The organism is Nocardia blacklockiae, assembly GCF_015477355.1.
Classification (GTDB): domain Bacteria; phylum Actinomycetota; class Actinomycetes; order Mycobacteriales; family Mycobacteriaceae; genus Nocardia; species Nocardia blacklockiae.
The window spans coordinates 57672-115342 of record NZ_JADLRJ010000001.1 but is presented as its reverse complement, the minus strand read 5'-3'; the positions used below and the strand labels follow the sequence as shown (position 1 = coordinate 115342).

42 protein-coding genes and 1 pseudogene (2 of these 43 cut by a window edge) are annotated in these 57671 nt (G+C 71.5%); 19 read left to right on the top strand and 24 right to left on the bottom strand.

Annotation, left to right across the window (positions count from 1 at the left end; genetic code table 11):
* The 9 genes and pseudogenes from IU476_RS00430 to IU476_RS37350 form a co-directional block, all read left to right on the top strand.
* Window positions 1–650, top strand: the 3' portion of a protein-coding gene (locus IU476_RS00430; RefSeq protein ID WP_195095410.1) for an ABC transporter permease. The gene continues 214 nt to the left of window position 1, outside the view; the window shows 650 of its 864 coding nt (coding positions 215–864); its start codon lies off the left edge, out of view; the stop codon is at window positions 648–650.
* Between the two features lie 9 nt (window positions 651–659).
* A complete protein-coding gene (locus tag IU476_RS00425; protein WP_195095407.1) occupies window positions 660–2252 on the top strand; it encodes an MlaD family protein in 1593 nt (530 codons plus the stop codon).
* Window positions 2249–3271 (top strand): MlaD family protein, encoded by a 1023-nt coding sequence (locus IU476_RS00420; protein WP_195095405.1) that lies wholly within the window; start codon window positions 2249–2251, stop codon window positions 3269–3271. The genes IU476_RS00425 and IU476_RS00420 overlap by 4 nt, the downstream gene beginning before the upstream one ends.
* A complete protein-coding gene (locus tag IU476_RS00415) occupies window positions 3268–4284 on the top strand; it encodes an MlaD family protein (protein ID WP_195095394.1) in 1017 nt (338 codons plus the stop codon). Before IU476_RS00420 ends, IU476_RS00415 begins: the two co-directional genes overlap by 4 nt.
* Entirely contained in the window at window positions 4284–5387 is a 1104-nt protein-coding gene (locus tag IU476_RS00410) for an MCE family protein (protein WP_195095391.1), read from the top strand. The genes IU476_RS00415 and IU476_RS00410 overlap by 1 nt, the downstream gene beginning before the upstream one ends.
* A complete protein-coding gene (locus tag IU476_RS00405) occupies window positions 5384–6580 on the top strand; it encodes an MCE family protein (RefSeq protein ID WP_324193800.1) in 1197 nt (398 codons plus the stop codon). Before IU476_RS00410 ends, IU476_RS00405 begins: the two co-directional genes overlap by 4 nt.
* Window positions 6577–7755, top strand: a complete 1179-nt coding sequence (locus IU476_RS00400; protein ID WP_195095390.1) for an MCE family protein — start codon at window positions 6577–6579, stop codon at window positions 7753–7755. Before IU476_RS00405 ends, IU476_RS00400 begins: the two co-directional genes overlap by 4 nt.
* Before the next feature lie 17 nt (window positions 7756–7772).
* The gene (locus IU476_RS00395; protein WP_195095389.1) at window positions 7773–8417 is read left to right on the top strand and encodes an Rv1363c family protein; all 645 of its coding nucleotides are present in this window, start codon (window positions 7773–7775) and stop codon (window positions 8415–8417) included.
* A 28-nt stretch (window positions 8418–8445) separates the two neighbouring features.
* Window positions 8446–8592: pseudogene (locus IU476_RS37350) on the top strand (TetR family transcriptional regulator); the annotation flags it as partial.
* Here the strand turns inward: IU476_RS37350 and IU476_RS00385 are convergent.
* Window positions 8530–10095 carry an acyl-CoA synthetase gene (locus IU476_RS00385; RefSeq protein ID WP_228823029.1) on the bottom strand — a complete coding sequence of 522 codons (1566 nt, stop codon included), beginning with the start codon at window positions 10093–10095 and terminating at the stop codon, window positions 8530–8532. The pseudogene IU476_RS37350 and the gene IU476_RS00385 sit on opposite strands and share 63 nt — an antisense overlap.
* Window positions 10096–10313: 218 nt before the next feature.
* Here IU476_RS00385 and IU476_RS00380 point away from each other — a divergent pair, with 218 nt between their 5' ends.
* A complete protein-coding gene (locus IU476_RS00380) occupies window positions 10314–11171 on the top strand; it encodes an oxygenase MpaB family protein (RefSeq protein ID WP_195095385.1) in 858 nt (285 codons plus the stop codon).
* 5 nt (window positions 11172–11176) lie between these two features.
* Window positions 11177–12235 carry a PucR family transcriptional regulator gene (locus IU476_RS00375; RefSeq protein ID WP_195095383.1) on the top strand — a complete coding sequence of 353 codons (1059 nt, stop codon included), beginning with the start codon at window positions 11177–11179 and terminating at the stop codon, window positions 12233–12235.
* A 1-nt stretch (window position 12236) separates the two neighbouring features.
* Here the strand turns inward: IU476_RS00375 and IU476_RS00370 are convergent, their stop codons facing one another.
* Window positions 12237–12911, bottom strand: a complete 675-nt coding sequence (locus tag IU476_RS00370; protein WP_195095381.1) for a TetR/AcrR family transcriptional regulator — start codon at window positions 12909–12911, stop codon at window positions 12237–12239.
* 470 nt (window positions 12912–13381) lie between these two features.
* On the opposite strand from IU476_RS00370, the gene IU476_RS00365 reads away from it, so the two are divergent.
* Together IU476_RS00365 and IU476_RS00360 are read left to right on the top strand one after the other, a co-directional pair.
* Window positions 13382–13717 (top strand): hypothetical protein, encoded by a 336-nt coding sequence (locus IU476_RS00365; protein WP_195095380.1) that lies wholly within the window; start codon window positions 13382–13384, stop codon window positions 13715–13717.
* A 343-nt stretch (window positions 13718–14060) separates the two neighbouring features.
* Window positions 14061–15617, top strand: coding sequence for a glycosyltransferase family 39 protein (locus tag IU476_RS00360; RefSeq protein ID WP_195095379.1), 1557 nt, complete (start codon window positions 14061–14063; stop codon window positions 15615–15617).
* 3 nt (window positions 15618–15620) lie between these two features.
* Here IU476_RS00360 and IU476_RS00355 read toward each other — a convergent pair whose 3' ends face one another.
* From IU476_RS00355 to IU476_RS00310, 10 genes are all read right to left on the bottom strand, one after another.
* Window positions 15621–16691 (bottom strand): alpha/beta hydrolase, encoded by a 1071-nt coding sequence (locus IU476_RS00355; protein WP_195095378.1) that lies wholly within the window; start codon window positions 16689–16691, stop codon window positions 15621–15623.
* A 142-nt stretch (window positions 16692–16833) separates the two neighbouring features.
* Window positions 16834–17343 (bottom strand): DUF2505 domain-containing protein, encoded by a 510-nt coding sequence (locus tag IU476_RS00350; protein WP_195095377.1) that lies wholly within the window; start codon window positions 17341–17343, stop codon window positions 16834–16836.
* Between the two features lie 38 nt (window positions 17344–17381).
* Window positions 17382–19565, bottom strand: a complete 2184-nt coding sequence (locus IU476_RS00345) for an MMPL family transporter (protein WP_195095375.1) — start codon at window positions 19563–19565, stop codon at window positions 17382–17384.
* A complete protein-coding gene (locus IU476_RS00340; RefSeq protein ID WP_195095374.1) occupies window positions 19555–20349 on the bottom strand; it encodes a thioesterase II family protein in 795 nt (264 codons plus the stop codon). Before IU476_RS00340 ends, IU476_RS00345 begins: the two co-directional genes overlap by 11 nt.
* Before the next feature lie 16 nt (window positions 20350–20365).
* Window positions 20366–21280 (bottom strand): SDR family NAD(P)-dependent oxidoreductase, encoded by a 915-nt coding sequence (locus IU476_RS00335; RefSeq protein WP_195095372.1) that lies wholly within the window; start codon window positions 21278–21280, stop codon window positions 20366–20368.
* 17 nt (window positions 21281–21297) lie between these two features.
* A complete protein-coding gene (locus IU476_RS00330) occupies window positions 21298–22809 on the bottom strand; it encodes an FAD-binding protein (protein WP_195095366.1) in 1512 nt (503 codons plus the stop codon).
* Entirely contained in the window at window positions 22802–24013 is a 1212-nt protein-coding gene (locus IU476_RS00325; protein WP_195095365.1) for a cytochrome P450, read from the bottom strand. The genes IU476_RS00330 and IU476_RS00325 overlap by 8 nt, the downstream gene beginning before the upstream one ends.
* Entirely contained in the window at window positions 24014–29425 is a 5412-nt protein-coding gene (locus IU476_RS00320; RefSeq protein WP_195095364.1) for a type I polyketide synthase, read from the bottom strand.
* Window positions 29412–39218: a type I polyketide synthase gene (locus IU476_RS00315; protein ID WP_195095359.1), complete on the bottom strand. Its 9807-nt coding sequence runs from the start codon at window positions 39216–39218 to the stop codon at window positions 29412–29414. Before IU476_RS00315 ends, IU476_RS00320 begins: the two co-directional genes overlap by 14 nt.
* An 812-nt stretch (window positions 39219–40030) precedes the next feature.
* A complete protein-coding gene (locus tag IU476_RS00310) occupies window positions 40031–40843 on the bottom strand; it encodes an SAM-dependent methyltransferase (RefSeq protein ID WP_324193799.1) in 813 nt (270 codons plus the stop codon).
* 154 nt (window positions 40844–40997) lie between these two features.
* Here IU476_RS00310 and IU476_RS00305 point away from each other — a divergent pair, with 154 nt between their 5' ends.
* Together IU476_RS00305 and IU476_RS00300 are read left to right on the top strand one after the other, a co-directional pair.
* On the top strand, window positions 40998–41270 hold the full coding sequence (locus IU476_RS00305; RefSeq protein WP_195095356.1) for a hypothetical protein: 273 nt from the start codon (window positions 40998–41000) through the stop codon (window positions 41268–41270).
* A gap of 156 nt (window positions 41271–41426) precedes the next feature.
* Complete coding sequence (locus IU476_RS00300) at window positions 41427–42176, top strand: GAF and ANTAR domain-containing protein (protein ID WP_195095355.1); 750 nt, start codon at window positions 41427–41429, stop codon at window positions 42174–42176.
* A gap of 1 nt (window position 42177) precedes the next feature.
* On the opposite strand, the gene IU476_RS00295 is transcribed toward IU476_RS00300, so the two are convergent.
* The 5 genes from IU476_RS00295 to IU476_RS00275 form a co-directional block, all read right to left on the bottom strand.
* Window positions 42178–42573, bottom strand: a complete 396-nt coding sequence (locus tag IU476_RS00295) for a hypothetical protein (RefSeq protein WP_195095354.1) — start codon at window positions 42571–42573, stop codon at window positions 42178–42180.
* Window positions 42574–42700: 127 nt separating this feature from the next.
* On the bottom strand, window positions 42701–43969 hold the full coding sequence (locus IU476_RS00290; RefSeq protein WP_324193798.1) for an MFS transporter: 1269 nt from the start codon (window positions 43967–43969) through the stop codon (window positions 42701–42703).
* A gap of 220 nt (window positions 43970–44189) precedes the next feature.
* Window positions 44190–45545 (bottom strand): tetratricopeptide repeat protein, encoded by a 1356-nt coding sequence (locus IU476_RS00285; protein WP_195095351.1) that lies wholly within the window; start codon window positions 45543–45545, stop codon window positions 44190–44192.
* A 166-nt stretch (window positions 45546–45711) separates the two neighbouring features.
* Window positions 45712–46914 (bottom strand): lipid-transfer protein, encoded by a 1203-nt coding sequence (locus tag IU476_RS00280; protein ID WP_195095349.1) that lies wholly within the window; start codon window positions 46912–46914, stop codon window positions 45712–45714.
* Complete coding sequence (locus IU476_RS00275; protein ID WP_438943960.1) at window positions 46907–47353, bottom strand: Zn-ribbon domain-containing OB-fold protein; 447 nt, start codon at window positions 47351–47353, stop codon at window positions 46907–46909. The genes IU476_RS00280 and IU476_RS00275 overlap by 8 nt, the downstream gene beginning before the upstream one ends.
* Before the next feature lie 346 nt (window positions 47354–47699).
* On the opposite strand from IU476_RS00275, the gene IU476_RS00270 reads away from it, so the two are divergent.
* On the top strand, window positions 47700–48446 hold the full coding sequence (locus IU476_RS00270; RefSeq protein ID WP_195095347.1) for an AraC-like ligand-binding domain-containing protein: 747 nt from the start codon (window positions 47700–47702) through the stop codon (window positions 48444–48446).
* On the opposite strand, the gene IU476_RS00265 is transcribed toward IU476_RS00270, so the two are convergent.
* Together IU476_RS00265 and IU476_RS00260 are read right to left on the bottom strand one after the other, a co-directional pair.
* Window positions 48388–48741, bottom strand: coding sequence for a glycine zipper domain-containing protein (locus IU476_RS00265; RefSeq protein ID WP_195095345.1), 354 nt, complete (start codon window positions 48739–48741; stop codon window positions 48388–48390). The two genes, IU476_RS00270 and IU476_RS00265, sit on opposite strands and share 59 nt — an antisense overlap.
* Before the next feature lie 223 nt (window positions 48742–48964).
* Window positions 48965–49672, bottom strand: a complete 708-nt coding sequence (locus tag IU476_RS00260; RefSeq protein WP_195095343.1) for a hypothetical protein — start codon at window positions 49670–49672, stop codon at window positions 48965–48967.
* A 59-nt stretch (window positions 49673–49731) separates the two neighbouring features.
* On the opposite strand from IU476_RS00260, the gene IU476_RS00255 reads away from it, so the two are divergent.
* Window positions 49732–51378: a bifunctional 3'-5' exonuclease/DNA polymerase gene (locus IU476_RS00255; RefSeq protein WP_195095341.1), complete on the top strand. Its 1647-nt coding sequence runs from the start codon at window positions 49732–49734 to the stop codon at window positions 51376–51378.
* Between the two features lie 3 nt (window positions 51379–51381).
* Here the strand turns inward: IU476_RS00255 and ligA are convergent, their stop codons facing one another.
* The 3 genes from ligA to IU476_RS00240 are packed head-to-tail and all read right to left on the bottom strand — an operon-like array spanning window position 51382 to window position 54962.
* On the bottom strand, window positions 51382–53373 hold the full coding sequence (gene ligA, locus IU476_RS00250) for an NAD-dependent DNA ligase LigA (protein ID WP_195095340.1): 1992 nt from the start codon (window positions 53371–53373) through the stop codon (window positions 51382–51384).
* Window positions 53374–53418: 45 nt separating this feature from the next.
* Window positions 53419–54180 carry an ABC transporter permease gene (locus IU476_RS00245; RefSeq protein ID WP_195095339.1) on the bottom strand — a complete coding sequence of 254 codons (762 nt, stop codon included), beginning with the start codon at window positions 54178–54180 and terminating at the stop codon, window positions 53419–53421.
* Window positions 54180–54962 carry an ABC transporter ATP-binding protein gene (locus IU476_RS00240; RefSeq protein WP_195095338.1) on the bottom strand — a complete coding sequence of 261 codons (783 nt, stop codon included), beginning with the start codon at window positions 54960–54962 and terminating at the stop codon, window positions 54180–54182. The genes IU476_RS00245 and IU476_RS00240 overlap by 1 nt, the downstream gene beginning before the upstream one ends.
* 208 nt (window positions 54963–55170) lie before the next feature.
* Here IU476_RS00240 and IU476_RS00235 point away from each other — a divergent pair, with 208 nt between their 5' ends.
* A complete protein-coding gene (locus IU476_RS00235; RefSeq protein WP_195095337.1) occupies window positions 55171–55803 on the top strand; it encodes a hypothetical protein in 633 nt (210 codons plus the stop codon).
* Here IU476_RS00235 and IU476_RS00230 read toward each other — a convergent pair.
* Both IU476_RS00230 and IU476_RS00225 read right to left on the bottom strand, forming a co-directional pair.
* The gene (locus tag IU476_RS00230; protein WP_195095336.1) at window positions 55800–56129 is read right to left on the bottom strand and encodes an ArsR/SmtB family transcription factor; all 330 of its coding nucleotides are present in this window, start codon (window positions 56127–56129) and stop codon (window positions 55800–55802) included. The genes IU476_RS00235 and IU476_RS00230 overlap by 4 nt on opposite strands.
* Window positions 56130–56250: 121 nt before the next feature.
* A complete protein-coding gene (locus IU476_RS00225) occupies window positions 56251–56949 on the bottom strand; it encodes a TetR/AcrR family transcriptional regulator (protein ID WP_324193797.1) in 699 nt (232 codons plus the stop codon).
* Window positions 56950–57044: 95 nt separating this feature from the next.
* Here IU476_RS00225 and IU476_RS00220 point away from each other — a divergent pair, with 95 nt between their 5' ends.
* On the top strand, window positions 57045–57671 hold the 5' portion of the coding sequence (locus tag IU476_RS00220) for a serine hydrolase domain-containing protein (RefSeq protein ID WP_195095335.1). It continues 555 nt past the right edge of the window; 627 of the gene's 1182 nt are visible here — the first part of the coding sequence; the start codon lies at window positions 57045–57047; the stop codon falls past the right edge of the window.

Below are 57671 nucleotides of genomic sequence, written 5' to 3'. Positions count from 1 at the left end.
GCGGCGGGACCGTCGGCGTCGTGCTGGTGCTGTGCACCTTCGGCGGGATCATCGTCGGGATGGAGTCGTTCACCGCCCTGAACCTGCTCACCATGAGCCCGCTCACCGGCGCGATCTCCGGCTTCGCCACCACCCGCGAACTCGCCCCGATCCTGGCGACGCTGGCCTTCGCCATCCAGGCCGGCTGCCGCTGCACCGCGCAGCTGGGGTCGATGCGGATCTCCGAGGAGATCGACGCGCTGGAGTCCATCGCCATCCGGCCGCTGCCCTACCTGATCAGCACCCGGATGTTCGCCGCCACCGTCACCATCGTCCCGCTCTACAGCGTGGGGCTGGCCGCGGCCTACCTCGCCACCAAGATCTCGGTGCTGTTCCTCGGCGGCACCACCGCGGGCACCTACGACCACTACTTCTTCCAGTTCCTGCTCGGGCCGGACGTGTTCTACTCGCTGCTCAAGGTGGTGGTGTTCACCCTGCTGGCCACATTCATCCAGTGCTATTACGGCTACGTCGCCACCGGCGGCCCGGAGGGCGTCGGGACGGCGGCCGGCAAGGCCATCAAGATGGTGATCGTCGTGATGGTGTTCGCCAATCTCTTTCTCACGCTTGCTATCTGGGGCATCGACCCCGGCTTCCGGATCTCGGGATAGGTGACCCTCGTGATTCTCGATCCCCGTGGCAGAGGCGCCACCGCCCGTCAGCTCGGCCTGGCGGGCGCGGCGATGCTGCTGGCGTTCGCGGCGCTGCTGTATCTGCTGATGCTGCGCTACACCGGGCATTTCACCGAGAAGGTGCCGGTGACGGCCATGCTGACCAGCACCGGCGGCGGCCTGCCCGCGCACGCCGACGTCAAGTTCCGCGGCATGGTGGTGGGCACCGTCGACGCCGTCGAGGTGATCGCGGCGGGTGAGCGCCAACGCGCCGAGATCGCGCTGAAACCCCGTGTGGCGGGCACCATTCCGGCAAACGTCACCGCGCGCGTCATCCCCAACAACCTGTTCGGCGTGACGGCGATCGAACTGGTCGACAACGGGCCCGCCCGCGCGACGCTGACCTCCGGCGCGACGATCGCCGAGGACACCTCCGCCGCGACCGTTCAGTTGCAGACCACGCTCAACGTACTGCGCAACGTGCTGAACAACATTCAGCCCGAGAAGCTGGGCCGGGTGCTGGCCACGCTGTCCGCGGCGCTCGACCCCGGCGCGCGGGCGCCCGGCTCCACCATCGAGCGGCTCGACAACTGGCTCACCCAGGTGCACGACATTCCCGAAATCGGCTCGCTGCTAGGCGATCTGGGCCGCGCGACGACCGCGCTCAGCCGGTCCGCGCCCGAACTCGTGGGGGTGCTGTCGGATTCGGTGACGACCGCGCGCACGCTCACCGAACGCCGCGGCAACCTGGTGGCGCTGCTGACGAATGCCGGGGGTGCCGTGGATTCGGTGAACGCGCTGTTCGCCCGCAACCCCGACTCGGGCAAGTTCCTGGTGAGCGGCCTGGACGACCTGTTCGGCGGCCTGGCCCGGGATCCGGACGCGATCCCGTTCGCCGCCGCCAACCTCAATACCGCGCTGCAACGGCTGAAGACGGTGTTCCGCTGGGGTCCCAAGAACCAGATGGTGTGGGCGATGGACGCCACCTTCACGCCGTTCCAGCAGTACACCGCCGCGGACTGCCCGCACTACGGCGAGCTCTACGGCCCGCGCTGCGGCGGCCCGAGCGTGCCCGAAGTCGCTCCCCCGCAGGACTATCCGCCGCAGCTGCGCCCCCGCTGGCTCGACGCCGCCGGTCCCCCGCCCGCGCCTGCCCCAGCTCTGCCCGGGTTGCCCGGCCTACCGGGGATACCCGCCACATTCGGGTTGCCCGCCCTGCCGGGGACACCCGCCACACCCGGGTCGCCCGCCCTGCCGGGGACACCCGCCACACCCGGATTGCCCGCCCTGCCGCGGACACCCGCCACACCCGGATTGCCCGCCCTGCCGGGGACACCCGCCCTGCCGAGCCTGCCGTTCATCCCCGGCCTAACCGCCCCCGCGGCCGACGGAAACCCCGCTCCCCCAACGGGAACCATCGCCCCGGCTGGAAACGGCACCCCGGGAGGAACCACCGGACCGGTCGCGTTGCGCGGCCCCGCCGCGGTGGCCGCGGTCGTGGGCGGGCGGCCCGACATGGCGCAGCTGATGCTGCTCGGCCCGGTGCTCTCCGGCGGCCACCTCACGGTCACCAGCGACTCGGAAGGCGGTGCGACGCGGTGAGATCCGGGAGGGCACTGATCGGCTTCAGCCTGTTCGCCGTGGTGGCGATCGCGCTGACCTACACCATCTACTCGACCCTGCAACGCTCGGTTCCCGGTGGGACGCAGTCGTATTCGGCCGTCTTCTCCGACGTGCTCGGGCTGCGCGTCGGCGACGACATCCGGATGGCGGGCGTCCGGGTGGGCCGCGTCGACAAGATCGACTTCGCCGACGGCTACCGGGCCCGCGTCGACTTCCGCATCGAGGACGACCAGCACCTGACCACCACCACGAAGGCCATGGTGCGGTACCAGAACCTGATCGGGCAGCGCTACATCGCCCTCGCGCCCGGCAGCGAGCCGGGCACGCACCTGGGCCCCGGCGGTGAGATCCCGCTGCAGCACACCGAGCCGTCGTTCGACGTCTCGGCGCTGCTGTCCGGATTCGAGCCGCTGTTCTCGGTGCTGCAGCCGGACCAGGTGAACTCGCTGTCGGAGACGCTTGTTCAAGCGCTGCAAGGCAATCAGGTGTCGCTGAGCACCTTGATCACCCAGGCCGCGCAGCTGGCCACCACCTTCGGCCAGCGCGACCGGATCCTCGGCGACGTGGTGCGGAACCTCAGCGCCGTGATCTCCGGCATGGCCAATCGCAGCAACGAGCTGGAAACCCTGATCACGCAGGCACACTCGCTGGTGGAGGGCCTCTACGCGCAGGGCGAGGCGTTGAAGTCGTCGGTCGATCAGGTCGCGACGTCCACCGACTCGCTGGTCGAGCTGATCGGCCGGGTGAAACCCGGTATCGCACAGGCGCAGGACAAGGCCACCACGGGCATCACGCTGCTGCTGCTCAACGGGGCCTCGCTGGACAAGGCCGCGGTCGAGCTGCCCGACCTGCTCAACCGGGTCGCCCAGTTCTCGAGCTACGGCACCTACGGCAACGCCTACTTCTGCAGCCTGGATGTGTCGCTGTGGGGCGTGCTGCTGCCACCCGGCCTGTTCTCCCAGGTCGGCGGCTCCGAACACACGGACGTGTGCCGATGAGCGCCCGACCGCGCCTGCCCGGCTTCCTGCGCAACCGCTATCTGCGGCTGGGCCTGCTCGCCTCCGCGACGGTGCTCGCGCTGCTGGTCGGATCCAGTGTGCTGACGCAGGCGCGCCTGGGCGACAAGACGATTCGCGCCGAATTCGCGCAGGCGGCCGGGGTGCGCGCCGGTGCGACCGTGGACGTGTCCGGCATCGAGGTCGGCACCGTGCGCGGCGTGCGGCTGGAGGGCGCCAAGGTGGTGCTGGACCTGAAGGTCCGCCGGGATCTGCGGCTGGGCCCTGATGCCCGGGCGTCGATCAAGATGTCGACGATCCTCGGCCGCATGCACATCGATCTGGTGCCCGGCAACGGCAAGGGCCTGCCCGGCAACCGAATCCCGTTGGACCGCACCGATGTTCCGTACAACCTGAGCAAGGTCATCCAAGACCCGCAGTACAAGCAGTCCTTCGAACGGGTCGAGCGCATCGACCCGCAGAAGCTGCGCGCCGCTCTGGACACCATGGACCGACAGATGGGCGATTCGCCGCAGCTGGCGGTGCAGGCGCTCGATTCGGTGGGCGCCCTGGCGAAGGTGATCAACGACCGCCGCGACGAGGTCGACCTGCTGTTGAAGAGCATGGACCAGGTGTCGCAACTGGTGTCGGACAACCAGAACAGCGTGCTGATGCTGCTGACCCGCGGCGAGGCCATCGGCACCGCGGTGCAGAAGCGGCAGGAGTTGCTGCGGCAGCTGCTCGACAACGTGGCCGCGCTGTCGAAACTGTTGCAGGACATGGGTTTGGAGAACAACGGGCAGCTCGGCCCGATGATCACCGACCTGAACACCATGTCCGAGGGCCTGACCAAGAACAAGGAGAACCTCGATCGGCTCTACGAGATCATGCCGGTGACGTTGCGGCAGTTCAACAACGTGCTCGGCAACGGGCCCTACGGCGAGGTGTACGTGCCGTGGGGGCTGTTCCCGGACAACTGGATCTGTTTCGCCCACGTCGTCGAGGGGTGCAAGTGATGAGGCGTCACACGCTGGCCAAGCTGGCGGCGGTCTGCGCGGCCGCCACGATCGGGTCGAGCTGCTCGCTGCTGCCCGGCTCGCTCGGCGCGCTGCCGGACCGGTATCTGAACGAACACCTGCGCGTCAGTGCGGATTTCGAGAACGTCGCGGGCCTGTACGAGGGCAACGAGGTCGACGTGCTCGGCGTTCCGGTGGGCCAGGTCGAATCCATCACGGCCAAGGGCAGTTACGTGCAGGTGACGATGCTGCTCGACAAGGACGTGCGGATCCCGGCCGACGCCATGGCCGCGCTGGTGAACCCGCAGCTGATCACCAACCGGCACATCGAACTGGCGCCGGCCTACGACGGCACCGGGCCGGTCATGACCGACCGCACCCATATTCCGTTGCCGCGCACCAGGACTCCGGTGGAGCTGGACCGCATCCTGGCGACCTTCGATCAGCTCGGCGCCTCGCTGCAGGGCGACAGCGACACCGGCCCGATGGCCAGCCGGGTGTTGTTCCCGCTGCTCGACGGCAACGGCGACCGGCTGCGCGAAACCCTCGACGCGCTGTCGGCGGCATTCGAGACGACCTTCGCCAACAAGGACCAGATCTCCAACACCATCGTGAAACTCAACGACATCACGCAGGTGATCGCCCAGAACGACCAGACGGTGCGGGATTTCAGCGGCCGGCTGACCGAGCTGGTGAGCCTGATGGGCGAGCAGGCGCCCGGGTTGCAGGCCGTGCTCACCCAGCTCAACGACTTCGTCACCAACACCGCGACCGTGGTGGGGCAGAACAAGGACCAGCTGGCGGGCGCGCTGAACCGGTTCGTCGAGATCAGCACTCAGATGCGCGCCAACGCCCGCAATCTGACCGAGATCGTCGACGTCTTCCCGCTGATGTTCCAGAACCTGGCCAACGCCACCAGCTTCGAGCACCAGGCGCTGCGCCTGCACGGCCTGCTGGACAAGTCGGTGCTCGACGGCGAGGCGCTGTCCACGTTCTGCGAACGCGTCATGCGGCGGCCCGACGGCTGCCGCACCGGAAAGGTCGCCGATCTCGGCCCGGACTTCGGGCTCACCGCCGCACTACTGGGGATAACCGGACGATGATGAAGCCCGCTCGCAGAACGCTCGCCGTGCTGCTCACCGCCGCCGCCGTCGGCGGTTCCGGCGGTTGCGCCGTCACTGTCGACAACCTGCCCATGCCCAAACCGGGGGTGAACGATCCCGGTTACCGCATCCACGCCGCCTTCCGCGACGCGCTCAACCTGCCGGGCAACGCGCACGTGCGCATCGGCGGCACCGACATCGGCACCGTCACCCGGATCGAGACCACCAACTTCATCGCCGACGTGGAGATGCTGATCCACGAGGACATCACGCTGCCGCGCGGCACGACCGCCGAACTGCGGCAGGGCACTCCGCTCGGCGACATGTTCGTGGCGCTCACCCTGCCCACCGCCCAGCAGGCCGGGACGCCGCTGCGCGGGGGCGACACCATCGACGTCGAGCACACCGGCACCGCCGCGTCGGTCGAGCAGCTGATGATGTCGATCTCGATGCTCATCAACGGCGGCGGCATCAACCAGGCGGCGCAGATCACCTCGCAGATGGATTCGATGTTCGCCGGTCGCGGCCCGCAGCTGGCCCACCTGCTGACCGAGATGACCGAGGTGATCGACGCGCTCAACCAGCGGACCGGCGACATCGACGCCACTCTGGTGGGCCTGAATACGCTCTCGGGCGAATTGGCCAGGCGCAGAACCGAACTCGGGGCCGCGGCGGACACCTTCCCGCAGCTGCTGGGGCTGGTCGACGACAACAATCAGCGCATCGTCGACCTGACCACCAAGGTGGCGACGACGATGGCCGCGCTGGGCGACTTCACCGACACCACCAGCCCGCAGTTCCTCAGCCTGTTCGACAGCATCCAGAAGCTGATGAGCGGGTTCACCGACATGGGCGACAACCTCACCCAGGCGCTGGACCACCTGCACGAGATGTATCCGGGCGTGATGAACAGCCTGCGCGGGCCGGGGCTGGCCATCATGGCCACGGTGTCCTACCTCAGCGTCGGCGCGCTCACCGACCCGCACGGCAGCCGCTGGTGGGAGACCGGCGACGTGACCGACTTCGCCGGCAGCCTGGCCCAGGTGTTCGAGAAGGTGTTCGGCCGCGTGATCAGCCCGCCGCACCCGGTGCCGGGCACGACCTCCGCCGTTCCGGGCGTGCCCGGGGCGGCCGAACAGGCCCCGCCCGGCGGCGAGCAGCCCGCCGAGCCCCGGGCAGGCGGCGACCGATGAACATCCCCCTGTGGCACTGGGTGGTGGCGCGCCGCGTCGCCCTGGCCAATCTCGGGCTGGTGCTCGTCCTGGTCGTCGGCGCGGGCTATCTGTCGCGGTATGTGTTGCGGTTCAACCCGATTCCGCACGTGCTGACCGTGACGGTCGAGCTGCCGGTCTCCGGCGGCCTGCTGCCGGGCAACGACGTCACCTTCCGCGGCACCCGGGTGGGTGAGGTCGTCGATGTGCGGGTGTCGGGCGACGGCATCGCCGCGGTGGCCGAGATCGAGGACGACGCGCGGATCCCGGTCGGCGGCACCGTGCACGTCGGCCGGTTGTCGGCGGCGGGCGAGCAGTACCTGGATTTCCGTCCCGATTCCGACACCGGCCCCTATCTCGCCGATGGTTCGACCGTGCAGCGGGCGGCCACCAGCGTCCCGGTGCCCATGCAGAACGTGCTGACCGACCTGAGCGGTTTCATCGGCGGCATGAATCCCGACCGGCTCAACGTCATCATCGACGAACTCGACAAGGCGCTGGCGGGCGGCCCGGATCGGTTGCGCAACATGGTGTCCGGCATCAGCCGGGCCATGGCGGGGCTCACCGATCTGCTGCCCCAGACCCGGCAGCTGATCGAGAACCTGGAGGTGATCGCCGAGACCACCTCGCACGCGCAGCCGGACCTGAGCACCGTGACCGCCGCGGGCAGCACGCTGTTCCAGCAGGCCACCGCCGCCGACCAGGAGTTGCGCGCGTTTCTCGACCAGGGTCCCGGCCAGCTCGCCACGCTCGGCGGCGTCGTGTCGGAGAATCAGGACCCGATGACCGATCTGGTCACCAACTTCGTCGCCATCACCAAGGCCGCGAAGCTGCGCCAGCCCGCGATCGAGGCGCTGTTCCCCGCGCTGCGGCAAGGCGTGCAGGCGCTCGGCGTGCCCGCCCACGACGGCGCCTACCACACCCTGGCCGACTTCTGGCCGCGGCCGACCTGCGAGTACGACACCATCCCGGTGAACGCCTCCGAGGCGGTGCCCGACACCCGGGTGCGGCTGTACAACTACTGCGTCACCAACAATCCCGCACTCCAGGTGCGTGGTTCGGCCAACGCGCCGCGTCCCGCCGTGCCGGACAACGGAGCCGCGGCACCGCCCGGCGTCTCCGGCGACGAACTGTCCCGACCTGTCCCCGAGAACTGACCAAGGAGCGAAAACCCATGAGCGACAAGGATGTTGACAAAGTAGCGGACGCTCCGCCAGGTGACGGCGAGTCCGACGAGTCGGCTACCGATACCGCGCCGGAGCCCGAAGGCGCACGCGGCACACGGCTTTCGCGCTTGGCGGCGTTGCGCACACACCGCTTCGCCCCGCGGGTGATCGCGACGGCCGCCGCGGTGGTCCTCGGCGCGGCGATCGGTTCCAGTGTGTTGTTCTACTTGCAGGACAAGGATCATCGGGCCGTGCTGGACGCACACGAGGACGCGCGCCAGGCCGCCTGTGCCTACGCGCCCGTGGTCGCCACCTACGACGCCAAGCACCTCGACCAGTACGTGCGCAATGTGCTCGCCGGGGCGACCGGCGACTGGAAGAAGCAATTCGAGTCCAGCAGCAAGGATCTCAGCGACGTACTGGCCAAGGGCGAGGTGGTGTCGAAGTCGACCGACGTGCAGTGCGCCCTGCGCACCGGCGACCGGACCTCCGCCGAGGCCATCGTGGTGATCGGCCAGACCATCACCAGCACCGGCACCCAGGGCAAGCCCGAGCCGGGCCAGCTGTCGATGGTGATGCGGCTGGAGAAGGACGGCGACCGCTGGCTGGTCAACAAGATCAACACACCGCTGACCGCCCCGCCGCAGTCCTGACGGAGAACGGACCGCCCTCTCGAGCCGAGGACGGAACGGCGTCAGCATGGACGACATCGCCGCCCGGCTCGGCATTACCTCGACGGCGCTGTACCGGCACTACCCGCTGCCCTCAGTCGAGGTCGGCTCGCTCCAGTTCGCGCCGCAGGAGCTTGCCGGTGGCGTTGCGGGGTAGCTCCGCCAGGAAGATCACGTCCCGGGGTACCTTGTGCCGGGCGAGCCGGGACTTGACGTAGTCCTTGATGTCCTGCTCGTCGCAGGCGGCGTCGTGGTGCCGGACGACGTAGGCGCGCAATCGTTTTCCGAAGTCGCGGTCGTCGACGCCGACGACGGCGGCCTCGGCGACGTCGGGGCGCTCGGCGAGCAGGTTCTCGACCTCGAGGGGATAGACGTTCTCGCCGCCGGAGACGATCATGTCGTCGTCGCGGCCGTCGATGAACAGCCGCCCGTCGGCGTCGAAGTGGCCCAGGTCGCCGCTGCACAGCAGGCCGTCCACGATCTCCTTCCGCCGGCCGTCGGTGTAGCCGGTGAAGCTGAGCCCGCTGGAGACGAAGATCGTGCCCGTGCGGCCGGGCTCGGTGATCCGGCGGCGCCGCTCGTCGTAGAGCGCGACCCGGCAGCCGACCGGCGGGCGACCCACCGTGCCGGGCGCCGCGCGCAGATCCTCCGGCGTGGCGACCGCCGCGACGGCGACCTCGGTGGAGGCGTAGAGGTTGTACAGCACGGGACCGAACGCGGCGTCGGTCCGGCGGGCCAGATCCGGTGAGATCGACGACCCGGCGGCGAAGATCACCCGCAGCGTGGACGTGTCGTACTCGGACAGCACGTCGTCGCCGAGATCGACGATGCGCTGCAACATGGTCGGCACCAGAACCAGCGTCGCCGCCCGATACTCCGCGACGGCGGCCAGCGTGCGCCGCGGATCGAAGCGGCGCTGCCGGAAGACCACCGTGTTGCCCAGCGCCCAGCCCAGCGTGAACTGGGACAGGCCGGTGCCGTGGAAGATCGGCGCCGCCATCACGATGGTGTCCGCGCGCGGCAGCGGCACCCGGTCGAGGAACTGGGCCGATTGCAGCGGCGAGACCTTGTCGCGCGGAGCGCCTTTCGGCGTGCCGGTGGTCCCGCTGGTAAGGATGACGGTGCCGCCGGGCCGCGGCGGCGCGGCGACCGGGTCACCCGGATGGGCCGCGATCAGCGTGTCCACGGTCGGGGTGCCGGGCGGCACCTCGTCCGCCTCGTCCACCCAGGTGAGAATGCGCGGCAGCGTGGCCGGCAGGGCGTCGAGCAGGCGCGCGAACTCGCTGTCGAGCAGGAGCGCGCCGACTCCTTCGCGCTCGGCGACGGTCGCGAGCTGCGGCCCGGCGAAGCCGGTGTTCATCAAAACCACTCGGGCGCCGAGCTTTCCGGCCGCCAGCAGGGCGAGCACCATCCCGCGGTGGTCGCGGCACAGCGTCGCGACGGTGCTGCCCGGGCCCAGGCCCGCCGCGCGCAGGCCGCGGGCGAGCGCGTTGGAGCGCGCGTCCAGCTCGGCGAAGGTGAGGCCGCCGCGCTCGTCGACGATCGCGGTCACCGCCGCGTGCCGCCGCACCGCGTGCCGCAGCACCGTGACGAACGGCCCGTAGACGCCCGCGTCGCGCAGTGTCGCGAGGGTGTCCAGCGGGCGGCGCGGATCGATCATCCCGCGCCGGCGCAACACCCCCAGCGCCGCGAGCGAATCGGTCAGCGTCCGCACCGGCGCGACCAGTGCCGACGGCCTGCTGCTCACATCCCACCTCCGAGGAAATCCGCGCCGCGGACCGTGCCGAGCGGGCCCGCCGCGTCCTCCCGAAGCATACATCCCGGCGAGAATTCTGATTAACTTAATGGGCAACTTCCCGCACCGACCGCCGGAGCGCCATGACCTTCCCCGTCCTGCCCACCCCGCCGGAGACCACCGCCGACGAGCTGGCACGCCGCCGCCGTTACCTGGCGGGACCCGCCGCGTTGCTCGGCGGTCCGGCCAATGTGGTGATGCAACTGAGCCTGCCGCCCGTCGGGCGCGGCGTCGTGGAGAGCACGGTCGACAGCGGCCGCTTCACGCTGCACCCGCGCAAGCGCGGTCGGACAACACTGACTTACTTAGCGGTGGCCGTGCTCGGCACCGACGACGATCGCGCCGCCTACCGCGCGGCCGTCGACACCTCGCACCGGCAGGTTCGCTCGCGCCCGGGCAGCGCGGTGCGGTACAACGCCTTCGACCCGCGGCTGCAACTGTGGGTGGCGGCCTGTCTCTACCGCGGCACGGTCGATTCGCTCACCTTTCTCTACGGCGGGATCGACGAGCAGACCGCCGACGAGTTGTACCGCGACGCGGCGCGTTTCGGCACAACCTTGCAGATGCGGCCGGAGCTGTGGCCGCGCGACCGGACCGCGTTCGACGAGTACTGGAACTCGATGCTGCCCCGGCTGTCGCTCGACGCCGAGGTGCGCGCCTATCTGCTCGACCAGGTCATCGATCTGGGGCCGTACCGCCGCTACGAGCGCTTGCTGTTCCGGCGCGTGAACCGCTTCTTCACCACGGGCTACCTGCCCCAGCCGTTCCGCGATCAGCTCGGCCTGCCCTGGAATGCGCGGCGGCAGCGGGCCTTCGAGCTGGTCATGCGCGGCCTCGGACTGCTCTGCGCCGCGCTCCCGGAGCGCTGGCGGCTGCACCCGTTCGAGCGCTACCTGCACGACATGCGCCTGCGCCGGGCGCAGGGCAAGTCGCTGGTCTGACCGCCATGCACCGGCACCAGGAACGGCCCGGCACCGACACCGAGGTGGCCCGCCTCGCCCACGAGTTCACCCTGCGCTGTCTGCGGGGCGAGGAGCCCGACGGCACGCTGCGGCACTTCGACGACGCCGCGCGGCGCTGGGCACTCGCGGGAGTGCCGTTCGGGACGGTCGACAGCGCGCTGTGGGAGGGCGCCCGGACGGCCATCGACCGCGTGGTCGCCGCCGCGGGCGGCACGGACCTGCCCGCCGCGCACCTGCACACGACTCTGCAAGCGGTGCACCGGATGTCGTCGGCGACCTATCACGCGTTCCGGCGCGAGCTGCGCGCACGCACCGAGGTCACCGCCGAGGCCGAGCAGGCGCTCGCGGTGGCGCTGCTGCGCGGCGACGGCGAGCAGGCCGCCAGCCGCCTGGCCGGGCTGCCCGTCGGCGACGCGTATCACGTGGTGGCCGCGCGCTTCTCGGCTCCCCCGCCGCGCTTCGCCGCCGGCGCCTGGTCGCGGTTCTCGGCCGAATTGCGCCGGCGCGGGACGACGGCGATCCTGTCGATGGTCGGCGACGCCGGCGCGACGCTGCTGATCCCGGAATCCGCCGTCGCCGACGAGGAGCTGGACGGGCTGGTCGAGAGTGCTTGCGCCGCAGCGGATGTCGAGGTGCTGGCGACCGTCGTCCCCGCCGACCGCGCGCACATCACCGCCGCGCACACCCAGGCGCACGAACTGCTCGACCTGGCCGGCGCCGCCGGTCGCGCGCCCGGCCTGCACCGGTTCCGGGATCTGGTGGTCGAGTACCAGGTGACGCGGCCGAGCCTGGCCCGCGACCGCCTGGCCACCGTGCTGGATCCGCTGGCTCCGCAACCGGAGCTGATCGACACGCTCGCCCGGCACGTACGCAACGAGCTCAACCGGACCCGCACCGCGCGCGAACTCGACATCCACGCCAACACCGTCGACCATCGCCTCCGGCGCATCCACCAGCTCACCGGCTACGACCCGAACCAGCTGGCCGACCTGTGCACGCTGCGGGCCGCCCTGCTCATCCGGGCGGTGGCCCCGGGGCAGTGACTCAGGGCTCCCGGGGTTCGAGCATCGGCACCAGGAACTGCCGGGCCAGGGCGGCCAGCTGCGCGTCGTCGTCCAGGTCGACGAGGTCGCTGGGGATGGCCAGGAACGACGCGGAGACCCGGACCATCAACTCGGCGACGAGGTCGGCGTCCACCCGGTCGGAGACGTGGCCCGCCCGCTGCTCGCTGCGCAGTTGTCCGGCGACGAACTGCCGGACGGCGGCGACCGTGCGGCCCTGGTCACCGATCAGCGACCCGACCAACAGGTCCGGTTCGGCGGCGAGCAGGCCGCCGATGAGCGGGTTGCCGCGAATGGTCCGCAGCGAACTGACGAAGCCGACCACCACCCGGTCGGCCGCGGTCCGGGCCTGGGCGATGTCGAGCAGGAACCGGTCGAAGTAGCGGCGGAACTCTCGCAGGATGACCTGCTCGGCGAGGGCGTCCTTGGTGGCGAAGCGGCGGTAGACGGTGATCCGGGAGACCTCGGCGCGACGGGCCACGTCCTCCATGGTGGAACGCTGGATGCCCATCCGGCAGAACTGCTCGTACGCCGAATCCAGGACGCGCGAGCGGGTTTCGTCGGTGTCGTCGACCTGTTCGACGGCGTCGATGTAGGCGCGCTCGATCAGGGACTCCGGGCCCGAGGCCGGTGCGGGGACCGACGGTGCAGGTTCCACGTTCTCCCTTCCGCAGATGATCGAATCATGCCTTGTGCGCCCGCCGCTGTCACGGCGGGCCGCGTCCCCGGCGGGTCTTGTGCGGGCCTGCTCCTCGGCGCCGACGGACGCACCGGCTCCGGCCCGGCCGCGCCACCGCCTCGACGACATCACGCCCGAAACACCGTGCCGGTCTCGACACGCCGTTCGCGGTGAGATTGCGGTAGGCGGACACAATGACCGGTGTGCCGCTCTCGACACGCCGGATAGGGGTCGGCGTGTCTGGCGAAGTGAACCGTTTACGGGGTGAACGCGATCCGGCTTCCAGCAAACATGATAGGACAAGCCGACATTCGCGGCGGGGTGGAGTGGTTGCCGGGAACGGTCAACCACGGTTACGCTCGGATTGCCCGAAAGATGCTGACAAGTTCCGATATTCGCCATACCTGCCACCATCGCGACGTGCGGCCCTCTCGAGGACGGACTGAGACATGACGTTTCTGGCACTCGGATATCTACGCACCGACATCTCGCGCCAGCGCCAGCAATGGGACGAGGCGCAGATCCGCAGCCTGGCCCGCAGGCTGGGCTACAACCTCTGCAAGACGATCGCGTTCAGCCACCGCACCGACGACCCGCTGGGTCAGTTGGCGCGCGCGGTCGCCGGTCTGCGCGCCGAGGCCGTCCTCGTGCCGAGCGCCGATCATTTCGACTGCGGCACGATCCCCGAGGAGCTGATCCGGATCACCGACGTCATCACGATCACCCCGCAGCACACCTACGCCCGGTGGCCCACGGGGGAACTGCCGCACGCGGGCGGCATGTGACCGGAACCCTGCCGGATTCGAAACCGCGGGCAGGCGTGGTGCACGTTCACAGGTGAGTTCACAGCCGGTTGTGTGGTGGCCGGTTTTCCGCTCGCACCGCGAACCGCGCGCCCCGGCGGCATTACCATCGTCCCCGACGAGAGCGGTGAAAACCGCTCTATCACTTCACTATTCGGCATCGCGCGCACGCCGGTGAGGCGGCGTTCCGGTACGCGAGGCCGATCGGTCGCCGCGTGCGCCGGAGACTCACACCCGTGACTCCGGCGGACTCCGCGCGCGCCCGCCAGTCGGGAGGACACCACATGCCGGATACTGCCGCCGTCGCACGGGCCGGAGCGCGGTCGTGATCGTCGGCTCCGACGTCCGCGACGCCCGAGTCGTGCGCGCCGCGCCCGTGCCGCCGTTCGCGTGGCGCGAGGTCGGCGCGGTCGCGGTCGTCGCCGCCGCCGTGTTCACCGCCCGCCTGGGCCGCTACGGACTCGGCGGCGACGAGCTGTATTTCCTCGCCGCCGGGCACCACCCGTCGTTCGGCTACGCCGATCAGGGCCCGGTCGTGCCGCTGCTGGCGGCCGCGGCGGACCTGCTGGCGCCGAACTCGGCAGTGGCGCTGCGTCTTCCGGCGGTGCTGCTGACCGTGGCGGCGATCGTGTGCAGTGCCGCGCTGGCGCGGGAGTTCGGCGGCGGCCGCCGGGCGCAGGTGCTGGCCGCGGCCGCGTACGCGACCACGCCGATGGCCGTGATGCAGTCGGCCATGCTGAGCACCTTCGCCGTCGACGTGACCCTGACCGCGGGCATCACGTGGCTGTGGATCCGCTGGGTGCGCACCCGCGCCGATCGCCTGCTGATCGTCGCCGGAGTGCTTGCGGCCGTGGACTTCCAGGTGAAATGGCTCATCCCGATCGTCTGGGCGGGCCTGGCGTTCGGGGTGGCCGTCGCCGGCCCGCACGAGATGCTGCGGCGGCGGGCATGGTGGGCGGCGACGGCGCTGCCGGTCGTCACGGCGATACCGAACCTGCTGTGGCAGCACGCCCACGGCTGGCCGCAACTGGCGATGGGGCAGGTGGTGCGGGAGGAGCAGGTGGCGTCCAGCGGCGTGGCCGGGATGCCGAGTCAGATCGTGCAGGTGACCGGTCCGCTGGGACTGCTGCTGCTGGCGGGCATGTGGGCGGGCCTGCGCTGGGAACGCCTGCGGCCCTACCGGTTCGTGATCCCGATGGTGGCCCTCGGGCTCGTCGGTGTCGTCGGCGGCGCGCTGCGGCCCTACTTCGTCGCCGGTGCGTTTCCCGGGCTGTTCGCCGCCGGTGCGGTGTACCTGACCGAGCGCGAATTGTCCCGGCGCGTCCGCGTTCTCGGCCTCGCGCTGCTCGCGCTGGCGACCGCGATCAGTGTCGCCGTCGTGGTGGCGCTGCCGCTGCCCGCGTCCCGGCTGCACACCCCGACCGACAGTTACTCGCAGATCGACCGGCGCAGCAAGCTGTTCGGGTCGAGCGGGTGGGACCGCCTGACGGCGACGGTCGAGGCGGCCTTCCGCGCCTTACCTCCCGAGCAGCGGCGCGACGCGGTGCTCGTGACGCAGAACTATTGGCAGGCAGCGGCATTGGAGCATTTCGGCGATCCGGAGCTGCCGCGGGTGTACAGCCCGAACCGCGGCTACGGCTATTTCGGCCCGCCGCCGGACACGGCGGCGACGGTGCTCTACGTCGGCGTGGACGGGCCCGAGGACGCGCTGCGGACGCGGTTCGGTCAGGTGTCGGCCGTCGCGCGGCTCGACGACCGCCTCGGCTTCCCGAGCGTCGATCGCGGAGTCACGGTGTGGCACTGCCGTTTTCCCGGCGAGCCGTGGTCGCGGACCTGGCCGGCGGCGCGGACGCTGCGCATGGTGGACGGGACGGTGCGGTAGCGGTCACGGCGTCAGCGCCGCGCTCAGCAGCGGCCAGGAGTTGTGCAGATCCTGCTGCCAGTAGCCCCAGGAGTGGGTGCCGTTGGGCCGCAGGTCGAAGGTCGCGGGAATATCCAACTCGCGCAACCTGTCCCGCAGTTGCAGCGTGCACCGGCCCGCCACCGCGTCGAGCAGGCCGCCGACCACGAGCTGGTCGACGAGCTTCACGGGATTCGCGTTCACCCCGGGCCCGTCGAGGGTGTCCAGCGGGCCGGGCAGGCCGTTGCCGCTGGCCACGTAGAGCGCGGTGCCGCGAAGCCGGTCGGCGTGCAGGTACGGGTCGTTGGCGGCCCAGGCGGGGTCGGTCGGCGGCCCCCACATGTTGAGGGTGTTGCCCCGGCGGGCGGTGACGATGGCGTCGACCATGGCCTGCCCCATCGGGTCGCTGGTGCGCGCGCATCCGCTGTAGGAGCCGACCGCGCGGAACAGTCCCGGCGCGGCCATCGCCAGCTGGAAGACCGAGATGCTCGCCATGGACAGGCCCGCGATGGCGTTGGCGCCCGTGCCGAGGAAGGCCGAGTCGATCACCGCGGGCAGTTCGCGGGTCAGGAACGTGGTCCAGCGCTGCCGTCCGTGCACGGGATCGTCGGCGCGCCAGTCGGCGAAGAAGCTGCCCGCGCCGCCGATCGGGATCACCACGGTGACCTGCTTGTCGGCGAAGAAGTCGGCGACGTCGGTCTTGGTCAGCCAGTTGCTGCCGTCGCGCCAGTCGCCGGTGTCGGTGCCGCCGTCGACGCCGTTGAGCAGATACAGGGTCGGCGCGGGGCGCGAATCGTCCACGGCGGGAAGGACTTCCACGGCCAGGTCGCGGTTCATGGCCGCGGAGTGGACGGTCAGGTCCAGCACCCGCCCCGGCCCCTGCGTCACACCGACCAGCCGGGACCCGTCGTCCGCGGGCCGGGCGGCGGCCGACGCGCGCAACGGCAGCGGCGCGTCGGGCGCAGGTTCGGCGGCCACCGGCCCGGTCGCGCAGACCGACACCGCGGCGAGCAGCGCGGCGAGACGCCGAGTGCGGCACCGCCTACCGACCTTCATGCGACGCCTCCCTGCCGGAACCGACTGGTGCCGAGGCTAAGTCCCGTCCGCGCGGGCCGACAAGGCCGCGCCCGCACGTCTGGGAGGTGTCGTCACGAACGCGCACCCGCGCCGGGTACATGCCACAACGCGGGCCCGCCGGTCACACCTGTTCGGCGTGCTGCCCGACCCATTCCTTCAGGAAGTCGCAGTTGCGGGTGAAGCCGTCGATGATCTGCTCGCACACGCCGTCCTCGACCGCCTTGCCGAAGACCGGCAGCTTCGATTTCACCGTGCCCTCGAAGGACATGACGGTCTCCCGCGCACCGCGCGCCCGCAACCGGAACGTGGCGTCCAGCCGCATGCGCGCCAGGGTGATGGTCGCGCGCATCGCCCCGAGCGCGGTGTCGCCGACCAGGTCGTGCCACTCCTCCTCGAAGTCGAAGGTGATGTCGCCGCTGCGGGCGGCGCCGCGCGGCAGCAGGGCGCTGGCGATCTCGGTGGACGCGGCGACCGTCGTCGTGCCCGGCACGGCGGTGAATCCGGTCAGGACCGAGCGCTGCTCACCGGCTCGGGCCAGCCGCTGCTCCCAGTGGGTCCGGCTGAACAGCGCCGCGTGGATCGGCGCGATCGGCTGGGGGAAGGTGTACTCGTCGGCGAAGGTCTTGGCCATGGTGTTCCCCTTTGTCGTTGTACTGCACTGTGTTCCGGTCAGCGGCCGAGTTCCCCCGCGGGCTCGGCGGTGGGTGCGGGTGCGGGCGGGTCCGCCGCCGCGCGTTCTTCGAAGGAGAATCGGTCGGCCAGCCGGCGCAGCGCGCGCGGCGACCACCAGGTCGCGGAGCCCAGCGTCGCGAGACTCGCCGGGACCAGCACCAATCGGACGATGCTGGCGTCCACCAGGGCCGCGAGGGCGACGCCGATGCCGATCATCTTGGTCGCCGCGACCTGCGAGGTGCCGATCGCGGCGAGCACGATGGTCAGGATGATCGCCGCGGAGGTGATGATGCCGCCGGTGCGCTGGATCGCGTTGACGATCGCCTCCTGGTGCGGCACACCGGCGTTGCGCTCCTCGGTCAGCCGCGCCAGCACGAAAACGCCGTAGTCCATGGACAATCCGAAGGCGATGCAGATGACGAGGATGGGCAGGGTGGAGTCGATGGCGCCGGTCGGGGTGAAGCCCAGCAGGCCCGACAGGTGGCCGTCCTGGAATATCCAGACGATCGCGCCGAGCGTCGCGGTCAGGCTCAGGCCGTTGACGAGGACGGACACCGCGGCCAGCACGACGCTGCCGGTGAGCAGGAAGACCGCGATCAGCGCGACGAGCACGACCAGCGCGACCGCGAGCGGCGCGATCCGCCCGATCGCCGCCTTGGTGTCGAGCAGGGTCGCGATCTCGCCGCCGACCAGGACATCGTGGGCGCGGGCGAGGCGCTGCGCCTCCCCGACCAGGTCCTGTCCGCGGGTGGAGGTCGGTTCGACGCCCTTCTTCGCGGTCACCAGCAGCGTGGCCGGTGTGGGCAGCACGGCCGTGCGGGGGTCGGCGAGCAGCGGCGGCGGCGACACCGCGGCCACGCCGTCGACCCGCGCCACCTCCTGTGCGAGCGCGGCGATGTCGGCCGGATCGGCGTGCGCGGGGACGACCAGGTTGGCGATGGGCAGCGCGCCGGCCTCGAAGTCGGTGCGCAGCATGTCGTGCGTGGTCCGGATGTCGGCGCCGGGCGGCAGCTGCCGGTCGTCGACGGTGCCGTAGGCGACCGAGCCGAACGGCAGGGCGAGGCAGATCAGGACCGCGGTGGTGCCGACGGTCAGCAGCCGCGGGTGCCGCAGCACCCGCCGGGTCCAGGCCGCCCAGTACCCGCGTTCGCGGCGCGGGGCCGCCGTCCGGGTCGCGGCGAGGCGGCCGCCGAGCAGGTCGAAGGCCGCGGGCAGGCAGATCAGGACCGCCAGTGTGGAGATGGCGACGACGATGATCCCGGCGTAGGCGAACGAGCGCAGGAAGTACATCGGGAACATCAGCAGCACCGCCAGCACGGCGGTGATCGTCGCGGCGGAGAACAGTACGGTGCGCCCGGCGGAGGCGACGGTGGCCCGGGTGGCGGCGGCGACGTCGCCGTGCGCGGCCGATTCCTCGCGGAAGCGCCGCACCATGAGCAGGGCGTAGTCGACGGCCAGGCCCAGGCCCACCGCGGTGGTGAGGTTCTGCGAGAACACCGACACGTCGGCGACCTGGCTCAGGATCTTCAGCAGCGCGTTGGTGGACACGATGGAGAACACGCCCACCGCGATCGGCAGCAGCGCCGCGGCGAGCCCGCCGAACACCACCAGCAGCACCACGAACATCAAAGGGAGAGCGATAAATTCGGCCTTCAGCAGGTCGCTCTTGATCGTCGACTGCACCTCGGCCCGCACCGCGACCGGGCCGCCGAGACGCACGTCGATGTCGGCGTCGGCGGCGGGCAGGCGCGAGCGCAGGTCGGCGAGGACGCGGTCCTGGGCGCCCTCGTCGCCCTCGATGTGCGCGATCACCAGCCCCGACTTCTGGTCGGTCGAGCGCAGCGCGGCCAGGGGCACCGACCACGCGGAGTTGACGCCGGTGACGCCGTCGATCTGCCCGAGCCGCTCGGTCAGCGCCCGCCCGGCCGCGGCGACCCGGGCGTCGGTGATGCCCGCGGGCGACGACACGAGCACGAACAGGTTCGGATCCGCCTGCGGCGCGATCTGTTCGATCTCGCGGGCGACGCGCGCGGAATCCGCGGACGGATCCGACGCCCCGCCCGCCAGCCGCGCGTCGGGCACCAGGAATTCGACGGCGAGCGCGGCGAGCAGCACCGCGAACGTCACCGCGAGCACCGTCCGAGCCCGCGACTTCCTCTCGCCCGCACCGTTATTCGCCACGATGTCCTCCTCCGTCCGGCGCCCCGGCCGACTCGCGCAGACTGTTCTCGACCGCGCCCACGACGGCGGCGGTCTGCTCCGACAGGTAGAAATGGCCGCCCGGGAACTCTCGGGTGCGCACCGTCGCGGTGGTGTGCGCCTGCCAGCCGTCGGCGTCCGCCACCCCGAAATCCGGGTCCGCCGCACCGGCGAAACAGACGATCCCGGCGTCGACGGTCCGGGGTTCGGCGGGCCGGTAGTCGTCCAGCGCGCGCAGGTCGGCGCGCAGGATCGACACGAAAAGCTTTCCGGCGGGCGAGGATTCGAGCAGCTGCCGGTCGTGTGCGGGCAGCCCGCTCAGTCGCGCCAGCAGCTGCGCGTCGTCGAGGTCGTCGACGCCGTACGCGCGCCGCCGGGCCGGCGCCTGCGCGGCCGACACGATCAGCAGCCGCACCGCGCGGTCACAGCGCTGCGACTCCCACGCGGTCTCGAAGGCGACCGACGCGCCCATGCTGTGCCCGAACAGCACCGTCGGCAGCGGCGGGCGCGCCCGCAACTCGGCCGCGACGGCCCGGCCGAGGTCGGCCGGGCCCGCGCACGGCTCGCGGAAGCGTTCCTGCCGCCCCGGGTACTGCACGAGCAGCAGCTCGGTGTCCGCGGCGACGTGGTGGGCCCAGGCGCGGTAGTACCCCGCCGAGCCACCGGCGTGCGGGAAGCACACCACCCGCCGCCGCGCCCGGGCGGCGGCGTCGAATCGCCAGTACCAGCGCGACCTGTCGGTCGTCGCCGCGGTGCGCGGTCTCATTCGCTCTCCGGATGCCTCAGCCGAGGGCCTTGCGGACCAATTGCTCGGACACCTGCCACAGCTCGGCGGCGCGAGCGGTGTCGTAGGACTCGCGCGAGCTGGCGTGCTCCCGGCGCCCCGAGTAGTACTTGCCGCTCACTCCCGCCACGTCCGGGGAGGTCGCCAGCCAGGCCAGGTCCGCCGCCGACCGCGCCGCCGTGGCCGCGCCCGGCAGTTTGGTCAGCAAGGGCGTCAGCACCTGGTAGCCCTGCCGCACGACGGACGGGTAGTCGCGGGCCAGGCCGGTCTCCGGCATCAGGCCCGGGTCGAACGCGTTGGCGGTCACGCCGCTGCCGGCGAGGCGGCGGGCGAGTTCGTAGATGTAGTAGATGTTGGCCAGTTTCGAAGTGGCGTAACGGATCCGGCCGCCGCGCCCGCCGGACCCGGACGGCTGCGTCGCCGGGTCGGCCAGCCGCGCCGGGTCGTCCCAGCGGGGCGCGGGGAAGCCGAAGGACTTGGCGGGGCCCTGGTGCACCTCGCTGGCCACGGCGATGATGCGGGCCTGCGGGGTGAGCGCGCCGCGCAACTGCTCGACCAGGTGGAAGTGGCCGAGATGGTTGGTGGCGAAGGTCATCTCGTAACCGTCGGCGGAGCTCTGCACGCCGTCCACGATCTGGATGCCCGCGTTGCAGACGATGCCCGCCAGCGGGGTGGCCGCCGAGTCGGCGATGCGGGCCGCGGCCTCGTGCACCGAGCGGATCGACGAGGTGTCCATGATCGCGACCTCGACCCGCGCGTCCGGCGCGGCCGCGCGGATGCTGTCGGCGGCCTGCGCGGCCTTGGCCTCGTTGCGGCAGCCCAGCACCAGATCGCGGCCCTGGCGCGCCAATTCGCGCGCCGCCAGCAACCCGAGACCCGACGAAGCCCCGGTGATGAGGATCGTGTCGGACATGTTCCCGCCTTCCTGTTTCAGTGGTCGAGACGTTCGATGACAGTGGTGATACAGCGGTCGGCCAGCGCCGTCACCGTCAACGCGGGCGGTACCGCCCCGCACGACCCGGGCAGCAGTGCCGAGTCCACGACGAACAGGTTCGGGCAGCCGAGCAGTTCGCCCGAATCGGTTGTCGCGGAACCCAATACCACTCCCCCGAGGCTGTGCGAGGTGGTCGGCGCCCCGCTGACGGCCAGGCTCGCGCCACCGCGGGCCCGGGCGAACCGGTCCGCGGTGACCCGCACCGCCTCCGCGATCCGGGTGAGGGCGGGGTGCTGCGCGGGCCATTCGACGACGACGCCGGCGTCGTATCGCACCGTACCGAGTGCGGGCGGATCCGACACGGCGAGAACGCCTCCGGCCACCTGGCCGCCGAGTGTCGTGCCCAGCGGGAAGCCGAGCATCGTCACCGGCACGTCGCCGCTCTCGTCCACGATGCCCACGTGCGCGGGACCGCCCTGGCCCGCCGAGCGCGCCGGGAAGCCGCCGAGGGCGACCAGGTGGTCGCCGCCGGTGCCCCACCGGCGGCCGACCTCGGCGGTGAGTCCGGGCAGCCATCCCTCGGCGCGGGCGCGTACGAGCAGTCCGGTGGTGCCGAGGGATCCGGCGGCCAGCACGACCCGGTCGGCGCGGAGCGTGCGCCGCGCGGCCGGTGCGCCGGTCTCGGTGATCTCGGTGTAGTCGACGCGATATCCGTTGTCGTCCAGGCGGATCGAGTCGACCGGGCTCAGCGGCCGCACCTCGGTCAGTCCGGTCGCCTCGGCGGCGGCCAGGACGGTGCGGTCGACGCTGCGTTTGGCTCCGCTGTTCACACCCCACATCGAATGTCCGGCGATCGCGGAAGGCACTGCGGCACCGGCGATCTCCCGTCGCACCGTCGGCCAGTCGACGCCCAGGTCGAGCCGGACCGGGTCGTAACCGGCGCGGGCGGCGAGGTCGGCGAAGTCCCGCGCGTCGGAGTAGGCCGCCGCGTCGAACACGTCCTGCGGGATGGGCGCGGGGCCGAGCAGTCGCCGGGCGCGGGGGTACCAGACCTCGGTCATCTCCCGGTAGTCGAGGATTCCGCCCAGGGCGCGGCGGAAACCGGCCTCGCCGGGCGCGACCAGGACCGTGTTGTTGACCAGCGACCCGCCGCCGACCCCCGCACCGGCGAGCCCGATGATGCCCTGCGCCGGAAAGGCTTCCAGCACACCCGTCGACAGCACGGTCCCGCCGCGCGGATCCGGTAGCCAGGCCGCGCGGCCGTCGGGACGCTCTGGGGTCGCGAAGGTGTCTCCGCCGGGAGTGATGCGCCAGCGGCGGCCGCGCTCGAGGACCACGCTGCGGTGACCGGCCTCGGCGAGCCGGAGCGCGGCCACCGCGCCCGCGTAGCCGGAGCCGATGATCACCGTCTCGGCGGGCTCAGCGGGCTCCGCGGCGGCCCGCCCCGCGCCGAGCGCGAGCGACGTGCCCAGCAGCGCCCCGCCCGCCAGGACCGTGCGCCTACGCACCGCCGTCGGCTGCTTCCCGGTCGACGACCACGGGCAGGTAGGCGTAACCGAACGAGCCCTGCCGGGTGCGCAGTCGCGGCGGGTCCTGCGGGTCGAGCGCGAAGCGGTGCCGGACCGCGAACAGCGAGCGGAAGGCGTGCTCGGCCAGCAGCCGCGACAGCGACGAGCCGGGGCAGAAGTGCGGTCCCGCACCGAAAGCCAGGTGGTCGCGCTTGTTGGGCCGGTCCAGGTCCAGGCGGCCCGCGTCGGGGAAATGGCTCTCGTCGCGGTTGGCCGAGCCGATCACCACGTGGATCAGGCCGCCCTCGGGGATGTCCACCTCGCCGACCCGCAGGTCGCGGGCGGCGCGGCGCAGCAGCCACTGGGTGGGGCTGTAGAGCCGCAGGAACTCCTCGATGAATTCGCGGATGTCCTCGGGTTGCGCGGCGAGCCGGTCGCCGAGCGCGGGATCGTCGAGCACCGCCTTGAAGCCGCCGCCGAGCAGGTTCATGGTGGTCTCGTGGCCGGCCGCGATGAACGACCACGCCATGGTGACCAGTTCGTCACGGGTCATCTCGCCGGTCTCCTCCTGGGCGACCAGTTCGCCGAGGATGTCGCCCTGGTTCGGCGCGCCCATCCGGTCCTGGGCGAGTTCGTCCATGTAGTTGCTGAACTCCAGGACGTCCTCGTAGTAGCCGGGCGCGAGGTCGGGGTCCATGCCGGCGGCCACGGCGAACCCGTCCATCACGCCCTGCGACCAGCGGCGCAGTTCGGCTTTGCGGTCCAGCGGGATGCCCAGCATGCCGCCGACGACGCGCAGCGGCAGCGCGGTGGTGAAGGCCTCCACGAATTCCACGCGGTCGCGGGTGAGGATGTCGGCGATCAGGTCGTCGACGATGTCCTGCACCCAATCCCCCAGTGTGCGAACGAGTCTGGCGCTGAAGGCCTTGTTCGCCATCCGGCGCAGCCGGGTGTGCTCGGGGGCGTCGCGGTTGACCAGCATGGGGACGTTGAGCATGCCCTCGCGGTAGATCTGCGAGGAGTACAGCTCCTTGTTCCGCAGCGCCTCGTTGACCTCGGGGTAGCGGGCGTAGACGTAGAGGTCGCGGCCGTCCCAGGTGGCCTCGGGCAGGTAGTGCACCGGCCGTTCGCGCAGCTTCCGGTATTTCGGCCAGGGGTTGAGGCGGTACTCGGGATCGGCGAGATCGAGGGTGAGGGTGCTCATTTATCCTGCCTTTCGACGCAGGGTGGGGGCTTCGCCGGGTGGTTGGACGAAACCGGAGTCGACGAATCGCCGGAGGTAGACGCCGAGCTGGTCGGCGTTGAGGGGCGGGCAATCGATCCCCGCCGCGGACAACGCGGCTGCGGACCGGTCGCTCTCGGACAGCGGCAGCCGCACGTGGTCGACAGAATCGCTGAGGAACGGCATCAGTCCCAGCAGCGCCATGCTGCTCGAGCCGCGCCGCAGGATCCGCTCGCGCCACTGGTCGAACGGCAGGCGTTGCAGGTCGTAGCCGAAATCGTCGAGGGTGTCGAAGAATTCGGGCCAGGTCATCGGCTGCGGGCTGACCAGGTGGAAGGTCTGTCCGAGCAGCTGTTCGGTGGTGGTGCAGGCGGCGATGGCGCGGGCGACGTAGTCGACGGGCGCGGGCTGGATCGGCATCTCGGCGCGCAGCGGGGCGATCCCGGCCTCGATGCAGCCCTTCACCATCATCGACAGGTGGTCGAGCTTGTTGAAGGCCCCGGTGACGCTGTGCCCGGCGGTGTTGATGCGGTGGATGGTGGTGGGCAGGCCGCGCTCGGCGGCGGTGCGGACCATCCGTTCGGCGATCCATTTGGTCTGGGCGTACCCGACCACGAGCGAGCCGCTGTTGTCCAGGGGCTCGTCCTCGGACACGCTGTCGCGCAGGTACTCCCGGGAGGAGAACACGCCGACGGTGGACAGGAAGTGGAACGGGATCGGGGCGCCCCAGGTGGCCAGGCGCAGCAATTCCCTGGTGCCGCCGATGTTCACGGCCTCCAGCCCGCGGAACGGGTAGGTCCATTTGACCAGCGCCCCGGCGTGCACGATTTGGCCGACACGCTCGCTGAGCCGGTCGTAGTCGGCGGCTTCGAGACCGGCGAACGGCTTCGCGAGGTCGGCGACGACGGGGGTGAGGTTGGTCAGATCCTCCGGGCCGCAAGCCAATCCGTAGGAAGCGAGGTTCTCGGTGATGCGGCGGCGGGCGTGCTCGGTGTCCTCGGCGCGGACCAGGCAGTGCACCCGCTCGTGCCGGTCGAGCAGCTCGCGCAGCACGAACGCGCCCACGAAACCCGTTCCGCCGGTGAGCAGTACCTCCGGCCGCTCGCCGGCGGCGGCCGAGCCCGGGGTGATGTCGGGATCGAGCGCGGCCAGTTCGGTCATCTCCGCGACCGTCTTGCGCCGGATCCGGATGCCCATGGTGGAGCGTTTCGGCGCCTCCTCGCCCCGCTCGGATTCCGCCTGCTCCGAGGCGATCTCGCTGACCAGCCAGTCGCTCAGGCGGCGCGGGGTGGGATGGTCGAACAGCGCCTCGAGCGGCACCGCGACCTCGAGGTCGCGTTCGATCTTCTGCTTGAGCTCGGCCATCATCAGCGAGTCGACCAGTTCGTTGAACATGGCGAGGGTGTCGATGTCGGCGGGCTCGCAGCCGAGCACCGCCGCGAGGATGGCGACGACGTAGCCGAGCACCGTCTCGTGGGTGACCACGCGGTCGGCGGTGCGCAGTGCCGCGAGGTCGGGCGCCGGAACCTTGGCCAGCCGGCCGGAACCCTGCTGCGACAGGCGATCCGCGTGCGCCAGCCGCTCCAGCATGGCCCCGGTGACCGGCGCGAAGGACACGCCGGTGAAGGCGACGGCGAGTTCGTCGGCGGCGTAGATCTCGATGTCGCCGGTCGCGCCGGTGGGTGACGAGGCGGTCAGGGTCACCGTGCAGGTGAGCCGGTCGTCGACGGTGTCGCGGAAGACGCGCATGCGCTCGAATCCGGTGCCCAGCAGCACCGGGCGATCGGCGTCGGTGCCGTGCTCGTGCGCCCAGGCGGCGGCCACGAGCTGTACGCAGGCGTCGAAGACGACCAGTTCGGTGCGCACGCCGGCGGTTTCGCTGCCCGCGTCGGCGGCGGGACGGCCGATCGCGGCCAGTGCGGCGCCCGCGCCGATCTGGGCGTGCTCCACCAGCCGGAAGCTCCGGCCCAGCACGAAACGCGGATGCCAGATCTCGTCGTAGAACTCCGCGCCGTTGACCACGCGCGGCTGTTCGAGGAAGACCTCGGCCGCCGTGTACGGCTCGGCGTCGCGAGTCTCCCTCGGCGCGAAGGTGATGGTGGCGTGCCGGGTCCACGCCGCGGCTTCGGTTGCGCGGCTGAAGATCTCGGCGGTGTAGGCGGCGTCGTCGGTGACCGTGACGAGCACCTGCACTTCGAGTTCCACGTCGTCCGCGGCGACCAGTGGATGGACGATGGACACGCCCTCGGCCAGCAGCGGCCGCTCGGCGGCGGCTTCGGCGGTGCGCAGCGCGAGTTCCACCATGACGACGCCGGGCACCACCCGGATGTCGTGCACCACATGCTCGTCCAGGAACGGGATGCCCGCGGCGGAGACGCGGGTCTGGCTGATCGCGCCGCCCGTCGCCGTCCGCATGACGAGCGGGGTGAGCGCGCCGTCGCCCGGCGGGGTCGCCGCGACCGCGAGCGGCGCGGCGGGCCGGGGGCCGCTCGCCTCGGGGATCCAGTACGGCGTGCGGCGTAACGGGTAGGTCGGCAGCTGCGCTCGCCGGGACGGGCGCGAACCGGTTGCGCGCCAGCGTATTTCGGAGCCGGTGGTCCAGACCCGGGCCACGGCGTCGGCCAGCGCGCGGTCCGGCCGCTCGACCGCCGTGGACGCCACGCACAGGACGTCGCTGACCTCGGGGTGGTGGAGCACCAGCGGCAGCAGCCCGCCGGGGCCCAGTTCGATCACCGTCGCGACGCCGTGTCCGGCCAGCGCCGCCACCGCGGCGTCGAAGCGGACCGGGTTGCGGGTGTGCGTCACCCAGTATTCCGGGTCGGTGAGCCGGTCGGTCTCGGGTGCGCCGGTGCTGTCGGAGACGAAATCCAGTGCGGGCGGCGACAATTCGATGCCGACGAAGGCCTTGCGCAGCTCGTCGAGCATGGGGTCGACCAGGGGCGAATGGAAAGCGTGCGTGACCGGCAGGAGTTTGGCGCGCACCTGCCGGGCGCCCAGGTCGGCGACGACCGCCGCCACCTCATCGGCGGGGCCGGACAGCACCGAGTCGGCGACGCCGTTGCGGACCGCGACCGTCACCGCGCCGGAACGCACCTGCGGCAGCGCTTCCAGCTCGGCGAGCGGGCAGCGCACCGCGGCCATCGCCCCGTCGGCGGCGAGTTCGCTCATGGCGCGGGCGCGGGCATCGATCAGCGCGGCGCCGTCGGCGACGGAGAAGACGCCGGCCAGCGCGGCGGCGGCGTAGGCGCCGACGCTGTGGCCGGTGACGACATCGGGTTCGACGCCCACCGAGCGCCACCACTGCCCCAGCGCCACCGCCAGCGCGTACAGCGCCGGCTGCGCGACCTCGGTCCGCAGCAGTGCCGCCTCGGCCGCCGGGCCGCTCTCCACCAGCACCGAAAGCGGCAGCCGCGCAGGGGTTCCGAGGGCATCGATCACCTCGGTCACCACCGGCTGCACGCCGTAGATCCCGGCCAGACACCCGGCGATGCGGGCCCCGTGCCCGGGCGCGATCATCGCCACGCGCGGCAGTGCGCCGGGTGCCCGGCGACCCCGCAGCCCACTCCCGGACGCCACCTCGCGCAGCCCGGCCACCAGTTCCTCGCGACTGTCGGCGACCACTGCGGCCCGGTGATTCAAGTCGGCCCGCCCCACCCCAGCGGTCCAGGCGATCTCGGCCACCGTCCGCTCGGGCTGCGCCTCGGCATAATCCGCCAGCCTGCGCGCCGCATCCGTCAACGTCTCCGCACTCGCGGCGGAGACCTTGACGACCACCGCGCGCGCTTCGTCGTGGGCGGCCCGATCCGGCACACCCGGCCCGTTCGCCCGGGAACTGTCCGGCGCGCTCGCGAGCACCGGCCGCGTCTCGGCCGAAACGTCCTGCCGCACGCCCGGGAACGTCGCGCGGACTGTACGCGGCTCGTCCGCGGCGTTCCGCTCGGACACGGTCGCCGCCCGCGCGAGCGCAGGCCGCGCGGTGGCGGCGGGTTCCGTTGGGGCGGCGACGATTACGTGGGCGTTGGTGCCGCCGAAGCCGAAGGAGGAGACGCCCGCGATGCGGGGGCCGTCGCCCCAGTCGGTGGGGGTGCGGGGAATCTCGACGGGTAGTTCGTCCCAGGGCACGTGCGGGTTGGGGGCGCGCAGGTTGAGGTGCGGCGGGATGGTGCCGCGGGCGACCACCAGGGCGGCCTTGATGAAGCCCGCGATACCCGCGGCCGCCTCCAGGTGGCCGATGTTGGTCTTCACCGAGCCCAGCCGCAGCGGCCGGTCCGCCGGGCGTTGCGGGCCCAGTTCCGTTGCCAGCGCGCGGACTTCGATGGGGTCACCCAGTGGCGTGCCGGTGCCGTGGGCCTCCACGTAGCCGATCTCCGCCGGCGTCACCCGCGCGGCCGCGAGAGCGCGGCGCACCACCGCGCGCTGCGCCGAGCCGCGCGGCACGGTCAGCCCGGAGGTGCGCCCGTCCTGGTTGACGGCGCTGCCCCGGATGACGCACAGCACGTCGTCGCCCGCGGCGAGAGCCGACGACAGCGTGCGCAGCACCACGACGCCGCAGCCCTCGCCGCGCACGTACCCGTCGGCGTCGGCGTCGAAGGTGCGGCACTGCCCGCTCGGCGACAGCATGCGCCCCTTGGACAGCGCCACCGTCACCTCCGGGGACAGCAGCGTGTTCACCCCGCCCGCCAGCGCCAGCTCGCACTCCCCCGCCCGCAGGCTCTGCGCGGCCAGATGCAGCGCCACCAGCGACGACGAGCACGCCGTGTCGACGACCAGGCTGGGCCCCTCGAGCCCGAGCACATACGACAGCCGGTTCGCCCCGAAGTTCGCGGCATTGCCGGTGGCCACGTAGGCGTCGATGGATTCGACGCCGTGCGCGGCCGCGCCGAGTCGTTCGTAGTCGCCGCCGCCCATGCCGACGAAGACGCCGGTCTGGCTGCCGCGCAGCGAGTCCGGGGCGATCGCGGCGTGTTCCAGTGCCTCCCAGGCGACTTCGAGCACCAGGCGGTGCTGCGGGTCGATGCTGATCGCCTCGCGCGGCGGGATCCCGAAGACCGAGGCGTCGAAACCGCGGACGTCGGAGAGGAATCCGCCGTGCCGGGAGTAGGTGCGACCGGGGACGTCGGGGTCGGCGTCGAAGAACGCGTCGACGTCCCACCGGTCGCGCGGGGTGTCCACGATCCCGGATCGCCCGTGCACCAGCAGATTCCAGTAGTCCTCGACACCGGCCACCCCGCCGGGGAACCGGCAGCCGACGCCGATCACCGCGATCGGCTCGGACAGCGTGTTGCGCGCCCGGGCCGCTTCCTCGCGGGCGGTGCGCACCTCGAGCAGCGCGCGGCGCAGGGTGGCCTCGCGGTCCGGCACTCCGGTCGCCCCGTTGTCGTCAGTGCTGGTCATCGATCCTCCCGGTGTTCAGTTCCTGGTCGAGCAGCTGGAGCAGTTCGATCTCGGTGAGCTCGAGCAGGTCCGTCTCGGTGTCCGGCGGCGGGTTCTCGCCTGTCTCGGTGGATGTTTCGGTGTCGGTCAGGTCGAGCACGTCCAGCAGGTGCGTGCTCAGGTCGGCGACGGTCGGGTGTTCGAAGATCGTCGTGACCGGGATAGATCGGCCCACCAGCGCGTCGAGCCGACCCTTCAGCTCGACGGAGGTGATCGAGTCCAGCCCGGACTCGAAGAAGCCCTGACGCGGATCCAGGCGCGACCGCTCCGGGCGGCCGAGCACCGCCGCCACCTCGCGTTGCACGGCGTCCTGGACGACGCGCTCGCGTCCGGCGGCGGGTAGGGCGCGCAGCCGGGCGAGGAATCGTTCGGCGGCGGCGTGGTCGGTGGGCTCGGTGGTCCGGGCCATGTCGGCGAGCAGCGGGCGGCGGCGCTTGGCCTCCATCACCGGCACGAACCGCCGCCAGTCGACCGGCGCCGCCACCAGTTGCGTGCGTGCGGCGCCGAGGGTGGCGTCGAGCACCGCCAGCGCGGTGTCGGCGGGCAGTTCGGCCATGCCCATCGCGGCGAAGTAGTCACCGTGACCAGCCGCCATCGCGCTGTCCTGCCACCAGCCCCAATCCAATGCCAGCGCTGGGAGGCCGCGGGCGCGGCGGTCCCAGGCGAGCATGTCCAGGAAGTGGTTGGCCGCGCAGTAGTGCCCGGCCAGCGCCGAACCCCAGACCGCGGCGGCCGAGGAGAACAGCACGAAGAAGTCCACCCGGGCCAGCGCCGGCAGCGCGTCGAGCACGAGCCCGCCGCGGACCTTGCCGCGCAGCACCCGGATGAACTGTGCCATCGTCATGTCCGCGACGGCGGCGGCGTCGAGCGCACCGGCGGCGTGGATCACGCCGCGGATCTCCGGCCACGCGGCCGACGGTCCCTCGAACAGTTCGGTCATGCCCGCGTGATCCGCCACGTCGACGTCCGGCGCGTACACGGTCACACCCGATTTGCGCAGTGCGGCAAGGGCTTCCCGCGTCGCCTCGGGTGCTTGTTCGAGGGGCGTGCGGCCGAGCAGGATCAGGTGGCGGGCGCCGCGGCGGGCGAGCCACGCCGCCAGGCGCAGTCCGAGCGAGCCGCGGCCGCCGGTGATCAGGTAGGCCGCGGCGGGGTCGAGATCCGCGGTGGCCGAAGGGATGTCGTCGACCGTGCGCAGTCGCGGCACCAGCCGGTCCGGGCCCCGGAACGCGATCTGGTCCTCGTCGTCGGCGCTCGTGATCCGCGCGACGATCGCCTCCGCCTCCCGGCCGGGCTCGGTCCCCGCCGGATCCAGATCGATGGTCCCGCCCCACAATCCGGGATGCTCGAGCCCGATCACCCGGCCGAGCCCCCACAGCGGTGCTTGCTCCAGCGCCAGCCGCTCCTCTCCGACCGGCACCGCGCCCCGGGTCACGGTGAACACGCGCCCACCCCGCCCCGCACCGATCCAGGACTGCACCACGCCGAGCAGCACCCCGGCCGCGGCATCGATCGCGGCGGCCACCCGATCCGGCTCACGCACCCCCGCAACTCGATCAGCTTGGGGCACAACACCGTCGGCAGTCGCCAGATGCAAGACGTTGATGTCCCCGCCGAGCCCCGCCCCGGCGTTCGTGCCATTGGCTCCACCCGGCGTGGCCCCCACGGCTCCGCCCGCACCGGCATCGCCGTCGGCCGCGCCGACGGCGCCCCGCAGCGCGGCGTCACCGGCTCCGCTCGCATTCGCGCCGACCGCCTCGCCTGGTGCTGCGCCGCCCGGACCGTCGGCCGCTGTGCCGCCCTGGCTTTCGGGGGCGGCGGGCAGTGTGGCGAGGAGTTCTCGCCAGGCCTCGGGGTCGGCGGTGCGGACGAAGGCGGGGGTTACGGTGCGGGCGTTGCCGCCTCGGGCGTGCAGCCGGGTCGTGATCTCCCGCGCGAGGTCGGATTCCTCGGCGACGACGATCCAGTCGCCGGTGTGCGCCGCGGGTGCGGCGTCCGGTTCGCTTGTGCGCCAGTCGATGTCGTAAAGGTCGCCGACCGGCTCCGGGGTGGTCGCGGGGCGTTGCGGGCGGCCGGGGAGCCAGTGTTCCTGCCGCTGCCAGCGATAGGCCGGGAGGGGCACGCGGTGGTAGGTGCCGTCGGGGTGGAGGGCCGGTAGCGAGAGCGCGTAGCCCTCGTCGAGCAGGCCGCCCGCCGCGGCCAGCACGGTGTCGAGCACCGGCCGGTCGCGGACCATGGACGGCAGGTACGGCAGCGGTGTCTCGCCGAGCGTTTGCAGGACCGCCCCGGCGAGGGTGCGGTCGGGCCCGATCTCGACCATGGCGTGTGCACCCGACGCCACCGCGGCGCGCACGGCGGATTCGAAGAGCACCGGGCGCACCACCGCGTCCGCCCAGTAGCCCGGGCCGGTCGGTTCGTCGGCGGCGAGCGCGCCGGTCACGGTGGAGACGAAGCGAATCGACGGCGACCGCAACTCGACGTGTTCGAGGTATTCGGCGACCACCGTGCGCGCGGAGTCGACCTGCGCACTGTGGAAGGCGTACTCCTGCTGCACCAGCTGCGTGCGGGCGCCCTCGGTACGCGCAGAATCCACTACTGCCGCAACGGCTTCCCGGCCGCCCGCGATCACCACGGCCGCAGGGCCGTTGAGCGCGGCGAGGCAGAGCCCGTCGCCGTCGCCGTGCGCCGCGCGATACCGGTCGACCAGCTCTCGCACCCGAGTCTCGGGCAGGCCGATCGCCGCCATCGCGCCCCGGCCCCGCGCGCCCGCCATCGCCGCGCCGCGCCGGACCGCGAGGCGCAGCGCGTCCTCGCGGGTCAGGGTGCCGGCGGCGTAGGCGGCGGCGATCTCGCCGACGCTGTGCCCGACGACCGTGCCCGGCCGGATGCCCCAGCGGGCCCACAGGTCGGTCAGCGCGATCTGCACCGCGCAGATCACCGGCTGCGCGTACCGAGTGTCGTCGAGACGCGAATCGCCCTCGGCCCGTTCCAGTTCCGCGATCAGCGACCAGCCCGCGGTCGCGCGCACCACCCGATCGCACTCGGTGAGCGAGTCCCGCAGCAGCGGTTCGGCCAGCAGCGCGCGTCCCAGCCCGACCCACTGTCCGCCCTGCCCGGAGTACACGAACACCAGGCCCGACCGGGTCCGCGCGGCGGCGCGCCGCACCGGGGTCGTCTCGTCGGCGAGCCGCTCCAGGGCCGCCGCCAGCTCGGCCCGGGACCCGGCGACGAGGCTGTGCCGGTAGGGCTGCAAGGTGCGGTGCCGGGCGAGGGTGGCGGCGATATCGCGGACGGTCACCCGCTCGTCGGTCTCGACCAGTGCGGCCAGCGCCGCGGCGTTGTCGCGCACCGCCTCCGGGCTCGCGCCGGACACGGTCACCAGGCGGGGTCCCTCGGCCGAATCAGGTTCGGCCGCCGCGACTTCGGGCGCTTCCTGGAGGATCACGTGCGCGTTGGTGCCGCTGAAGCCGAACGAGCTGACCCCGCCGAGCCGCCCGGCCCCGTGGTCGGGCCAGTCCAGTGCCGCGGTGGGCACCACGACGGGTGTGTCGGCCCACGGGATCCGCGGGTTCGGCGTCGCGTAGTGCAGGTGCGGCGGGATCGTGCGGTGGTGCAGCGCCAGCGCGACCTTGATCAGCCCGCACACCCCCGCGGCGGCCTCGAGATGGCCGACGTTGGTCTTGGCCGAGCCCACGATCAGCGGGTCGGTGGCCGCGGTGTCCGGCCGCAGAACGCTGACCAGCGAGGACAATTCGATCGGATCGCCGAGCGGCGTCCCGGTGCCGTGCGCCTCGACGTAGCCCATCGACTGCGCCTCGACACCGGCCGCCTGCAACGCCTCGGCGATGACGGCGGCCTGCGCGGTCCCGCTGGGCACGGTGAGACCCGCGCTGCGCCCGTCCTGGTTGACGGCGGAACCGCGGATGAGCGCCCAGATCCGGTCGCCGTCGCGCTCGGCGTCGGACAGCCGCTTGAGCACCAGCACACCGCAGCCCTCGCCGCGGCCGTAGCCGTCGGCGGCGGAATCGAAGGTCTTGCAGCGGCCGTCGGTGGCCAGCGCGCCCATACTCGACAGGCTCAGGATGGTCGCCGGGGACATCATCAGGTTGACCCCGCCCACCAGGGCGATATCCGACACTCCCGAACGCAGGTCGCGCAGCGCGTGGTCGGTGGCCACCAGCGACGACGAGCACGCGGTGTCGACGGCCACGCTGGGACCGCGCAGCCCGAGCAGATACGACACCCGCCCGGCGGCGACGCTGAAGGTGTTGCCGGTCGCGAAGTACGGGTCCAGCGGCGAGGTGCCGCCGGCGGCCAGCAGTTGCAGGTAGTCGGTGGTGTTCATGCCGATGTGCACCGAACCTGCGGTGCCGTCGAGGCCGTCGCGCGGGATCCCGGCGTCGTCGAGGGCCTCCCACACGACCTCGAGCAGCAGCCGCTGCTGCGGGTCCATGGCGCGCGCCTCGCGCGGCGCGATGCCGAACGCCTCGGCGTCGAACTCCGCCACCGGCCCGGCGAGGAAGCCGCCGCGGAACTCGCGCAGCTCGTCGAGGATCAGCGACTCGCGGCCGGGCGGCACCGGGCCGGTGCCGTCGCGGCCGTTGACCAGCAGGTCCCAGTAGCTGCCGAGATCGTCGGCGCCGCCGGGGAAGCGGCAGGCCATGCCGACGATGGCGATCGGCTCGGCGGTCTCGGCGACCCGGCGCGCCGCGGTGATCTGCTCGGCACCGCCGCGGCTGAGGTATTCGGCCAGCCGGGCGATGGTCGGGTGCTCGAACACGACCGTGGGCGGCAGCGGAACCGTATGCGTCTCACGCAGTCTCGTGATCAGCTCGACCGCCATGGCCGAGGTGAGCCCCAGCTCGAACAGTCCGGTGTCGGGGTCGATGCGGTCGGCCGCGGGCAGTTCGAGCAGCCGCGCGATCTCCCGTTGCAGCGCTTCGACCTCTTCCTCCACCGTGCGGGTGGCAGTCGCGAAACCTGTTGCGGCGCTTACCGTGCGAGGTGCCGCGGGCAGAGCGGCCGGGCGGCGCGAGCCGGGTTGCGCGCGGGGCGGCTCGTCGGTGATCCAGTACGGGGTGTGCTGGAACGGATAGGTCGGCAGCTCCGGTACCCGGTGCGGCCTAGGTTGCGTTGCGGCCCAATTGATGTCGCTGCCGCGCTGCCACAGGCGGGTGAGCGCCTCGGCGAGGGTGCGAGCGGGTCGCGCGGTGGTCACCGAGGCGACGCACAGGGTCTCCGCGGCCCCGGGGTGGTTCATCACCAAGGGCAGCAGCGCGCCCGGACCCAGTTCCAGCACCACGCCGACGCCGCGTTCCAGCAGGGCGGTGACCGTGTCGCCGAAGCGGACCGGGCGGCGGGTGTGCGCCACCCAGTAGTCCGGGTCGGCGAGTTCGCCGGTGACCTGGGCACCCGTGGTGTCGGAGAGGAAATCGGTTGCCGGGACGGACAATTCGACCTGTTCGAACACGGCGCGCAGCGTGTCGAGCACGGGGTCGACGGCGGGCGAGTGGAAGGCCTGGGTCACCGGCAGCCGCTTGGCCTTGACGCCGCGCTCGGTCATGGCGGCGATCAGCGCGTCCACCGGTGCCGCGGGCCCGGCGACCACGGTGTCGGAGGCGCTGTTCAGCACCGCGACGGTGACCTCGCCGGAGCGCAGCTGCGGCAGCGCTTCCAGTTCCGCTGCGCCGCAACCGATCGCGGCCATGGCGGCGTCGGTGTCGAGGCGGCTCATGGCCTGCGCGCGGACCCGGATGAGTTCGGCGCCGTCCGCGACGGAGAACACCCCGGCCAGGGCGGCGGCCGCGTACGCGCCGACGCTGTGCCCGGCGATCACCGCGGGCTCCACGCCCACCGAGCGCCACCACGCGCCCAGCGCCACCGCCAGCGCGTACAGCGCGGGTTGCGCCACCTCGGTGCGCGAGAGTTCCGCCTCCGCCGCCGGACTGCCGTCCACCAGCACCGACAGCGGCAGCCGCGCGGCGGAGCCGAGGCCGTCGATCACCTCGGTGACGACCGGCACGGTGCCGTAGATCCCGGCCAGCGCACCAGCGATGCGCGCCCCGTGGCCGGGCGCCAGGAAGGCGACGCGCGGTGCGGCACCGGCCCGGCGCTGTCGGATCCCGTTGCCGTCCGCCAGTTCTCGCAGTCCGGAGAGCAACTCGCCGCGCGACTCCGCGACCACACTCGCCCGGTAGGGCTGATCGGCCCGGCCGACATTCGCGGCCCAGGCGATCTGCTCCGGCCGCAGCCGCGGATCCGCCGCGACGAACTCCGACAGCCGACCGGCCGCGGCGGCCGCTCCCGCCGGATCCGCCCCCGACACCTTCACCACGACCGGCGCGGAACCGTCGCCGGACGGCTCGCCCACCTGGGCGGGGGCGGGCGGGGCGCCGAGGATGACGTGCGCGTTGGTGCCGCCGAAGCCGAAGGAGGAGACGCCCGCGACGCGCGAGTCCTCGCTCCACGCCGTGACCGCCCGAGGGATCTCGAAAGGCACCCGGTCCCAGGCGATGTGCGGGGTGAGTTCGCGAATGTTCAAGTGCGGCGGGATCATCGCCCGCGACACCATCAGGACCGCCTTGATGAAGCCCGCGATACCGGCGGCCGCCTCCAGGTGACCGATGTTGGTCTTGACCGAACCGAGCCGCACCGGTGTGCCGGCGCGCCCGGCCCCGAGCACCGCCGCCAGCGCGCGCACCTCGATCGGGTCGCCCAGCGGGGTGCCGGTGCCGTGCGCCTCCACGTAACCGACCTGCTCCGGCCGCATTCCGGCCGCGGCCAGGGCTTGGCGGACCACGGCCTGCTGCGCCGCCGCGCTCGGCGCGGTCAGCCCGGAGCTGCGGCCGTCCTGGTTGACCGCCGAGCCGTGCACCACGCCGAGGATGCGGTCGCCCGCGGCCACCGCGTCCGAAAGCCGCCGCAGCACAACGACTCCGCAGCCCTCGCCGCGCACGTACCCGTCGGCGTCGGCGTCGAAGGTGCGGCACTGTCCCGTCGCCGAGAGCATTCGCCCCTTCGACAGCGCGACCGTAACCTCAGGGGACAGCAGCAGATTCACGCCGCCCACCAGCGCCAGCGATGATTCCCCGCTGCGCAGGCTCTGCGCGGCCAGGTGGAGCGCGACCAGCGAGGACGAGCACGCGGTATCCACCACCAGGCTCGGCCCCTCCAGTCCGAGCGCGTAGGACAACCGGTTGGCGCCGAAGTTGCCCGCGTTGCCGGTGGCGACGTAGGCGTCGATGGCGGCGGTGCCGTGCGCGGCCGCCGCCAGTCGCTCGTAGTCGCCGCCGGACATCCCCACGAACACGCCGGTGGCCGAGCCGCGCAGCGAATCCGGCGCGATGCCGGCGTGTTCCAGCGCCTCCCAGGCCACCTCGAGCATCAACCGGTGCTGGGGGTCCATGCTGATCGCCTCGCGCGCCGAGATGCCGAAGACGGCGGCGTCGAAGCCGCGCACGTCGGACAGGAAGCCGCCGTGCCGCGAATAGGTCCGGCCGGGGGCGTCCGGGTCGGCGTCGTAGAACTCGTCGGCGCTCCAGCGGTCGGCCGGCACGGTCTCGATGCCGGAACGGCCCGCTACCAACAGATCCCAGAATTCGTCGGGCCCGGTGACCGCGCCGGGCAGCCGGCAGCCGATGCCGACGACGGCGATCGGCTCGTCGAAGACGGCGGCGGGACGGTCGGCGGCCACGACGATATCCGCGCCGTCCTCCGCCAGGGCCGCGGCCGCGGCGGCGATGCTGGGGTACTCCCACGCCAGCGTGGGCGGGATCTCGACGCCCAGCCGCTCCGACAGTTCCGCCGCGATGCGCACGGCCTGAATGGAACTCAGGCCGTAGCTCGCGAACTGTTCCTGCCGGTCGATGTCGGCGGGCGGCAGACCGGAGTGCAGGCAGATCAGCTCGACCAGCAGGTCCTCCACCTCCTGGCGGCCGAGTCCGCTCGGCGTGGGAATCTGCTGCGTTGCAACAGGTTCGGCGGCGGGCACCGACTCGACGGCGGGTACCGGTTCGGCGGCCGCGGCCCGGCCGCCGTACTCGCCGTCGAGGTATCGCATCCGGCATTCACCGCGCTGCAACTTGCCGCTGGAGGTGACCGGAATGGCGCGGGCCGGCACCAGCAGCACGTCGTAGGCCGACAGCTGGAACTCCTCGGACACCGCCCGCCGGATCGCCTTGACGATCTCGGCATCGGAATGGCTCTTGCTCGCCCGGCGCGGTTTCTGTTGCACCACAACCAATTCGTCGGCGCCGTCCACCTCGATCGAGAAGGCCACACAGCGGGTGCCGGCCAGGCCCGGATGACTGTGCACCGACGTCGCCTCGACATCCTGCGGGTACACATTGCGGCCGCGGAAATTCATGGCCTCCTTGCTGCGTCCGACGATGAACAGTTCACCGTCGACCAGACAGCCGAGATCGCCCGGATTCAGATAGGGTCCCGCGCCGGTGTCGGTGTAGCAGTCGAAGGTTTCCGCGGTGGCCGTCTCGTTCTCGAAATACCCGGCGGCGACGCTGATTCCGCGAATCCAGACCTCGCCGACGCGACCGTCGGGCAACACCGAGTGCGTGGCGGGGTCGACGATCACCACCTCGGTGTCCTCCGCCACCCGGCCCGACCCGACCAGCCGCAGCCGCCTGCCCTCGCCTTCCGCGTCGAGACAGCCCTGTTCCAGGCGGTCGCCGGACACCTCCGCGATCACCGGATCGGGTGTGGTGCGGGCGCCGGAAACGAGCAGCGTGGCCTCGGCGAGGCCGTAGCACGGATAGAACGACGAACGCCGGAATCCGCACTCCCGGAACGTCTCGGCAAACCGGTCGAGCACCTCCGCGCGCACCGGCTCGGAGCCGTTCAGCGCGTATTTCCACGACGACAGATCAATGTCGGCGAGCCGTTCCGGATCCGCCCGGTCGACGCACATCTGATACGCGAAATTCGGGCCCGCGCTAGAGGTGGCCCGTTCCCGGGAGATCACCTCGAGCCAATACAGCGGATCACGGATGAAGGTCATCGGCGAGATGACCACCACCGGAATTCCGGAATAGATCGGCGACACCAATCCGCCGAGCAATCCCATATCGTGGTAGGGCGGCAGCCAGCCGGCGCCGACCGTTTCCTCGGTCACCTCGAACGCACCGGCGGCCAGTCGCGCATTGTTCAGCAGGTTCGCATGACTGACGACGACGCCTTTCGGCGCGGAGGTCGACCCGGAAGTGTATTGCAGCAGCGCGGTCGTATCGCCGTCGATGGCCGGCGGCCGCCACGATTCCGGCGAATTGTCGAATGCGGATCTGCTCGCCTCCAGCCAGGTCACGCCCGACAGCGTGGGAATTTCGTTTCCGCGGATGCTCGCCATATCGAACCGATCGGCGCCCTCGGCGGTGAGCACGGCGCTCGCCCGCGCGGATCGGGCGATCGTCTCCACCCGTGACAGATGCCGATTGGACGCCGGCGGATAGGCGGGCACGGGAATCAGGCCGGCATAGAGACAGCCGTAGAAGTACATCGTGTACTCCAGGCCGGGCGGGCACAGCAGCAGCACCCGCGCACCGGGCGCGCACTCCGCCGCGAGCGTCACCGCGACGGCGCGGGCGATCGTGTCGACGTCCTGGTAGGTGAGGTCTTCCGCGTCGAATCTGGCCGCGGCGGTGGGCCGCACGAAGCGCATGGCCAGCCGGTCGGGAGTGCGGTCGGCCCGGTGGCGAATGGTGTCCACCAGCGTGGCCGTGGTCGGTGCATCATCGTTCGACAACGAACGCCCCTATCACGCTTTTTCGGGGCACGGCGTCCACGCATCACTCCATGCGCAATGCGCGCCGAACCCGAATATCTACACAGAAAATAGGGATCGAACACCGTTGTTGCGATCTACCGCATGCGGGCGAATCCGGGACCGATTCGACTCTCGCCGCAATACCGCCCCGTGTGCCCCGTCAGGAATTCATGGCAGCGTCGGCTGCTTCGGATTCCACACTGTAACCGCCCCTCCGTCGCGACGCGACGTCCAATTCCGGAACGAATTCCGCTGTCCTGCTCGGCTGCAAGTCTACGACCAGACGCTCCGATTCGCACCACCCACCACGACAGCGCGCAGACGGAGAGATTCGGGGCCGAAAAACGTACCGGGCGCCCGTTTCTGAGAAATGCAATTACATCTTGCAACGCACGGGCAACTCGTGCCCGCCCACGCCGACCCGACCCCCGCGAACGTCGGAATCACGCGGTGACATCGATATTCACCCGCCCCCGCGACCGTTCGCGCGGGTCCCGGCGGACCCCGCGCACCGCCACGCCGCCCGATAACCACGAATCGGCCGCACTGTTTCCGATCACAACGGGGACCGGCCGAAGACTCGAAACGAAATCCTCGCCGGAACCGCCCCGCCCCACCGGACCGCAGCACACCGGCGGCATCGTGTTAGCTATTTCACTGGCGGACCGTCCGGCTATGACCGGACGACCTGCGGCGACAACACCGTGCCCCAGGAACCGGGGGCCCGCCGAGCCACCCCTGTGCACTTGCTCGGCAACACGAAAACCATGCTCCGAGAGCGGTTTCCGGAGTCAGGGTTTGCGGGCCACCGCGCCGTACAGCGACACCTGCTTGTCGTGGCCGCGCGGGTGCTCGATGCCCTCGTTGCGCCAGCGGTGGATCACCTCGACCCCCGGTTCCACCAGTTCCAGGCCCTCGAAGAACCGGGCCACCTCGGCGCGCGAACGCGGCTGCACCGGAATGCCGCGGTCGATGTAGACCTGCAGCAGGCGGGCCATGCCGTCGGGATCGTCCGGGCCGTCGTCGAATTCGGTTGTCACGTGCGACATCGCGAGATAGGAACCCGGGGCGAGCGGCTCCATCAGCGTGCGCACGATCTCGTAGACGTCGCCCGGCACGAAGTGCAGCAGCGCCATCAGCGACACCGCCACCGGCTGCGAGAGGTCGAGGGTCGCGCGCAATTCGGGCGCGGCCAGGATGGCGGCCGGATCCGCGGCGTCGGCCTCCACGTAGGCGGTGCGGCCCTCGTGCGAACTGACCAGCAGCGCCCGCGCGTGCGACAGCACGATCGGGTCGTTGTCGACGTACACCACGCGCGATTCCGGCGCGAGCTCCTGCGCGACCTGGTGCAGGTTCGGCGCCGTCGGGATGCCCGTGCCGATGTCGAGGAACTGGCGGATGCCCTGCTCGGTGAGGTAGCGGGTCACGTGCCGCATGAACTCGCGGTTGGTGCGCGCGGTCACCCGGACCGCGGGAAACTCCCGCAACGCCTGCTCGGCCGCCTCCCGGTCGGCCTCGTAGTTGTCCTTGCCGCCCAGGAAGTAGTCGTACATCCTGGCCGAGTGCGGGATGTCGGTGCGCAGGTCGAAAGGACCGTCGGGCACGGCAAAGTCTCCTTGTGCGTCGAAATGTCAACAGCGGTACCCCGGAGGTATACCGCATTCCGGCCGGCCGTCCCCGCCGATCTCGGGCATTCGACCACAGGGCCGCCATCCGGCATCCTCGACGGGTAACCACCCGTTCCACCGGAAGCGCACCATGCCGTCTCGACGAACCGCACCGAAGGCCTTGTCCGACATCGATATCCGGCAGCTCGCCGCCGACCTCGCCGCGGGCCGCTCGCCGACCGTGTGGTTCACCTCCGCCGCGGTCGGCATCGAGGAAGGACGGTCCGGCACCCTCGTCGCCATCGCCGACCCGGCCGAGCCCGATCACCTGCGGGTCCGGCCGAGCCGCTGCACGGACGTCCTCGCCTTCTCCCCCAGCGAACTCACGCGCACCCGTCCCCGGCGGTCCGGCGCGCACCGCTGAAGCCGTCCGGGCGGGGCATGTCGAGGGGGCTGGCCGACCGGCGGCGTGCGACCCCTAGGCGTGCGGACGCCGACGGGGGTTGAATGGGACGGTTGGGCAGTCTCGGTGCGCCGTCGCGATCCCTGCGGTGACGGCATGACGTTACGGGGTTCGCCGATGCCGCATCGGAGGCGCCGCGGGTGGGCGACAGGCGAAGGCGCGCAAGCTCTTTCGGCATCGGAGACTCCGGTCGTCGACCACGCGGTCGGCGGCGTCGTGGGCGTGATCGCGCGGAGCCTGCCGGAGGGGGCCGCGATCGGCGTGACCCTGCGGGGTGAGGACGGCGCCGAGGGCACGCCGATCGCGGCCTCCGCGCCGCTGGTGGCGCGGGTCGGGGAGATCGTCGGCGAACTCCGCACGGGCCCGGAGCGGGCCGCCGCGGCCGGGGCGGTGGCGGTGTCCGTGCCCGATCTCGCCGCCGAATTCCGCTGGGACGGTTACGCGGAACGCGTGCTGGCGCTGGGTGTCCGGTCGGTGCTCTCGTACCCGGTCGACAGTCCCCGCGGGCCGCGCGCGACGCTGGATCTGTATGCGCCGCAACCGGATGCCTTCGACGACGGCGTGCGGCGCGTGGCCGAGGTGAGCGCGCGGCACATCGGACGGCTGCTGGGCGCGGCGACGGATGTGGCGAACCGGACGCGGCTCAACGAGAAGCTGCGGCGGGCGCTGGCCGCCCGCGGCGTCGTCGACCAGGCCGCCGGAATCCTGATGGGCCAGCGGCGATGGACTCAGGAGCAGGCCTTCGAATTCCTGCACGAGGCGGCTCGGCAGCGCGACGTCGAACTGGCCGCCCTGGCCGCGGACATCGTCACCCGCGCCACCGGAACCGCGCCGCCACTACCGCATTTCGACGAATCCGGCCGGTGAGCTACGCCGCGGTCTCGGCCACCGGTCGCCCGGAGCGCACCCAGGCGACGGCGAAGGCGATCGCGAACGCCAGGTGCACGACCAGGAACACCCGCGCCAGGTCCCGCGCTTCGCCGCTGATCACACCCCAGACGTCGTTGGCGGCGACGACACCGAAGCCGACCAGGTCGGCCAGCACCACAGTGTTGCGCACCGCGGCCGGCGCGGCGTCGCGCGACATCCAATTCAGCACGGCGACACCGAGGAACGGCCCGCTCAGCAACCGCAGCAGCGCGATCAACTCGGACGAGGCGTCCTCGGGCACCGCCCCGACGCCGAACTGCGCGGGAACCACGAGCAGCGCGAGCCCGATGAGCCCCAAGTAGAGGGCGGCGACGACCAGCAAGTACCTGAGCATGAATCCACTTTCCCTACGGGCACGGCGGCAGCGGGCCGTCCCCAACTCTCGGACGCCCCATTCTCGCCGTCCGCACGGCCGCGCGAATCGGTGGAATCGCCGGTTCGGCCGCGCACACCGGCACGGTTCAACGACTGCGCGCCACCGCCGGACGGGGTTCGTGCTCGGCACCGGCGAGCGCCCGGGACCGCGCGATCGGCGTCAGCGACAGCGGCGTCGCCAGCACGAGCAGCCCGGCGACGGCGATCGCGGCGCGCGGTCCGGCGAATCCGGCCAGCACACCCCACAGCGCGGTCAGGGTCGCGATGCCAGCCTTGGTGGCGATCGACCAGGCCGCCAGTGTGCGAGCGATCCGATCCGCCGGAATCTCACCGTACCGGTACGTCGCCAGCACGGGGTTGAACACGGCACAGCAGGTGATCAGCCCGAATTCGACGACCATGACGAGCACCAGCCCGGCGACGCCGGGACCGACGAACGCCAGCGGAATCAGCCAGCCGGCGCGCAGCGCCCCGGCGGCGAACATGACCCGGTACTGCCCGAATCGGGCGACCAGCCCGCGGGCCAGCCGGGCCCCGGCCAGGCCGCCGAGGCAGGGCACCGCGAACGCCAGGCCGTACTGCCAGGGCGCGAATCCGAGCCGCCCGAGCAGCAGGACCGCCAGCAGCGGCTGCGTGGCCATGATGAATCCGTTGACCACGATCACGTTGCCGAACAGCGGCCGCAGCACCGGGTGGGCCAGCAGGTAGCGCCACCCTTCGAACAGGTCGGCGAGGCGCAGCCGCCGCTCCGCGGTGCGCGCGGGCGCGGGTTCGGCGCCGCCGATGGCGCGGAGGCCCGCGGCCGACAGCAGGAAGCTGACCGCGTTCGCCACCACGGTCACCACCGGGCCGAGCAGTCCGACCGCCGCCCCGCCCAGCGGCGGGCCGAGCATGGTGGTGGTCCACGACGTGGCCTCGAAGCGCCCGTTGGCCACGAGCAGGTCCTCTTGGCGCACAATCGATTTCAGGTAGGCGCCGCTCGCCGCGGTGAAGGTGATGTCGGCCGCGGCGACCACGATCGACACGACCAGCAGGTGCGCGAACCCGAGCAGGCCGAGCAGACACGCGGCGGGCACGCTCAGCAGCATCACGCACCGCAGCAGATCCATCGCGATCATCACCGGGCGCTTGCGGCGGAACTCCACCCAGGGGCCCAGCGGCAGCGCGACCACCGCGCCCACCGCCAGTCCCGCGGCCGCCAGGCCCGACACCGCGCTCGGCCCGGCGTCCAGCACCCGGATCGCGATCAGCGGGAACGCGTCGAACGCGAGCCAGGTGCCGAGCGCGCTGACGCCGTATGCCGCCCACAGCCACCCGAACGGCCGCCCCAGCGACTGCCTGTCCCGCCTGCCCACGCCGCCACCGTTCGCTCGAATACCCGTGCTGACCACCGACATCGAAGCCGACGGGGTCAGGACGGTCAAACAATCGGCGGCGAGGTGCGCCACAACCGTCGGTTGTGCGGTCAGGCACTGCCGGTTCGCGATCGGGCTCTCGGTGCCCCGAGCGAGCGCGAGACGATGCGGTACATCCGGCCTCCGAAGCACCAGGATTCGGTGGGCGGAGACGCGCGACTCAGCCGCCCGATCCGGTGCGGGTGTGCCGGGAAGCGTTGCGCCAATGGTCGATCAGGCCGAGGATCTGGGGGATGTAGACGTGATCGGGCCCGGCGACGCGCTGGAGGGCGGCCAGCGTCTGGTCGAGAGTGGTGAGGGCGTCGCGGACGTGGCCGGTCTCGGCGCGGGCGTCGGCGAGCCGGGCTCTGGTGAGCAGGGTTTCCGGGTGTTCGACGCCGAGGACGCGGGTGCGGGTGGTGAGGGTGTGGCGGAACAGGCCGACCGCCTTGTCCGTGTTCCCCGCCTCGCGGTGGGCGGCGGCGAGGTCGAACAGGGTGTCGTAGATGTCGGGATGGTCGGCGGGGAGCAGGCGCTGGCGGTCGGCGAGGACCGCTTCGTAGAGGTCGATGGCCTCGTCGAAGCGGTGCTCGGTGCGGTAGGCGGTGGCCAGGCTGTGCCGGGTCGCGAGCGTGTCGGGGTGGTCGGGACGCAGCCGCTCCTGCACGGCGGCGTTCTGCTCCAGGTACGGAATCGCTTCCGCCACACGGTTGTCCGCCCACAGGGCGGTGGCGAGATTGCCGCGCAGCGAGAGGGTCAGGTCGTGGTCGGGGCCGAGTTCGGGGTCGTTCTCGGTGTGGCCGAGGGCATCCCGGAACAGGGCGGCCGACTCGGTGAAGCGGCGGGCGTGGTGGTACGCCGAGGCCAGGTTCAGGTGCGCGCCCAGGGCATCGGACCGGTCCGCGTCCGGAATGCGGCCGAATTCCGTTGCGACGTGCTCGAATTCGCCGATCGCCGCGGTCACCCGGCCGGTCACCAGGTAGGCGTGCGCCAGGTTGCTGCGGAACGCGAGCAGGTCGCGGTCGTCGGCCGGGAGCGCCGCGGCGCCGTCCGCGACCACCCGCTCGAACTGCGCGATGGCCTCGTCGAAGCGACCGGCGTAGAACAGCATGCTCGCCAGCCCGCCGCGCAGGTGGACAGCGCCCGCCTCGGGAACCGAATCACCCGGCGGCAGCGCGTGTTCGAGCACAGCGACGGCGATGTCGGTGCGCCCGGCCTGCCGGTGACAGTCGGCGAGGTTCAGGCACGCCTCGACGGTCGCCCGGCTCGCCGCGCCGTGTGCCCGCGCGCGCTCGGCGTACAGGCTCTCCCACAGTTCGGTTGCGCGCGTGGTGTTCCCGCGGGCTCGATACGCGGCGGCCAGGTGCGCGCGGATGGTCATGGTGTGGCGGTGGCCGGGTCCGAGCTGCGCGTCCGCGGAGGGCAGCAGGTTCTCGCCGATCTCCGCCACCGTGGCGTGGTCGGAGACCTTGACCATCGATTCGAGCATCTCGACGCCGCTGCCGATGATCTGTTCCCAGTCGACGCTGTCGGTCATGTCGCCGGTTCCACCCGTCCTCGTCCTCGTCCCCGGCAGCGGCGTCTCGTTCGTCTCGTTGTGGGGTGTGCCTGATCGCGTTGTGCCCTCAGAGGTTACGGAACCGGCCGCGGCGGTGGCGGACCGCACCACCGGTCCGCCCCGCGCGTTTCGGTACGGGAGTCGTTCAGCGCGTGGCGATGATCGCCGAGCCGTGCCCGAACAGGCCCTGGTTCACCGCGATGCCCGCGAGGGCGTCGTCCACCTGGCGGCCCTGCGCCTGCCCGCGCAACTGCCAGGTCATCTCGCAGATCTGCGCGATGGCCTGCGCGGGGATCGCCTCGCCGAAGCAGGCCAGCCCGCCGCTGGGATTCACCGGCACCCGGCCGCCCAATGTCGTTGCGCCGCTGCGCAACAGGGCCTCCGCGCCGCCGGTCTCACAGAGGCCGATGTCCTCGTACCAGTCGAGCTCCAGCGCGGTGGACAGGTCGTAGACCTCCGCGAAGGACAGGTCCGCGGGCCCGAGCCCGGCCTCCTCGTAGGCGGCCTGCGCGATGGCGGAGCGGAACGTGCGCGGCGGCGGCTCGACCGCCACGGCCGAGTCGGTCGCGAAGTCGGGCAGGTCGAGCACGGTCTTGGGGAACGTCGGCGTGACCGTCGACAGCGCCCGGATCCGCACCGGATCGGTGACGCCGTGCCGGCGCGCGTACTCCATCGAGGTCAGCACCAGCGCGGCGCCGCCGTCGCTGGTCGCGCAGATGTCCAGCAGGCGCAGCGGGTCGGAGACGATCGCCGACGCGGCGACCTCCTCGGCCGACACCTCCTTGCGGTAGCGGGCATACGGGTTGTTCAGGCCGTGCCGGGCGTTCTTCACCTTGACCGCGGCGAAGTCGTCCAGCGTGGCGCCGTGCAGCGCCATCCGCCGCCGGGCGTACAGCGCGAAGTAGATGGGGTTGGTCGCGCCGAGCAGGTGGAACCGCAACCAGTCCGGGTCGTCGCGGCGTTCCCCGCCGACCGGCTGGAAGAAGCCCTTCGGGGCGGCGTCCGCGCCGACCACCAGCGCCACGTCGGTCAGCCCCGCCAGGATCTGCGCGCGGGCATTGGCGACGGCCTGGGCGCCGGACGCGCAGGCGGCGTAACTGCTCGAGATCCGCGCGCCCGACCAGCCCAGCGCCTGGGCGAACGTCGCGCCGGAGACGAAGCCGGGGTAGCCGTTGCGGATGGTGTCCGCGCCGGCGATGTAGCCGACGTCGCGATGGTCCACACCGGCGTCGGCCAGCGCGGCACGCGCGGCGACCAGACCGTATTCGACGAAGTTGCGACCCCACTTGCCCCACTGGTGCATCCCCGCACCGAGGACGGCGATATCGCGAGAATTGGCGTCAGGCATCGACCGGCCTCCACATCCACACCGTGTGCTCGGCGTCCTCGTCCTCGTACAGCACGCCGACGGTCAGCTCGACCGGCATGCCGACGGCCAGGTCGTCCACCGTGAGGCCGCGCACCACCTGCCCGAGGACCACCAACTGCTCGACCTCGAGTTCCACCGCCGCGACGACGTAGGGCTCGAACGGGTCGGGCGAGACGTAGGGCGGGGGCGGCTTGTACCGGGCATCCGCGTACGACCAGATCCGGCCGCGCGTGGAGAACAGGTACTCCGCCAGCTCGGAGCCGTCCTGCGCGCTCGCGCACCGCGGGTTGCGGCAGGCCAGGGTGTTCCGCGGGAAGTACGGGGTGCGGCACACCTCGCAGCGGCTGCCCACGAGCCGTACCGCGCCGTCGTCCGCCGTGAACCAGCCGTCCACCGCGGGGCGTTGTTCTTTCTGCACGCACCCGACGGTATAGGAACACGTTCTACTTTGGCGAGCGAATCCCCTCCACCGATTCCGCTCGGCGGCTCGCGCGGGCTCCTCCCACCGGCCGGTATCCCTCGGTCTTCCCCTCCTGCTCGCAGACCGAGAAAATCCGCCCGAATGTCGCCGACGTGCCCGTCACCGTCGGCGAAGCGCCGGGCCGCACCAGGCACCCGACGCCGAAAGTCCTTCTCGCACAGTAGGTTGCGCGGAGGCGGCGACGCTACCGTTTTCCTGCCCGTTCGAGGTCGTTTTCCGCACGCCCGCGCCGCGGCTTGTAGGCTTGCGACCGGTCGAAGCGTGTGGTGCCGAGGGGGTCGTCGTGTCCGACGGGGAATACCGGAAGGAGACCTTCTCGACCGACGCCGACGATCCCGCGGCGTCGTGGCACGACTACCTGCGTCGCCGGCAGGGCTCGGTGGGTCTGGGATTCCTCACCGAGGATTTCGGCTCCACCGCGTTCGCGCAGAACGTCGGCCGGTTCCAGCTCGTCGAATTCACTTCCGCCGCATTGAATTACCAGCGTTCCCGGCGCGACGTGCGAGACGACGGCGACAACAGCTACCGCCTGCTGCTCCCGCTGCGCGGGCAGTTCCGCTTCGAGCAGGGCGAGGCCAGGGCCGTCTTCCGCCCGGGCTCGGCGTGCTTCTTCCACTGGGGCCGCCCGATCCGGATGACGCACGACGACACGATCACCGCGCTGATCATGACCGTGCCGGAGCACTCCCTCGACCGCTCCCGCGCCGCGGCCGCCCCGCTCCTGCTCGACGAGCGGCGGCCTCTGGTGCACGCGCTGGCGGCGCAGGTCCGGTTGCTCGTCGAGGCGGAAGGCTGTCCACCGCATTGCCCGTCGACATGGATCGGATCGCCTTCGAGGAAGGCTTTCCCAGCACCCGCAGATTCCGTGAAGCCTACCGAGAGCACTACGGGCAGACCCCCGCCCGCATGCGCGCGGAACTGTTCGGCGGGGGCGAACCACGATGACGATGCCGCGGGTGCGGGCGTTCAGATCAGGGCAGCACCTGCGGGACCACGCCCGGGTTGGTGGCGCCGACCACCGCGCCGATGATCGTGCCGATGAGGGAACCGGCCGAACCGGTGACCGAGCCGGTGGCCAGCCCGACCGCCGAGCCGACGGCCGAACCGATCGAGCCGCCCGCGGAGGCGCCGTTCAACACCGGATCGGGAATCATGGCGTCGGGATTGGTGGCGACGTCTTCGCTCTGCAGCGGAATACCGGCGACCGGCGCGGCGGACCGCCCCGGCTCGGCGGCGGCTCCGCCGGCGAATACGGCCGCCGCGACCAGCGGCATACCCACGACCGCCAAAACCCGCCCGGTCCCGTTCACGGTGTCTCGTAGCATTCTCGCCCTACCTTTCCAACCCACCGCGCGACCGAGGCACCGCACGTGCGGCGCGGTCGCACCGCACTATCCGAGAGGCAGCAACCATACAGTCGCGACCGGGGCGGATCGCAAATAAAACTGTGGTGCAAGCGAATTCGTTACCACATCGTGCATCGCCGTTGACGCCGAGGCGATTACGGCGTACCGCCGGTCACCGAGGGACCGGACCGCGGCCGCCGCGTTACCGCGAGATCTCGAACAGGCTGTCGTCGATCGGGTCGTCGACGGCGAGGATTTCCACCTCGAGCCCGAGGCTGTCCGCGCCCTCGATCCGCACGCACACGCCGGTCTGCTCGTCGAGCCGGATCACCGACGGCGGCCCCGGCCGCCATTCGTCCGCGTCCTGGTCGAGATGTCCGCTGAGCAGCGCGCAGCAGTCGCAACGGGGGTTGTAGAACGCGGTCGGCCGCGCGACGGCCTGCCACGCCACTCGCCCGCGGTGCTCGACGATCTCGAGGTCCGACAGTTCCACCGGCGGGTCCGGGGGCGGGTCGAGATCGTGGACGCGGTCGGCGAATTCGACGGGGTTGAGCATCGCTACCCAGTGATAGTTCTCGAAATACGGGTTGTCGTAGTCGATATCGAAGTCCTTCGGCGCCTGTGCCACCAGACCGTCCTCGGCGTACACCGGTGCGACGTCCGACGGCCAGCGGCCCCGCATCGGTTGCCAGCCGTCACCGGAGTACACCCGGGCGCCCGGGAACGGTGCGGGGTCGTCGAACGCCTGCACGGCCCGGCCGTCCTCCTCCACCCGCAGCGCGCCGGGACGCCGGAGCCAGGCGTGCCGCACCGTCTCGTCCTCGTGCCACCACCGGAATTCCAGGGTGCGCCACCGCCACGGCGACGAGCGGGCGAGACGGCGGAACCGGTCGGCGGTCGGAGGCGACATCGACCCATCGTCGCACCGGTGCGCCGGAATTGTCTGTGGTCCCTGCGAGACTCGACGGCATGAGATGGGCGGTGTCGCGGACGGAGTCCGGCGGGGCGCGGTTGTGCCCGCTCGACCAGGCAGGACGCCCGGCGGGGCCGATCGTCGAGGAGCCTTCGCTCGCCGCGGCCGTGCGGTCGCGGCCGGAGGTCGAGCGGTGGGTGTGGCGGTCCACGGGCGACATCTATCCGCACCTGCTGGCGGCCGGTGTGCGCGTCGATCGCTGTTACGACGTCGAGGCCGCCGAGGCCTTGCTGATCGGCCACGCGGAGGGTCAGTCCGGGCAGCCCCGCTCACTGGCGGCCGCCTGGGCCCGACTACGGGGGCTGCCGGTGCCGCCGGACGCTCCCCCGCGCGCCGCCGACACCCAGCCGACCCTGTTCGAGTCCGGCCCGGTGCCGCTCCCGCCCGAGACCGACGAGTTCACCGCGCTGCTCGAGGTCTACGCGGGACAGGTGGCCCGCACCGCCGCCGCCGAACACCCGGACCGGATGCGGATGCTGCTCGCCGCGGAGTCGGCGGGCATGCTGGTGGCCGCGGAGATGTCGCGCGCCGGGATCCCGTGGCGCGCCGACGTGCACCGCGCCCTGCTGGATTCGCTGCTGGGCGAACGGGTTTCGGGTACGGGCGAGCCGCGGCGGCTGGCGGAGCTGGCGGCCGAGGTGTCGCGGGCGTTCGGGGCGGGCGTGCGGGTGCGGCCCGATCTGCCGCAGGACGTCATCCGGGCGTTCGCCCGCGCGGGAATCTCGTTGTCCTCCACGCGGAAATGGGAACTGTCGGATATCGACCACCCGGCGGTGGCGCCGCTGCTGGCCTACAAATCGCTCTATCGCCTGTATACCGCGCACGGCTGGTCCTGGATCGAGCAGTGGGTGCACGGCGGCCGCTTCCGCCCCGAATACCTGCCGGGCGGCACCGTGACCGGCCGCTGGACCACCAACGGCGGTGGCGCACTACAGATTCCGAAGGTGCTGCGGCCCGCGATCCGCGCCGACCCCGGCTGGCGGCTGGTGGTCGCCGACGCGGGACAGATGGAACCGCGCGTGCTGGCGGCGATCTCGCGCGATCCGGGTCTGATGGAGGTGGCCTCCCGCGGCGACGATCTGTACGCGGACCTGGCCGCCCGCGCCTTCGGCGGCGACCGCGCCCAGGCCAAACTCGCGCTGCTGGGCGCCGTCTACGGCCAGACCTCCGGCGACGCGCTCACCCACCTGGCCGAACTCCGCCGCCGCTACCCGGCCGCGGTCGCCTACGTCGACGAGGCGGCCAGAGCCGGTGAACAAGGCCGCCTCGTCCGCACCTGGCTGGGCCGGACCTCCCCGCCCGCAACGGCATTCGACGACGAGCCCGGCGGCGGCACCACCCACGAGGCCCGCGCCCGCGGCCGCTTCACCCGCAACTTCGTCGTCCAGGGCAGCGCCGCCGACTGGACGCTGCTGGTGCTCGCGGGCCTGCGCCACGCCATCCGGCAGGCCGGGCTGCGCGCCGAACTCGTCTTCTTCCAGCACGACGAGGTCATCGTGCACTGCCCGCACCACGAAGCCGACGCGGTCGCCGAGATGATCACCGCCGCCGCCCACACCGCGGCGCGCACCGCCTTCGGCCCCACACCGGTGCGCTTTCCCTTCACCACGGCGGTGGTGGAGTGCTACGGGGACGCGAAATGACGGCTAGACGATCTTGGCGTCGATCAACAGGGTCCAGATCTCGCTCTGGTCGACGACCTCGACACCGAGTTTCTCCGCCTTGGTCAGTTTGCTCTCGCCGACTCCGGCGCCCGTGATGAGCAGGTCGGTGTTCGCGGAGACCGACGAGGCCGCGGTCGCACCGGCCTTCTCGCACAGGCGCTGGAAGGTGGGGCGGGCGACCTTCTCCCCGGAGCGCGGGTCGCTGAGGGCGCCGGTGATGACCACCGTCTTGCCCGACAGCGGCGCGCCGGACGCGACGACCGGGGGCAGGTCTTCCTCGCGCACGTCGAGCGAGACGCCCGCCGCGCGCAGCCGCTCCAACTCGGGACGCAGGCGCGTGAGGTGGGCGACCAGGGAGGCGGCCACCTTCGGCCCGATGTCCTCGACCGCCACGAGCCGTTCCTCGCCCGCCTCGGCGACTTCCTCCAGCGAGCCGAAGCCCGCGCGGGCCAGGCGGGCGGCGGTGCCGTCGGAGGCCATCGGGATGGCCAGGCCGATCAGGGCGCGGCGCAGGCCGACCTGCCGGCTGGCATCGATGGAGTCGATCATGCGGGCGGCCGAGACCTCGCCGATGCGGTCGAATTCGAGCAGGCGCTCCTGGGTCAGGGTGTAGAAGTCCGACGGGTGCTCCAGCAGGCCCGCCTCGGCCAGCCGTTCGATCCACACCGGGCCGATGGCGTCGATGTCGGCGGCCGGGCGCGAGGCCCAGTGGATGAGCCTGCGCACCGTCTGCGCGGGACAGGAGACGTTGGTGCAGAACAGCTCCCGGCTGTTGCCCTGCTCGGTCACCGGCTGCTCGCACGACGGGCAGACGGTGGGCGGGACGATCTCGCGCTCCTCGCCCGTGCGGCGGGAGGCGTCGAGGACGCCCGCGACGAACGGGATCACATCGCCCGCGCGGCGCACCAGGACCGTGTCGCCGACCTTGATGTCGCGGGCGCGGATCACCTCCTGGTTGGCCAGCGTCGCCTTGGTGACCGTGGTGCCGCCGACGAACACCGGCTGCAACCAGGCGACCGGGACGATCTTGCCGGTCTTGCCGACGTCCCAGATCACCTCGGTGAGCAGCGTGGTCTTCTCCTCGGCGGCGAACTTGAACGCCAGCGCGCCGCGCGGGGAGTTCGATCTGGTGCCGGCCGCGGCGTAGGCGTCGCGGTCGGCCAGCCGCAGCACCGCGCCGTCGATGTCGTAGTCGAGATCGTTGCGGCCCTGCTCGATCGCGGTGATCGCGGCCTGCGCCTGCTCGGCGTCGGCGCAGTGGCGCATCTGCGCGCCCGCGATGCCCAGGGCCGCCAGCCCCTCCTCGAGATCGACCGCGGCGCCGCCGGCGGAGGCGTCGAGGTCGAAACCGAAGAAGCGCAGGCGGCGCTCGGCGACCGTGGCCGGGTCCTTCGCCCGCAGCGTGCCCGCCGCGGCGTTGCGCGGATTGATCAGCGGTTTGTCCGGGTGGGCGGTGTTGTAGGCGGCGAAGGTCGAGCGCAGCATCACCGCCTCGCCGCGCACCTCCACCCGGCCGGGGACGTCGATGCGGTCGGGGACGCCGTCGACCAGCGCGCGGACCAGCACGGTCACGTCGTCGCCGGTGGTGCCGTCGCCGCGGGTGACGGCCCGCAGCAGCCGGCCCTCCTCGAACACCAGGGCCAGCGACAATCCGTCGAGCTTCGGCATCACCACCACCGGCTGGCCGGGGAAGCGCTCGAAGAATGCCGCGACCTGCTCGAACTTGGTGGCCTTCTCGAGCGAGAGCATCGGCCGCGAGTGCCGGATCGGGGCGTGCAGCACCGCGGGCGCGCCGACCTGTTCCAGCGGGTTCGGGTCCGGCGCCAGCTCCGGGTGCGCCTCGATCAGGGCGCGTAGCTCGTCCTCGATCGCGTCGTACTCGGCGTCGGCGACCAGCGGCGCGCCCTGATAGTAGGCATCGCGCAGCGCGACCACGCGGTCCGCGAGTTCCTGGATACGTTCCCCGGCTTCCACGAGACGAACGTTACCCAGTCCCACCGACAACGCGGCCGCATGCCGTCAGGAGATCTTGCGGCGGTACGCCGACAGCGCGAAGACGTACGCGACGGCGACGATGCCGACACACCAGCCCAGCGCGATCCAGACGTCGCCGCCCACCGGCTGCTCGGTGAACAGGTCGCGGACCGTGTCGACGATCGAGGTCACCGGCTGGTGCTCGGCGAAGGCACGCACCGGGCCGGGCATCGAGTCGGTGGGCACGAAGGCCGAGCTGATCATCGGCAGGAAGATCAGCGGATAGGAGAACGCGCTCGCGCCGTCCGCGGATTTGGCGGTGAGGCCGGGAATGACGGCGATCCATGTCAGCGCCAGGGTGAACAGCAGCAGCACGCCCGCGACCGCGAGCCAGGCGAGTACGCCTGCGCCGGAACGGAATCCCATCAGCAGGGCGACGAGCACCACCACGACGAGCGAGATCGCGTTGGCGACCAGCGAGGTCAGCACGTGCGCCCACAGCACCGACGACCGCGCGATCGGCATGGACTGGAAGCGCTCGAAAATCCCGCCCTGCATATCCAGGAAGAGCCGGAACGCGGTGTAGGAAATGCCCGAGGCGATCGTGATGAGCAGAATGCCGGGCAGCAGATAGGTCACGTACGAATCGGATCCGGATTCGATCGCGCCGCCGAATACGTAGACGAACAGCAGCATCAGGGCGATCGGCGTGACCGTGGTCGTGATGATGGTGTCCACGCTGCGGGTGACGTGGCGCAGCGACCGTCCGAGCAGTACCGCGGTGTCGCCGAGGAAATGCGTGGCCATCAGTGGTCCTTCCGGGTAGCGGTGGTGTCGCCGACGAGGGCGAGGAACACGTCCTCGAGCGTCGGCTGTTTCTCGACGTATTCGACTTCGGCGGCCGGGAGCAGTTGTTTGAGTTCGGCGAGCGTGCCGTTCACGAGAATCCGGCCCCGGTGCAGAATGGCGATCCGGTCGGCGAGTTGTTCGGCCTCGTCCAGGTACTGCGTCGTGAGCAGCACCGTCGTGCCCTGCGCGGCGAGTGCGCGGACGGCCTCCCACACCTCGATGCGGGCCTGCGGGTCCAGGCCGGTCGTCGGCTCGTCGAGGAAGATGACCGGCGGATTCCCGATCAGGCTCATGGCGATGTCGAGGCGGCGGCGCATGCCCCCGGAATATGTGGCCACCCGCCGCGTGGCCGCTTCCGTGAGCGAGAACCGGGCGAGCAGGTCGTCGGCGATCGCGCCCGGGTTCGGCAGGTGCCGCAGCCGGGCTACCAGCACGAGATTCTCACGGCCGCTGAGTATTTCGTCGACGGCGGCGAATTGCCCGGTGAGACTGAAGGATTCGCGCACCTCCGCCGCTTGCGTGCCGACGTCGAATCCGTTGACGCTCGCCGTCCCCGCGTCCATTTTCAGTAGCGTGCAGAGGATTCGCACGATCGTGGTCTTGCCGGCGCCGTTCGAGCCGAGCAGGGCGAAGATGCTGCCGCGCTCGACCTCGAAGTCGACGCCGCGCAGCACCTCCACGTCCTTGTACGACTTCTCCAGTCCGCGCACGCGGATCGCCGGACCATGCGGTGCCGTCATCGGACACCCGCCTTCCTGTTTCTCGGACACTACTCGGTGCCACTGATTACCGGTAGATAGTAGCACCGAGTAGTGGGGACACAAGTCCACCGCGGACGGCTGCCGGTCGCAAAGAATCCGTGAGGGAATCGAATGATGCGCCGCCACCTGCGTCAACGGCGCGTATCGAACCGGAAAACGGTGCGGGCGAGCTCTTTATCATGCCCGGATGCTGTCTCGTGAGGTGCTGCAACGGAATTGGGGCCATCTGCTGGCGGTGGCCGCGAACATCGTCACCTTCGCGCTGTTGTTCCGGCCCTGGCTCACCGTCGACGGCGTGGACGGCAAGGCGCGTGCCAACGCCTTCGGCCGGATTCAGGCGACCACCAGCTATATGGGGGCGTGGTCGAAACCGTCGCCGTTCACCGCGAGCATCAGCGGCACGTGGGCCGTGCTCGCGAGTGCCGCCATCGTCGTGCTGGTGACCGCGGTGGCACTGGATCTCCGGCTCCGCTCGCGCGCACTGTCCCGCGTCGCGACCGTATCCGCGCTCGCCGCAGCGGTTTTCGTCCTGCTGGTGATGTGGCACCTCGACAGCCGCGCACCGCAGCTCTACGAGATGACCGCCCGCACCTGGGACGTCGGCGGCCAGATCGGCTCGTGGATCCAATGGGCCACCAACGACGGCGACCTCGTCCTGCCCGGCGCCCGCTTCTCCGCCCCCTACTCCACCACCACCTTCACCCCCGCCGCCCTCACCGCCACCACCACCTCCCTCGCCGCGGCCGTCGTGACCGCCGCACAGTGCTGGATTTCGCGGCGCGGGGAAATAGCGGCCGCGGCGTCGGATTCGCGCGGCTAGACGGGCTGTTCGAGGGCTTCGACCTGGCCCGCGGCTACGCCGGTGAGAATGGCGCGGGCCACGGCGAGCAGTTCCGCGACGCGCGGGGAGGTGAGTTCGTAGGTGACCGAGAGGCCTTCGCGGCGGGCGGTCACGAGACCGGCGCGCCGGAGTATCGACAATTGCTGGGAGAGATTCGCGGGCTCGACGTCGATTTCGTCGAGCATTTCCGACACCGCGTGCTCACGCTGACTGAGCAGTTCCAGCACGCGAATACGCACCGGATGGCCGAGCGTCTTGAAGAAGTCGGCCTTCAACCGATAGAGCGGCTGCTGCATTCCGGGCATCGACGTCATCCTCATCCGCTGGGCATCGCCGGGAAGGCCACCCACTCACTTGCTTGCAGAGTTTAGCAAACAGCACAACCACGCAGCTCCGGTGCACGCCCCGCCCAGCGACGCCGAACGGTCACTCCGAATCGCGCGCATTGCGGGCGCGCAGTTCGACGGCGTCGAGGAGCATGTCCAGGGCCACCTCGAACTGGTCCTCCTCCTCGACGGCGGCGAGGTGGGGTGCCACGGCCGCGATGCTCGGGTAGCGGTCGGCGGGCAAGGCGCGGTACTCGTGGCTCCATGCCGCGCGGTCGCCGGCTCGGTCGTGCTCGGGGACGGTCAGCATGGCGGCTTCCAGTGCGGAGTACGCCAGCGCGACCTCCACCAGGGCGCGGTAGCAGGACGCGGCGGCGTGGCCGCGCAGACCGGCGCGCAGCAGGGCGCCGATCACGATCTCGGCGCCGGCGAATTCCGCGTCCCGCCGCGCGGTCCGGCCCGCGACCAGCACGGCGACGTGCGGGTGCGCGTGACAGGCGCGGCGCACCCGGCCGGCCAACTCGCGCAACGTGTCTCGCCATTCCGGCGACGGCGACATGCCCTCGAGCGCCTCGGCGACGAGCCGATTCGACAGCGCCAGCAACAGTTCGTCCTTGTTCCGGAAATGCCGCAGGACGGCCGTGTGGTCCACACCCAGTTCCGAACCCAGCCGCCGGAAGGTCAGCGCGTCGGCGCCGTCGTTCTCCAGCACGGACATCGCGGTGTCGACGATCAATTCCGAGGTCAGAAAGCCCAGCGAACGGCGACGCCGCACGGGGCCGGTGGCTCGGGATTTCACCGGGCCAGCATACCCAGAGCATTAAGAACCACTGTTGACACCACTGGTGCTTAATGGTTGCATGCTCGCACCCGACGTTCCGAACGGAGTTGCCCATGCTCGACCGAACCCGCACCGCCGCAGCATGTCTCGCCTTCGCCGCGGTGTTCGCGGCAAGCCCGGCCCCCGCCGCGGCGAACCCGCTGCCGCTGCTACCGCATCTGCCCTTCTATCCGACGACCGAGATCGCGCCCTCGAATCGTCCGGTGGCATTGACCGGTGCGGCTCGCCCGGTCGAGGCCGCCTACACCTATCGCGGCGAGCGGGGCACGACGAGCGACTTTCTGGATCGCACGTCGACCCGGGGTTATCTGGTGGTGCACCACGATTCGATAATCGACGAGCGATACTTCGCCGGATATACCGCCGCCAGCCATTTCAATTCGTGGTCGGTCGGAAAGTCGATCACCGCGACCGCGGTCGGCGCGGCCGTCGCCGAGGGCCGCATCGGCTCGGTGGACGATCCGGTCACCGCCTACGTCCCGCTGTTGAAAGGCACCGGCTACGACGGCGTCAGCATCCGCGACGTGCTGCACATGGCGTCCGGCCACCGGTACGACGAAACGGAATACACCGACCCCACCAAGGGATCCACGGCCACCACGATCCGGATGGTGCTGGGCACCGCGCTGTCCGACCAAGCCCGCGAAGCGCGACGCGACGAACCGCCCGGCACCCGCTGG

What these genes read in the sequence shown, in the direction of transcription:
- IU476_RS00280 (WP_195095349.1), bottom strand. Translation starts at nt 46,914, where the DNA reads ATGCCTGACGCCAATTCTCGCGATATCGCCGTCCTCGGTGCGGGGATG.
- IU476_RS00340 (WP_195095374.1), bottom strand. Translation starts at nt 20,349, where the DNA reads ATGAGACCGCGCACCGCGGCGACGACCGACAGGTCGCGCTGGTACTGG.
- IU476_RS00320 (WP_195095364.1), bottom strand. Translation starts at nt 29,425, where the DNA reads ATGACCAGCACTGACGACAACGGGGCGACCGGAGTGCCGGACCGCGAG.
- IU476_RS00285 (WP_195095351.1), bottom strand. Translation starts at nt 45,545, where the DNA reads ATGACCGACAGCGTCGACTGGGAACAGATCATCGGCAGCGGCGTCGAG.
- IU476_RS00255 (WP_195095341.1), top strand. Translation starts at nt 49,732, where the DNA reads ATGAGATGGGCGGTGTCGCGGACGGAGTCCGGCGGGGCGCGGTTGTGC.
- IU476_RS00385 (WP_228823029.1), bottom strand. Translation starts at nt 10,095, where the DNA reads ATGATCGATCCGCGCCGCCCGCTGGACACCCTCGCGACACTGCGCGAC.
- IU476_RS00240 (WP_195095338.1), bottom strand. Translation starts at nt 54,962, where the DNA reads ATGACGGCACCGCATGGTCCGGCGATCCGCGTGCGCGGACTGGAGAAG.
- IU476_RS00295 (WP_195095354.1), bottom strand. Translation starts at nt 42,573, where the DNA reads ATGCTCAGGTACTTGCTGGTCGTCGCCGCCCTCTACTTGGGGCTCATC.
- IU476_RS00325 (WP_195095365.1), bottom strand. Translation starts at nt 24,013, where the DNA reads ATGAGCACCCTCACCCTCGATCTCGCCGATCCCGAGTACCGCCTCAAC.
- IU476_RS00395 (WP_195095389.1), top strand. Translation starts at nt 7,773, where the DNA reads ATGAGCGACAAGGATGTTGACAAAGTAGCGGACGCTCCGCCAGGTGAC.
- IU476_RS00355 (WP_195095378.1), bottom strand. Translation starts at nt 16,691, where the DNA reads ATGAAGGTCGGTAGGCGGTGCCGCACTCGGCGTCTCGCCGCGCTGCTC.
- IU476_RS00405 (WP_324193800.1), top strand. Translation starts at nt 5,384, where the DNA reads ATGATGAAGCCCGCTCGCAGAACGCTCGCCGTGCTGCTCACCGCCGCC.
- IU476_RS00245 (WP_195095339.1), bottom strand. Translation starts at nt 54,180, where the DNA reads ATGGCCACGCATTTCCTCGGCGACACCGCGGTACTGCTCGGACGGTCG.
- IU476_RS00265 (WP_195095345.1), bottom strand. Translation starts at nt 48,741, where the DNA reads ATGCTACGAGACACCGTGAACGGGACCGGGCGGGTTTTGGCGGTCGTG.
- IU476_RS00260 (WP_195095343.1), bottom strand. Translation starts at nt 49,672, where the DNA reads ATGTCGCCTCCGACCGCCGACCGGTTCCGCCGTCTCGCCCGCTCGTCG.
- IU476_RS00365 (WP_195095380.1), top strand. Translation starts at nt 13,382, where the DNA reads ATGACGTTTCTGGCACTCGGATATCTACGCACCGACATCTCGCGCCAG.
- IU476_RS00400 (WP_195095390.1), top strand. Translation starts at nt 6,577, where the DNA reads ATGAACATCCCCCTGTGGCACTGGGTGGTGGCGCGCCGCGTCGCCCTG.
- IU476_RS00375 (WP_195095383.1), top strand. Translation starts at nt 11,177, where the DNA reads ATGCACCGGCACCAGGAACGGCCCGGCACCGACACCGAGGTGGCCCGC.
- IU476_RS00305 (WP_195095356.1), top strand. Translation starts at nt 40,998, where the DNA reads ATGCCGTCTCGACGAACCGCACCGAAGGCCTTGTCCGACATCGATATC.
- IU476_RS00415 (WP_195095394.1), top strand. Translation starts at nt 3,268, where the DNA reads ATGAGCGCCCGACCGCGCCTGCCCGGCTTCCTGCGCAACCGCTATCTG.
- IU476_RS00410 (WP_195095391.1), top strand. Translation starts at nt 4,284, where the DNA reads ATGAGGCGTCACACGCTGGCCAAGCTGGCGGCGGTCTGCGCGGCCGCC.
- IU476_RS00230 (WP_195095336.1), bottom strand. Translation starts at nt 56,129, where the DNA reads ATGCCCGGAATGCAGCAGCCGCTCTATCGGTTGAAGGCCGACTTCTTC.
- IU476_RS00380 (WP_195095385.1), top strand. Translation starts at nt 10,314, where the DNA reads ATGACCTTCCCCGTCCTGCCCACCCCGCCGGAGACCACCGCCGACGAG.
- IU476_RS00235 (WP_195095337.1), top strand. Translation starts at nt 55,171, where the DNA reads ATGCTGTCTCGTGAGGTGCTGCAACGGAATTGGGGCCATCTGCTGGCG.
- IU476_RS00335 (WP_195095372.1), bottom strand. Translation starts at nt 21,280, where the DNA reads ATGTCCGACACGATCCTCATCACCGGGGCTTCGTCGGGTCTCGGGTTG.
- IU476_RS00300 (WP_195095355.1), top strand. Translation starts at nt 41,427, where the DNA reads ATGCCGCATCGGAGGCGCCGCGGGTGGGCGACAGGCGAAGGCGCGCAA.
- IU476_RS00350 (WP_195095377.1), bottom strand. Translation starts at nt 17,343, where the DNA reads ATGGCCAAGACCTTCGCCGACGAGTACACCTTCCCCCAGCCGATCGCG.